45 protein-coding genes and 2 tRNA genes (2 of these 47 cut by a window edge) are annotated in these 57671 nt (G+C 37.9%); 32 read left to right on the top strand and 15 right to left on the bottom strand.

What is annotated here, in order from left to right; genetic code table 11:
* Positions 1–115 carry the 5' portion of an SUMF1/EgtB/PvdO family nonheme iron enzyme gene (locus tag UABAM_RS29260; RefSeq protein ID WP_151971533.1) on the bottom strand. It extends 1847 nt beyond the left edge of the window, so 115 of the gene's 1962 nt are visible here — the first part of the coding sequence; the start codon lies at positions 113–115; its stop codon lies beyond the left edge, outside the window.
* 178 nt (positions 116–293) lie between these two features.
* Here UABAM_RS29260 and UABAM_RS29255 point away from each other — a divergent pair, with 178 nt between their 5' ends.
* From UABAM_RS29255 to UABAM_RS29235, 5 genes are all read left to right on the top strand, one after another.
* Complete coding sequence (locus UABAM_RS29255; RefSeq protein WP_151971532.1) at positions 294–1052, top strand: DUF547 domain-containing protein; 759 nt, start codon at positions 294–296, stop codon at positions 1050–1052.
* Between the two features lie 191 nt (positions 1053–1243).
* Positions 1244–3571 (top strand): FAD-dependent oxidoreductase, encoded by a 2328-nt coding sequence (locus UABAM_RS29250; protein ID WP_151971531.1) that lies wholly within the window; start codon positions 1244–1246, stop codon positions 3569–3571.
* Between the two features lie 218 nt (positions 3572–3789).
* Positions 3790–5496 (top strand): DNA repair protein RecN, encoded by a 1707-nt coding sequence (gene recN, locus UABAM_RS29245; RefSeq protein ID WP_151971530.1) that lies wholly within the window; start codon positions 3790–3792, stop codon positions 5494–5496.
* Positions 5497–5650: 154 nt separating this feature from the next.
* Positions 5651–6973 carry a M28 family peptidase gene (locus UABAM_RS29240; RefSeq protein WP_151971529.1) on the top strand — a complete coding sequence of 441 codons (1323 nt, stop codon included), beginning with the start codon at positions 5651–5653 and terminating at the stop codon, positions 6971–6973.
* An 85-nt stretch (positions 6974–7058) separates the two neighbouring features.
* Entirely contained in the window at positions 7059–7292 is a 234-nt protein-coding gene (locus UABAM_RS29235) for a hypothetical protein (protein WP_151971528.1), read from the top strand.
* A 53-nt stretch (positions 7293–7345) separates the two neighbouring features.
* On the opposite strand, the gene UABAM_RS29230 is transcribed toward UABAM_RS29235, so the two are convergent.
* Positions 7346–7732 carry a hypothetical protein gene (locus tag UABAM_RS29230; RefSeq protein WP_173013644.1) on the bottom strand — a complete coding sequence of 129 codons (387 nt, stop codon included), beginning with the start codon at positions 7730–7732 and terminating at the stop codon, positions 7346–7348.
* Between the two features lie 615 nt (positions 7733–8347).
* On the opposite strand from UABAM_RS29230, the gene UABAM_RS29225 reads away from it, so the two are divergent.
* From UABAM_RS29225 to msrB, 8 genes are all read left to right on the top strand, one after another.
* Entirely contained in the window at positions 8348–8605 is a 258-nt protein-coding gene (locus UABAM_RS29225) for a hypothetical protein (RefSeq protein ID WP_151971526.1), read from the top strand.
* A 410-nt stretch (positions 8606–9015) separates the two neighbouring features.
* Positions 9016–11859: a bifunctional serine/threonine-protein kinase/formylglycine-generating enzyme family protein gene (locus tag UABAM_RS29220; RefSeq protein ID WP_151971525.1), complete on the top strand. Its 2844-nt coding sequence runs from the start codon at positions 9016–9018 to the stop codon at positions 11857–11859.
* Between the two features lie 130 nt (positions 11860–11989).
* Positions 11990–13582: a serine/threonine-protein kinase gene (locus tag UABAM_RS29215; RefSeq protein ID WP_151971524.1), complete on the top strand. Its 1593-nt coding sequence runs from the start codon at positions 11990–11992 to the stop codon at positions 13580–13582.
* Positions 13579–13941 (top strand): hypothetical protein, encoded by a 363-nt coding sequence (locus UABAM_RS29210; RefSeq protein ID WP_151971523.1) that lies wholly within the window; start codon positions 13579–13581, stop codon positions 13939–13941. The genes UABAM_RS29215 and UABAM_RS29210 overlap by 4 nt, the downstream gene beginning before the upstream one ends.
* 104 nt (positions 13942–14045) lie before the next feature.
* Positions 14046–15863 (top strand): bifunctional serine/threonine-protein kinase/formylglycine-generating enzyme family protein, encoded by a 1818-nt coding sequence (locus UABAM_RS29205; protein ID WP_151971522.1) that lies wholly within the window; start codon positions 14046–14048, stop codon positions 15861–15863.
* Between the two features lie 3 nt (positions 15864–15866).
* Positions 15867–16388, top strand: a complete 522-nt coding sequence (locus UABAM_RS29200; protein ID WP_151971521.1) for a hypothetical protein — start codon at positions 15867–15869, stop codon at positions 16386–16388.
* Complete coding sequence (locus UABAM_RS29195) at positions 16385–16894, top strand: hypothetical protein (RefSeq protein ID WP_151971520.1); 510 nt, start codon at positions 16385–16387, stop codon at positions 16892–16894. Before UABAM_RS29200 ends, UABAM_RS29195 begins: the two co-directional genes overlap by 4 nt.
* Positions 16895–16909: 15 nt before the next feature.
* On the top strand, positions 16910–17290 hold the full coding sequence (gene msrB / locus UABAM_RS29190; protein WP_151971519.1) for a peptide-methionine (R)-S-oxide reductase MsrB: 381 nt from the start codon (positions 16910–16912) through the stop codon (positions 17288–17290).
* Positions 17291–17312: 22 nt separating this feature from the next.
* On the opposite strand, the gene UABAM_RS29185 is transcribed toward msrB, so the two are convergent.
* Complete coding sequence (locus tag UABAM_RS29185; RefSeq protein ID WP_151971518.1) at positions 17313–18383, bottom strand: glycosyltransferase; 1071 nt, start codon at positions 18381–18383, stop codon at positions 17313–17315.
* 139 nt (positions 18384–18522) lie between these two features.
* On the opposite strand from UABAM_RS29185, the gene UABAM_RS29180 reads away from it, so the two are divergent.
* The 6 genes from UABAM_RS29180 (at position 18523) to UABAM_RS29155 (ending at position 26578) form a co-directional block, all read left to right on the top strand.
* Positions 18523–20322, top strand: a complete 1800-nt coding sequence (locus UABAM_RS29180) for an ABC transporter ATP-binding protein (RefSeq protein WP_173013643.1) — start codon at positions 18523–18525, stop codon at positions 20320–20322.
* Positions 20315–21418: a glycosyltransferase family 2 protein gene (locus UABAM_RS29175; RefSeq protein WP_151971516.1), complete on the top strand. Its 1104-nt coding sequence runs from the start codon at positions 20315–20317 to the stop codon at positions 21416–21418. Before UABAM_RS29180 ends, UABAM_RS29175 begins: the two co-directional genes overlap by 8 nt.
* 108 nt (positions 21419–21526) lie before the next feature.
* Positions 21527–22603, top strand: a complete 1077-nt coding sequence (locus tag UABAM_RS29170) for a hypothetical protein (protein ID WP_151971515.1) — start codon at positions 21527–21529, stop codon at positions 22601–22603.
* A gap of 23 nt (positions 22604–22626) precedes the next feature.
* Positions 22627–24030, top strand: a complete 1404-nt coding sequence (locus tag UABAM_RS29165; protein ID WP_173013642.1) for a rhamnan synthesis F family protein — start codon at positions 22627–22629, stop codon at positions 24028–24030.
* A gap of 131 nt (positions 24031–24161) precedes the next feature.
* A complete protein-coding gene (locus tag UABAM_RS29160; protein WP_151971513.1) occupies positions 24162–25196 on the top strand; it encodes a hypothetical protein in 1035 nt (344 codons plus the stop codon).
* Entirely contained in the window at positions 25193–26578 is a 1386-nt protein-coding gene (locus UABAM_RS29155; RefSeq protein ID WP_151971512.1) for a glycosyltransferase family 4 protein, read from the top strand. Before UABAM_RS29160 ends, UABAM_RS29155 begins: the two co-directional genes overlap by 4 nt.
* A 16-nt stretch (positions 26579–26594) precedes the next feature.
* Here UABAM_RS29155 and UABAM_RS29150 read toward each other — a convergent pair whose 3' ends face one another.
* The 3 genes from UABAM_RS29150 to UABAM_RS29140 form a co-directional block, all read right to left on the bottom strand.
* Complete coding sequence (locus tag UABAM_RS29150; protein WP_151971511.1) at positions 26595–27662, bottom strand: hypothetical protein; 1068 nt, start codon at positions 27660–27662, stop codon at positions 26595–26597.
* The gene (locus UABAM_RS29145) at positions 27663–28715 is read right to left on the bottom strand and encodes a hypothetical protein (RefSeq protein ID WP_151971510.1); all 1053 of its coding nucleotides are present in this window, start codon (positions 28713–28715) and stop codon (positions 27663–27665) included. It abuts the gene before it with no gap.
* A gap of 295 nt (positions 28716–29010) precedes the next feature.
* Complete coding sequence (locus UABAM_RS29140) at positions 29011–30057, bottom strand: hypothetical protein (RefSeq protein ID WP_151971509.1); 1047 nt, start codon at positions 30055–30057, stop codon at positions 29011–29013.
* A 222-nt stretch (positions 30058–30279) separates the two neighbouring features.
* Between UABAM_RS29140 and UABAM_RS29135 the strand changes: the two genes are divergently transcribed.
* The 3 genes from UABAM_RS29135 to UABAM_RS29125 are packed head-to-tail and all read left to right on the top strand — an operon-like array spanning position 30280 to position 32883.
* Entirely contained in the window at positions 30280–31023 is a 744-nt protein-coding gene (locus tag UABAM_RS29135) for a glycosyltransferase family 2 protein (protein WP_151971508.1), read from the top strand.
* Positions 31024–31073: 50 nt separating this feature from the next.
* On the top strand, positions 31074–32165 hold the full coding sequence (locus tag UABAM_RS29130; protein ID WP_151971507.1) for a hypothetical protein: 1092 nt from the start codon (positions 31074–31076) through the stop codon (positions 32163–32165).
* Between the two features lie 16 nt (positions 32166–32181).
* Positions 32182–32883 carry a sulfotransferase family 2 domain-containing protein gene (locus tag UABAM_RS29125; RefSeq protein WP_151971506.1) on the top strand — a complete coding sequence of 234 codons (702 nt, stop codon included), beginning with the start codon at positions 32182–32184 and terminating at the stop codon, positions 32881–32883.
* Positions 32884–32892: 9 nt separating this feature from the next.
* On the opposite strand, the gene UABAM_RS29120 is transcribed toward UABAM_RS29125, so the two are convergent.
* The 3 genes from UABAM_RS29120 to UABAM_RS29110 form a co-directional block, all read right to left on the bottom strand.
* Positions 32893–33873, bottom strand: coding sequence for an aminoglycoside phosphotransferase family protein (locus UABAM_RS29120; protein ID WP_151971505.1), 981 nt, complete (start codon positions 33871–33873; stop codon positions 32893–32895).
* Between the two features lie 79 nt (positions 33874–33952).
* Positions 33953–34990, bottom strand: coding sequence for a hypothetical protein (locus UABAM_RS29115; RefSeq protein WP_151971504.1), 1038 nt, complete (start codon positions 34988–34990; stop codon positions 33953–33955).
* A 49-nt stretch (positions 34991–35039) separates the two neighbouring features.
* Entirely contained in the window at positions 35040–37196 is a 2157-nt protein-coding gene (locus UABAM_RS29110) for a glycosyltransferase family 2 protein (protein ID WP_151971503.1), read from the bottom strand.
* Between the two features lie 15 nt (positions 37197–37211).
* On the opposite strand from UABAM_RS29110, the gene UABAM_RS29105 reads away from it, so the two are divergent.
* From UABAM_RS29105 to UABAM_RS29085, 5 genes are all read left to right on the top strand, one after another.
* Positions 37212–38450 (top strand): NDP-hexose 2,3-dehydratase family protein, encoded by a 1239-nt coding sequence (locus UABAM_RS29105; protein WP_151971502.1) that lies wholly within the window; start codon positions 37212–37214, stop codon positions 38448–38450.
* A 313-nt stretch (positions 38451–38763) separates the two neighbouring features.
* Positions 38764–40068 (top strand): GntP family permease, encoded by a 1305-nt coding sequence (locus UABAM_RS29100; RefSeq protein ID WP_151971501.1) that lies wholly within the window; start codon positions 38764–38766, stop codon positions 40066–40068.
* Between the two features lie 14 nt (positions 40069–40082).
* Complete coding sequence (locus UABAM_RS29095) at positions 40083–42026, top strand: acyl CoA:acetate/3-ketoacid CoA transferase (protein WP_151971500.1); 1944 nt, start codon at positions 40083–40085, stop codon at positions 42024–42026.
* Between the two features lie 99 nt (positions 42027–42125).
* Positions 42126–44015: a sodium:solute symporter family protein gene (locus tag UABAM_RS29090; RefSeq protein ID WP_151971499.1), complete on the top strand. Its 1890-nt coding sequence runs from the start codon at positions 42126–42128 to the stop codon at positions 44013–44015.
* A 94-nt stretch (positions 44016–44109) separates the two neighbouring features.
* The gene (locus tag UABAM_RS29085; protein WP_261343926.1) at positions 44110–44571 is read left to right on the top strand and encodes a YHS domain-containing (seleno)protein; all 462 of its coding nucleotides are present in this window, start codon (positions 44110–44112) and stop codon (positions 44569–44571) included.
* 54 nt (positions 44572–44625) lie between these two features.
* Here the strand turns inward: UABAM_RS29085 and UABAM_RS29080 are convergent, their stop codons facing one another.
* From UABAM_RS29080 to UABAM_RS29065, 4 genes are all read right to left on the bottom strand, one after another.
* Positions 44626–45078: a hypothetical protein gene (locus tag UABAM_RS29080; RefSeq protein ID WP_151971498.1), complete on the bottom strand. Its 453-nt coding sequence runs from the start codon at positions 45076–45078 to the stop codon at positions 44626–44628.
* Positions 45079–45226: 148 nt separating this feature from the next.
* The gene (locus tag UABAM_RS29075) at positions 45227–45889 is read right to left on the bottom strand and encodes a hypothetical protein (RefSeq protein WP_151971497.1); all 663 of its coding nucleotides are present in this window, start codon (positions 45887–45889) and stop codon (positions 45227–45229) included.
* A complete protein-coding gene (locus UABAM_RS29070; RefSeq protein ID WP_151971496.1) occupies positions 45889–47616 on the bottom strand; it encodes an ABC transporter ATP-binding protein in 1728 nt (575 codons plus the stop codon). The genes UABAM_RS29075 and UABAM_RS29070 overlap by 1 nt, the downstream gene beginning before the upstream one ends.
* Positions 47600–49369: an ABC transporter ATP-binding protein gene (locus UABAM_RS29065; RefSeq protein WP_151971495.1), complete on the bottom strand. Its 1770-nt coding sequence runs from the start codon at positions 49367–49369 to the stop codon at positions 47600–47602. The genes UABAM_RS29070 and UABAM_RS29065 overlap by 17 nt, the downstream gene beginning before the upstream one ends.
* Positions 49370–49727: 358 nt before the next feature.
* Between UABAM_RS29065 and UABAM_RS29060 the strand changes: the two genes are divergently transcribed.
* The 5 genes from UABAM_RS29060 to UABAM_RS29040 all read left to right on the top strand — a co-directional run bounded on the left by UABAM_RS29060 (position 49728) and on the right by UABAM_RS29040 (position 56283).
* Positions 49728–52331, top strand: coding sequence for a serine/threonine protein kinase (locus UABAM_RS29060; RefSeq protein ID WP_151971494.1), 2604 nt, complete (start codon positions 49728–49730; stop codon positions 52329–52331).
* 3 nt (positions 52332–52334) lie between these two features.
* A complete protein-coding gene (locus UABAM_RS29055) occupies positions 52335–53837 on the top strand; it encodes a hypothetical protein (RefSeq protein ID WP_151971493.1) in 1503 nt (500 codons plus the stop codon).
* Positions 53838–54207: 370 nt separating this feature from the next.
* Entirely contained in the window at positions 54208–55794 is a 1587-nt protein-coding gene (locus UABAM_RS29050; RefSeq protein ID WP_151971492.1) for a S8 family peptidase, read from the top strand.
* Between the two features lie 323 nt (positions 55795–56117).
* A tRNA-Cys gene (locus UABAM_RS29045) sits at positions 56118–56193 on the top strand.
* 6 nt (positions 56194–56199) lie between these two features.
* A tRNA-Leu gene (locus UABAM_RS29040) sits at positions 56200–56283 on the top strand.
* A gap of 128 nt (positions 56284–56411) precedes the next feature.
* On the opposite strand, the gene UABAM_RS29035 is transcribed toward UABAM_RS29040, so the two are convergent.
* Entirely contained in the window at positions 56412–57227 is an 816-nt protein-coding gene (locus UABAM_RS29035) for a purine-nucleoside phosphorylase (RefSeq protein WP_151971491.1), read from the bottom strand.
* Positions 57227–57671, bottom strand: the 3' end of a protein-coding gene (locus UABAM_RS29030) for a prolipoprotein diacylglyceryl transferase (protein WP_151971490.1). 758 nt of this gene lie beyond the right edge of the window; 445 of the gene's 1203 nt are visible here — the last part of the coding sequence; the start codon falls outside the window, past its right edge; its stop codon occupies positions 57227–57229. Before UABAM_RS29030 ends, UABAM_RS29035 begins: the two co-directional genes overlap by 1 nt.

The following is a 57671-nucleotide window of genomic DNA, read 5'->3' as shown; positions in this document are numbered from 1 at the left end:
GCGTGATATCTTGTGCACTTTGTAAAGGAGCGGTTAGCTGTTGCACATTTTTATAGTTGTTGATTGCAATGACAAATAAATAACATTGCCCGAGCATTTCGTTTTTGGCCGTCACAATATTCTCTCTGTATCTGAAAAAAATAATAGAATTTTGTAAGGTATTTTTGTTTGAAGCTACTAACTAATCGATCATTAATTTAAGATAGTATATTCTATACTTAAATATTGTTTATAATCATATTATTATAACATATAAACCCGTATACTTTCCAGAGTATATTTAGGAGTAAAAAATGAAAAATGCAATTTTATTTATGGTTGTGATATCTTTGAGCGTTGGAATGATGGCCGATGTATTTGATGCGTGGAACGAGAAATACGATGGGGTTGTTAAAGATCATGTCAAACAAAGTGTGGTCAAAGGAATTCAAGGGAGTTACGTAGATTACAAAGCCTTGCGTGGCGATCGCCGCGTAGATGAACTGCGTCGTGCGTTGGCGTCATTGCCTTCACTATCTTCGCAATCGCGTAACAAACGACTTGCTTGCTGGATGAATTACTATAACTTTTTAACATTGTATATTGTGGCGAAAAATCCAGGTTTAAAAGGTCTACAGGATTTAAATAAACCCGGAAAGAATATTTGGAATCAGGATGCCGGGAAAGTTTCAGGAAAGTCCTATACTCTGGATCACATCGAACACAAGATTATTCGCAGTTATGGAGAACCGCGTATCCATTTCGCATTGGTATGTGCGGCGGTGAGTTGCCCTAATTTGCTGAATGAAGCGTACACCGCGGATAAACTAGAGAAGCAACTGGCAAAACAACTACGCGTATTTGCTCTAAATAAGAAAAAAGGTATTCATTTAGATAAGTACAATAAAACTTTGAAACTGTCGAGTTTATTTGATTGGTTTAAAAGTGACTTTAGCAACGACAGCAAAAAGTGGTTGTACAACAACAAAATAATTCCACGCTATGCCTTGAGTTACAAAGTCAGTTATTTGAACTACGATTGGGACTTAAACGCATTGCCAGGTAAAAACTAAGTACTTGTAAACAAAAGAAAATATACGGACGCTCTTTAATCGTCACCGTAATCGTAATCGTAATCGTCACCGTGACAGTGACCGTCACCGTGACCATGACCATGACCGAAAGAACGTTCGTTCTCTAAAGTCTTTACTACATACAAAATTACTTATACAAACGCGTCTAATTTTTAGATCGGAGATCACATATGTCACTAGCACAAGCATATTCGCGTTACACAAACTGGCTGCATACACGTTGGCCTGCTGGCACGGCAGAAAAATTACCAGAGGTGGGGGAAAGTGGCACGACAAACATTCCCGGCGTATATGTTGTCGGAGATTTAACTGGCGTACCGTTATTGAAGTTTTCCGCAGAAACCGCGACAAAGGCTATTCAACACATCTTACAGGACGCTAGTTTTTCCAAATCAGACAATAACGAAATTGTGGATATTGCGATTATTGGAGGTGGGGTTTCGGGTATTTCTGCTGCCATTGAAGCCGCAAAAGCCAAATTGTCATATGCGGTATTTGAGGCGTCGGAAACATTCTCTACCGTGGCAAACTTTCCCAAGGGTAAGCCGATATACACATACCCTACAGACATGGAACCAAGTGGTGGACTTCATTTTCATGCCGACGTAAAGGAAAAACTTCTAGAGGAGATGGAAGAACAGCGCCAAAAGCATTCTATCGAAGTTACTCGATCGCGTATTGAAAATATCAAGCGTGAAAAGGGCGTTTTCTCTCTTACAAGAAAGCACGAATCCACGGTAAAAGCGCAGCGCGTTATTGTTGCTATTGGACGTAGTGGTAATTTTCGCAAGCTAGGCTGTCGCGGAGAAAATTTAGATCACGTATACAATCGCCTTCACGATCCTAAAGAATTTGGTGGTAAAAACGTCGTGGTTGTCGGTGGAGGTGATTCTGCACTTGAAGCGGCGGTTGCTATTGCGTGCTGCGGTGGGCATGTAACTTTGAGCTATCGCAGTAAAGAGTTTACACGTCCCAAACCAGAAAATATTGATAAAGTACAAAACTTAGTGGAAAACCCCAGTTGTGATGTTTGCGTGGAAAAGCCTAGTTCGGAACGGGTAACCACAAGCGCTAGTTCCCTTATGCGCGGTGACAATCCACCGGGCTCCTTAACCTTAAAAATGGAAACATCTGTAGAAGAAATTACCGAAAACGATGTTACGATAAAAAATGCCGATGGTACAACAGAGACGCTGAAATGCGATGTGGTATTTTCGATGATTGGCCGCGAAGCGCCTTTGGATTTTTTCCGTCGTTCGGGTATCAATATTACCGGTGAGTGGCGTGGTAGCACCAAGGTGAGTTTTGTATTATTTTTTTTATTTTGTACATTTCTATATCACTGGAAGAGTTCTAGTTCGTGGGTGTACAATCTATTTAAGAGTAATAATTTGTTCCCATTTAATGTTCCCGAATTTGTGGGATCACTTTCTTCCTCTCCGTATATGGAAACCATCGCTATTTCTATGAAATCTCCGGGGTTCTACATTACCCTTGCCTACTGCATTGTCGTCACTGTGTTCGGATTTAAAAGAATCCGTCGTCGTAAAACACCTTATGTTAAGGTACAAACGATTACTTTGATTGTCATACAAATACTTCCATTGTTCTTACTTCCTGAAATTATATTGCCGCTCATGGGCACGGCCGGTTATTTTGATGCCGGTTGGTTAAAGTCGATTGCCGATCAATTATTTCCTCTGGTGAACAGTGACGGAGGAGAGCATATACGTGAATATTGGCGCGCGTACGGTTTTATTTTTGCTTGGCCGCTTTTTATATACAATCTTATGACATGGAACACTTTGTGGCTGTGGTTTGCCATTAGTATGATCCAAACATTTGTCTTCATTCCACTAATCGTTTGGAAGTGGGGGAAAGGGGCGTACTGCGGATGGATTTGTTCTTGTGGAGCGCTTGCGGAAACTCTTGGCGATACGCATCGCCATAAAATGCCTCATGGTCCTAAGTGGAATCGTCTGAACATGGTGGGACAAGTTATTTTGTGGATTGCATTTGCCTTGTTGTTACTGCGTTTACTTAGCGAGATACCACCGTTGTGGTTTCTCAAAAATATTTCCATGATGTTAGTCAGTAACAGTTTTAATATCAGTTATTACTATATCGTGGACCTTTTTCTGGCAGGTATAGTGGGAATTGCGATGTATTTTTGGTTTAGTGGTCGTGTTTGGTGTCGCTTCGCTTGTCCACTTGCGGCGTTGATGCACATATATGCACGTTTTTCGAAATTTCGTATTTTTTCCGAAAAATCAAAGTGTATCTCATGCAATGTTTGTACCTCTGTTTGTCACCAAGGTATTGACATTATGAACTTTGCCAATAAAGGCTTGCCAATGGAAGATCCCGAATGTGTGCGCTGCTCTGCATGTGTTCAACAATGTCCCACGGGAACTCTTTCGTTTGGCGAACTTGGAAAAAACGGTGAAATCCTCAAAGGTTGGCTACAAGCTTCGCCTGTGCAAATGAAAGAAAAATAATATTTTTTAGTGCAAAATCACTAAAATTGGGCTACACTATCAAAACTAACCACAACAGTACAATAACCGTACATTGTGGTTATTTTGTTTTATACTGTTCCTAATTTCGTTTCGGATTCTATTCCCCATCCTTGCTTTATTTTTCGCGATGGAGAACGGAGTCGGGATCGGGAATGGGGTGATAGGATAGGTAAACCAACTATATATGGCGCAGTACTATGCTACTAGAATTAAAAATCAAAAATTTAGCGATTATCGAGTCTGTAGAGGCCAACTTTGGAACAGGGTTGAATGTCATTACTGGGGAAACAGGTGCCGGTAAGTCTATTCTACTTGCGGCCCTCAATTTGGTAATAGGTGGACGTAGTGACAAAGAATTGATTCGTTCTGGAGAAGACGAGGCTTCTGTGGAGGCGGTATTCTCCAATACTCAAGATGTGTGTGATTTACTCGATGAATGGGGAATACAGGCCGAAGTGGAAGAGCCGATTATTCTACGTCGAACTTTGCATATTAGTGGACGTTCACGCGCTTTTGTGAATTGTGCGGCAGTACCGACAAATCAAATACGCAAATTGGCCCCCTTGATTCTCGATTTTGGACGCCAACACGAACAAAGTGTATTGATGAACGCCGAACAACATGTACAATTGTTAGATCGGTACGCTAACCAAACGAACGATAAAGTGGCGAAAAAATATCGCGAAGTTGTGGAATTGGAAAAAGAATTTTCGCGTTTAGAAGCTTCAAAAAGTTCGCGTGTAGAGAAAAAAGAATTCTTGATTTTTCAAAAGAATAACATTGAACAGGTTGACTTGCAACCCAACGAAGAAGACGAACTTACCAATGAGTTAAATCGACTTTCCGATATTGACCATTGTCGTGATCTTGCGCGAAATTGCGAAAAAGATTTGTATAAAAGGCCAGACAACATTCACGAACAGTTGGCGCATGTGGTTTCGAACCTAACCGATTTAAGTGTGATTGATGCGTCGGTGGAGCATGTAGTCAAAGACTTAGAGAACGCGTTGATTTCTGTACAGGAAGCGGCAGATAGTTTGCATAGTTATGAAAAAGGACTGCACGCAGATCCGGAACAAATCGAAGACGTTCAAGATCGTTTAGACCAAGTGATCGAGTTGCAAAATCGCTATGGTGGAACTTACGAATCGGTGATAGAGCGCTATAATGAAATAGACAAAGAACTCGCGGAACTTGAGGAAAAAGACAAAAGGCAAGAAGCGCTACATGACATTATCGAGAAAGCAAAAAAGGAACTATGTCAAAGAGCCCTGAAACTGAGCAACTCTAGGCAAAAAGCTGCACAAAAATTGATGCCCCTTATCCAAAAAGAACTACATGATTTGGCGATGGAGAATGCATCTTTTGATATCGATCTACAAAAAGTTAGCCAAGACCCGCACGCTATTGCATATGCCATTGAAGGCAAACTACATTACATTAATAGTAATGGAATGGAAAATGTGTACTTTTTGTTTTCGGCAAATAAAGGTGAAGAACTGCGTTCTTTGGAGAAAGTGGCTTCTGGTGGTGAGATGAGTCGCATTATGCTGGCGATCAAAAGAATCATCGGCGGAGCATTTGCTGTTCCCACGGTTATTTTTGACGAGATAGACTCTGGGATCTCTGGGCAAGCATCGACCTCTGTTGCCCAAAAACTGAGACAAATTGTCGACGATGATCTCCCTCCACAACAGATTATCTGTATTTCACATACCGCACAAGTTGCTGCCGAAGCCGACCATCATTTTTTAGTACAAAAGCAAACCGTCGACGAGCGCACGCATTCGCGAATCGTTAAGATGAACTATAAAGAACGTCTTGACGAGGTGGCGAGAATGTTGGCCGGAGACCAGTCAAAAACACAGGCCCTGGCTCTTGCCGAAAAATTAGTAAAAAAATAGTATATTTCTTGTGCGCATTTTCATATAATAATAGATACTGCGAGTGGTCTACTTTTGAATAAAATCAAAAAATATTTTGTTTCTAACCACAAGTAGGGCATTCTAGTGTTAGAATGTAGATAACTTTCCCTCATTACCCAGAGGAGGTCGGTCAATGAAAAATTTGACTATGAGTATACTTATCGTTTTAATTTGTTCATTTGCTGTTGCAGATGGGCTTCCTTCTTATCTAAAAGTACGCGAACAACAACGCGGCGATGATTTCAACTCTAAAGTATTGTATGCTGGCGAGAGAGTCTCTGTTGTTGTTGATGCTCAATCGATGAGAAGTGCTGATGCAAAAGAAATGAACCGTGATGATTTATACGCCGTTCGTTTTTTGAACACCGATATCATTTTACCAAGACTAAAAGAGTTTGGTACAGTTCTTTTCCTCGATGAACACAAAAATGAGGCAATCATGAGCTTGACCGATGAGCAAAAAATTGACGAACTTGCTGCTCTTTTACACACCAAAGGTGGTTGTATTGGTTGTGGATCTATCATAAAGCTTGGAAAGCCTAGTGAAACTCTAGTGAATCATCGTTTTAATCCAGTTGCGGCTGAGATTATTGACCAGTTGATGACCGCAGAGCCACAACGTAATGTTCAAGAACTAGTTGATTTGGTAAATATTGACAACGTTACCGATTTCATTTCTAAACTATCTGTATATCACAATCGTCACCATAGATCTTCCACAGGACGTCAGTCTGCAGATTACATCTACAATACATTTAAAAGCTATGAAAGAAATGGTATTACCGTATCTCAATTCAAGCATTCTGGAACCCCGCAACCATCAGTAATCGTACGTGCTGAAGGAACTACAAATCCAAATGAAATCGTGATCATTGGTTGTCACATTGATTCACTTGCTGGATGGGGTAGTTCTAATAGAGCCCCTGGAGCTGATGATAACGCTTCTGGTACCGGAACAGTAAAAGAGTTGTTACGTATCATTTCTACCTACAACTACAAATTTAAGCGTACAATTGAATTCCACGGATATGCTGCGGAAGAAGGCGGTCTTGTAGGTTCTAAAGAAGTTGCTTCTCGTTACAGATCTCAAGGCAAAAATGTTGTGGCGATGATCCAAATAGACATGTGTTTGTACTCTACAGCATCAAAGCCAGAGATTTGGTTGATCACAAATAAAACAAGTCCAAGACTTGTTGACCTATGTGCAAAACTAGCTTCTCAATATACCGACGCTATCACAAAGAGAGGTCCTCTGTTCGCTGGTTCTAGTGACCACGCGTCTTGGACAGGTCAAGGATACGAAGCAATTTTCCCGTTTGAAAATCCACAATCTTACAATAAACACATTCACACAGCGAATGATACTATTGCAAAGAGTGGTAACTTCGTTTTTGCTGAAAATATGGCAAAACTAGCTATGGCTTTTATCTCAAGTATAGCTGAACCAGTTAAGTAATTTGTTATACCGCTTATGACCAATAAGTGGTTGTAAGCGGGTAACTAACCTGCTACTTGAAATAGCTACAAAAAAGGAGCGATTAATGAATAAGACTCTATCTGTGTTTATCATCTTACTAGTAGGTTGTTCTATGCTGCTTTGTTCATGTACTCAAAAGAAGGGTTATCGTGGTGGGGTGCGTGGATCACAAACCGGTGTGCGTAATGTCGAAGACATTGACAGAGCTCATCGATATCTCAACGAAGATGATGACCAGCAAAGAAAAGAACAATACTTAGAACAACAAAAACAACAAGAAGATTCTTACGGTTATTAATCCCAAAAAGCAAAAGCAACACTTTTAGTTTGCTTTTGCTTTTTTTTATCCCCTCATTTTCCTATCTGTAAATACTCCGCAAATAATTCATCGTATTTTTTTGCACATTTCTGCGCCTCTACGCGAAGTTCCCGAATAAACTTGCGTTCGCGACGATCTACCTTTTCATCTGCTGTGATAATTTCATGGATCTTTTTTGCTTTTTTGGCAGTGATGTTACCGTCTTTTAGCATATATTTTTTCAATGATTTAAAGAAAAATTGTTCAAATTTTTGATGTTTAGTTTTTGCCGTGTTGCGCAGGTAAATCAAAAATTCTAGCTCTTCGTTATCAATAACGCTATCTTCTAAAATAATCTCTTTGACTAAACGCGTTTCGCGGGCATCAATCTCACGATCTACTAAAATCAGCCTAGTTGCTAACTCTTTCCAATTAGCCATTTTATGAGCCTTTCTAAACATACATATCGGTTACTCTAATTACTATGCTGTCATCCCTGGCTTGACCAGGGATCCAGGCGTTTACAAATCGACTTTATATTGTGGATTCCTGCGCAAGCACATGGCAGTCAAGCTAAGACATAAAGTACTACAAATAAAAGAATTACATTTTTTCTCTAAAACTAAAAAACTACCTTACCAGTGTCATCCCTGACTTGATCAGGGATCCAGGCGCATACAATTTAACTTTGTTTTGTGGATTCCTGGTCAAGCCAGGAATGACACGGTTTTGTAAGTCTTTATTGAGAAATATTTTACATCTTAGCTTGACAGGTATGTGCGCAAGCAGGAATGACACCCCGGGTCAAAATCTACCCTTGATAGCCCCTGTGGGGGAGTAATCGGCGAAGCCGATTGAGGGGACACCAAATGGAATTTTTAACTAGTAATCAGGTAGGTTTTCATTATTTCAAGATAATAAAAACAACTTTCATTATCAAGAGTTTATTGTTTTTTGGTGGTGATCTTTTATAATTTATAACATCTCGAAAATCATTTTCATTTTGTTTTGGGTGTGTCCGAAATATATGCACGCTCACATTTGAGGGAATTATTATGTATCAACTCACTCCAACTTTTCGTTTTGGTATTATTGTTGGGATTACTTTTGCCCTATACACCGTTGTCGGAAGATTTGCCTGGGAAATCAAAGGGCATATTTCCGTGATGTCACATATTTCCAGTTTTTACATCAACTACAGCTCTAGCGGTTTTTCTGCGTATCTGTGGGGAAGCTTGTGGGCGTTTATCGACGGTTTTATCATTGGAGTTTTGTGGTCGTGGCTGCGTACCCAACTACCATATTCAAATTAAATGGCAATTTGTGCATGTTTCGTTGTAATATATATAGAGCATGTAATTTTGTCGTGTCATAGGTGGATGTAAAACATTTATTTATAATAAGATAATGAAAATTATTATACGGTTTACTTGTTTTCTATCCTCGTGTATCGCAAAATTATATTGCGGGTGAAATTATTCTTGTGTACTTGATATTTGAAGTACTTTTGAATATTTTTGCTTGAAATGCGTCTATAAAATAAGGAGTTGTAATTTCCAGTACTTTATGTGTGCTTTCTCTCGAGATACAACGAAAAATAAAGCTCGCAAAACTACTCCCACTCCTTCCTCAAATTATGGTGATAAAGCTACTGCCAAGCCAGAAAGAAAGGGGGAAATATGGGGATGAAACCATTTTATAGACACTCTTTAGGGCTTCTGTTATGAAAAATGCCGTAAGCATTTTTTCATGGGTTGCCTCGCTACTTTTAGAAGGCATCAGCCCTGGGTGTTTAATCGCCGATAATATTGTCGATGGACTCAAGAAGTATGGTGAAAGTATTTCCAAAATAGCGGAAGCCATGCAGCGCTCCTGGAGCGAGTCCATTCGTACACTGAAAATTGCTTTGGGCGAAAATGAATTGCTTTCACCGAAGAGTCGTAAGCAATTAGCTGCAAAATTTGCACAGGAGGTGATTACTCCTTTTGCAGTAAAACACGGCTATACGGGTGAAAGGTTAGCAAGCTTTCGATCTAAAGTGTTGGAACAGTGCTGCGAACTAGAAAAAATTCGCGGCAAAATAATCGATTTTTCACAGTATAGTGAAGAAGAATTGCTTGAAAATCTAACGAGTGTAGACGGAGTTACCGCTTCGGGTGAAGAAATGGGTGAAGTGATTATTCACAACATTCAAAATGAACTTCCCCAAGCAAAAGAATTGATTCAGCTTTTGTGGTTCCGCAATTTGCTCATGGAAGGGTTAGTGGCACATTTTCATTTGGAAATCAGTTGTAATGCCAATCTATCCTCCATTGTTAGCCGTCTAGATCGTGAACGAATTCAAAAAGACTTACAAGATATCAAACAACAAATTAACAATTCGATGGAAAATCAAAATTTTTCGAATTTGAGTTTGTTAGGAGCTCAAGCAACCCGCCTGGCGACGATTGACCAAGTTTGTGATTTGCAAGAAAAATATCGCGAACTGTTGGGACCTGTGATGTACAAATTAGATGAATTGGCTCAAGATCATCGCGACATGAATGCAAAATTAGATATCATTTTGCGTACATTAACACAATTACAAGGTATACAACGCAACAAAGCACATAACTTAGAAAACGTACTGTTGCCAAATCGTTCTAGTTTTTCCGAATTACAGCTTATGGAAAACATCAATAGTCTCGTCGAATCGATCAAATGGGAAGCTTTGCCTGAGAACCATCGTATGCAGATTGTAAACTCTTTGTCGATGAATCTCTACGATTTGGACAAAATACCAAAGACTCTAGCGATTATTGAGAAGTTAGTTGCTAGAGATGTACGCGATGCACACGTTCATTTTATATACTTTCAGATGCTGCAGGAACGCGGCAAATACAAAAAAGCGGTAAAAGTTTATGAAGAAATGATCTCTATCAACAAAAACTTTGCGCTTTTCCCTAGCGAAAAATATAAAATGCTCGATATTATTGCCAAAGGACGAACTGGCTTTGTGTACAAAGTTTTACGGGCCGCAACCAACGATGTTGTTGCAATCAAAGTACTCAAACCAGAGTATGACTCGGAAAAGCGTCGCGAAAAGTTTTGGGATGCTGTTGCGGTGGCGAAACGTCTAGATCATCCACATATTGTCAAGATTTATGACATGTCACTAAAAGATGCACGTCATTCTTGGGTGGCAATGGAGTATCTAGAAGGTTCAAACTTGCAGCAAAAAGTACAAAATAGCAAACTGACATTCGAAGAAAATCTTCGTATCGCTTACCAATTAGGAGAGGCGATAGATTATGCTCATAAAGAGGGCATTATACATGGAGATCTGAAACCGACAAACTTTTTCAGCATCAATGATGAAATGATTAAGATTGTTGACTTCGGATTAGCGGACTGGAAAAGCAACGTTTTACTGGCAAATGAGTTCTATTCGTCTGTTTACTATTCAGCGCCTGAAAAGTTGATGGATTCTGAAAAAGTGACGGTCTATAGCGATGTGTACTCGTTTGGCAAAACTTTGTACTACTTGTTTACAGGAGATGAACCCTACGATATGGAGTGGGAACACGTACCGATAAAGGTACGAAAAATTTTGCGTAAAGCTACGCGTAAACTACCAGAAAAGCGTTACTCTTCAATAGAAGATGTTTTGATAGACTTAAAAAAAATACACGAGCAAAGTTTCACTGAAGACGAAATGGCTGAGTCTGACGTTTTTCCGATATTTTACGTACGCAACAAAGCAATTAGTTTGATCCCACAGTGTGTTTTGGAGCACCTTCCTGTCGGGTATAAAATTGTAAATGAGGAAATTATTTCCCTTATCGACAATGCACCAATGGTCTATATTCCCAAAGGAATTTTTGTGATGGGAGACAATTCCATTGATGCCGACTTGGAAGAGGTTCTCGAACACAAAGTGTATCTAGATGCCTATCTAATCGATAAATATCCTGTAACAAACGCTCGTTATAAGCAATTTTTAAACGCTATTGGACAAAATCCGCAAACAAATATTGTTATGGACAGCGCCAAAAAGCTGCACGTTCCACAGTTTTGGTATCATCCAAAATGGAACGATCCTGAACAGCCGGTTGTCGGAGTTGATTGGCACGACGCACAAGCATATTGTAGTTGGTCTCAAAAATCTTTGCCAACGGAAGCTGAATGGGAAAAAGCAGCACGGGGAACCGATTGTCGTCACTACCCTTGGGGGAACGAACTTCCCGACCTTACACGATGCAATTATAACTGTAATGTTGGTCAGACCTCAGCAGTGAACGAGTATGGTGACAATAGTTCTCCTTACGGTTGTTATGACATGAGTGGCAATGTTTGGGAATGGTGCCAAGATTGGTATGATGCGCATTACTACAACAAAAGTCCACTTACAAATCCTCAAGGGCCACAAGGCGGCAAGTTTAAAATTGCTCGCGGTGGTTCATGGCAACAAAGAGCTCGAAAAGTAAGAGTGACAACACGTGGATACATTTCTGCAAAAGAACGCCGAAATCAAATAGGCTTTCGCACTGTAAAAAGAATTTGCAAGAAAATATCTGGAAAATCATAGAGCGTTTTACTATTTGCAAAGAAAATGATACAATGTAGGCGTACTATATACGCCCTGTTTTAATTGTATTTTTGTATACTCCAAATGGGCATCTTTAGGTGCCCATTTTTTTTTGTCAAGGTAAACAAAATTGGATTCTTTTATTTTAGGCTGCCCTTGCGGACATAAAATCAAAGTAAACGTAAAAGAACAACGCAAGGAAATTCGCTGCCAGAATTGTAAGAGATACATCAAAGTTCCCCAATCTCCGAAATTGATGACCACACAAACTCTTTTTTCCAAAAAAAACGACCAGATGATTGGCAAAGTTTTGGCAAAAAGATTCAAGATCGAGTCCTATGTTGCCGATGGTGCAATGGGTAAAGTATACCGTGGAACAGATTTGATATTGAAAAAAGCTGTGGCGATTAAAATTTTAAAACTGGATTCTTTTCCTAGCGAAATGCGCGAACGTTATGAAAAACGTTTTATCAATGAAGCACGCATTGGCTTAGAATTACTTCATCCGAATATAGTTCCCGTACGCAGTGTTCATAAGACCAAACAGGGAACAATATTTTTTGTTATGGACTTTTGCGCGGGACAAAGTTTGCGCAACATCCTAATACAAAAAAAACGCTTGCCTATTACCGAAACTTTTATTATCGCAAAACAAATCTTAGCCGCTTTGCAAGTAGCGCACGATAAGGGAATTGCACATCGCGACATAAAACCCGGTAATATCATGATTGAATACACAAATGGTGGTATAAAGGTGAAGATACTCGATTTTGGAGTGGCGAAGATTTTTTCCGAAGTGAGTGGCCTTGAGCAACAAACTCTGACAAAGACCGGTTATATTATTGGTACTACTAGGTATATGGCACCAGAACAAATTCTAAATAAAAATGTGGGCGGACACACCGATTTATATGCCGTAGGGGCTTTGATGTACCATATGATTTGTGGGGCAACACCTTTTGGTGGAACGAGACAAAAAGTGTTAAAATCCATTTTACGCGCAACACCAATATCACTTAAAAAGTTGTGTGCGACGCATTTGAAAAAAGATGATGTTCCACACATTGTCGATGCGATCATTTCTAAGGCTTTAGAAAAAGATCCGTCAAGGCGTTTTAAAGATGCACGAACCTTTATACAAGCTTTAGACTACGAAAATAAAAGCAATGCGTGGCAATACTCTCTCATTACCCAAGTACAGCTGCACCGATTTTTCGGTAAGTTAGATAAAAAAGCACGTGTTGTTTTGCCGCTGTTCTTACTCATCCTGGCAGTATTCATTACATACTTTGTTTTCATTTCTCCTTCTTATGAGAAAGAGTTTCTCATACGAGAAGCGCGCCATATGCTCTCTGCCGAAAAATACTCTTCGGCATTAGAATTTACGACTTTAGCAGAAGAACTAGGCAACAACGACGAAATTAGAGAGCTCAAAAAACAAATTCTTTTAGAGGCTTTTGCCCAGAGTATACGTAAACAAAAATACAAAGAAGCGCAATACTATATTTACGTTTTGCAACAGGATAGTCTAATGTTTAAAGAGATTGCGCATCTTGTTGAAGAGGAATCACATGTAGCGCAGGTGGAAAAATTGATGGAAAGCAAGTCTTTCTCTGAGGCACTTAAATCTCTAGAAGAAACATCAAAAAATGATGATTGGTTACGCCAAGAGAGAGTTCGTTGGCTGAAAGATAAACTACAAAAAAAAGAGGATGAGAAATGAAAAAGTGGTGGTTTTCTGTTGTTTTGGGAATTGTGTACATCGCGGTTTTCCACGCATGGATGTTTTGTGAAACAAAATTCCAAGTACAATCAATCGGAGTAGGGGTATTTTGCGTATTACTTATTGTAAGTATCTATTTTTACAAGAAATACTTTTTAAATATGTGGGATTATTTTGTACACGCATCTATTATTTTCGATATTCTCTTAGAAGGTGTTCTCATTTACCCGCACGATAATTATTATTTTTATGGTTGTTTTGCCGCGTTTGCAGTTGTTTTAGTTGGGCTAAGATGGTACTACAAACGCGCAGAAACAAAAGAGCTAGGAAGTGTTTCTTCTGAGGCGGTTGTTCATTAGAATTTTGCGGTCACGGTCAGGGTCACGGTGACGATTACGTTTACGGTTACGACTGGGGTGCAAGGCAATTTTATTCGACGGGTTTAGCTATTAAAGGGGTGGTTATGAAGACATGTCCTTGTTGTGGGCGAACTTACAATGACCATATTTCGTTTTGTCCTTCCGATGGAACAAAACTAGAGAAAAAAGTGCGCCAGTCTTCTCCGGGGGTTTTTCCGGGACAAATCTTAAAAGACAAATATGAAATCAAAGAATCGATCAATTCTGAAGGTAAATGGTTCGTGTACCGTGGCCTTGAAATTGCTACTTCACGTGAGGTTGCTATCAAAATTTCACGTCGACCTGTTTCCAATGATGACAATTTTCGCGTGTTAGAAAAGTCTCTACGCGAGGCACAAAAAATTTCACATCCAGGCTGGGTTAAGATCTTAGATATGGGACGCAACAAAGACGACTTTGCTTTTATTGTCTCTGAGTATATTGAAGGGGAAAGTCTGTGTAAAATAATAAAAGATGTTCCCAAAGTTTCGATGAAATTAGCCTACTCTATTATAAAACAAACGTTAGATATTCTGAGTGTCGCACACGAAAGAGAACTTCTGCATCAGGGTTTACAGCCTTCGAAAATTATCTTAGTAAAAAATGGAGACTCCAAATCCTTTGTGAAAATTTTAGGGTTGGGCGAGAATAACTACACAAAAGAATATGATACAAATATCAATGGTGATATGGCGACACCACGGCAAGGGAATAATTACACAGCTCCCGAAGTGTTCTTTGCCAAAGCATTGGATGGAACATGCGACATTTACTCTGTAGGTGTTTGCTTTTACGAACTGATCACTCGCGTACTACCTTTTCCCGCGGGAATACTGATTCACCAAAAATCAAACAGTCGTTTTCCCGAAGCGCCGCCAATGAAAAAAGTGCGTCCAGGATTAAAAATTTCAAAAAAACTTGAAAGAGCTATTATCAAAGCGATACAATGGAACCCACTAAAAAGACATAGAAGTGCTAAATCCTTTTTGCGGGCCGTGGAAGCTTCTGAAAAGTCTCATGTTGTTTCTGCCATTGTCTTTACCATAATTTTTGCTACGGGCATACTCATATTTCTCCGTCCACACTTTTTCAATTATCTCGATCGCAATTACCGTTATGTAAAAATTGATGTGGAAGCAAATAAGACAAATAACAAAGAAAAACGCGATGAAAAGAAACCGACACCACAGGAAATTTTTCAAAACAAGTTGGAATATGTATTGCAAAATCGCAAAAAAGAAACCAGTGATGAACATATGGTGGAAATTAGCGCTGGTGAAGTAAACATTGGTAATGAAAATGGATTCTTTGATGAAAAACCAGTAAAAAAATACTATACAAAAGCCTTTTTGATCGATGATCACGAAGTTACCAATAAAGAGTATAATACTTTTTTAGAAGATACTGGTTTTGAAGCACCTACACACTGGGAAGGGCGTTATCCTAAGGATAAAGCAAATTATCCGGTTGTCGGAGTAAGTTGGTATGATGCCGCTCTTTATGCCGCTTGGGCAGGCAAGCGTTTACCTAGTGAAGTAGAGTGGGAAAAGGCTGCGCGTTTTCCCGATCAACTGGGACGCAAAAATGTACAATGGTCATGGGGAGAGAAGTTTGATCAAAAACATGCCAACGTTGGGGAAAAGCTATTACCAGTTGACTATAATTCGTTACGCAAGACCCCAAAAAACATCTTTGATATGAGTGGTAACGTGTGGGAGTGGACAGATTCATGGTACGATCCTTCGATAAAAAAAGATAAGGTGATTCGCGGAGGAAGTTTTAACGTAAAACCTAGAAATACCACCATAAGTTACCGAGAAGGATTTTTTCTAAATTTTTCGAGAAATGATATTGGATTTCGTTGTGTAAAAGATAAGGAGTAGCTTGTGCGCTTATTGTTTATAGTTGTTGCAGTGCTTGTTATAATAGGCTGTGATTCTAATTCGCCGGAAGTAGAAGCACTTAGAAAAAGTATAGAACAGGTAAAAGTTGATACGAAGGCTATGGCGAAAGATACCGAAGATTTGCAAAAGGAGTTGCGTGAAACTTGGAAAAACAGTCTTTTGTATCGCTTTCCTAACATCCGTCAAATTGCTTGGGGACGTGAAATGCAAAATGACATCCCAGGTCTTGACTATTTATCTACCATTAATTTTATTTCGAACAAAAAGCGTCAGATAAAACTCATTTTTAACTATAAAACTGATAAAGATAAAGTGCGGCCACATTTCTACATTTACATTTTTGATTCCCGAGGAATTAATATTCATAGACAAGAAGTGATATTCAAGGCTTTTTGGAATCACTATCTAAAAAAGGATAACCTTACCCCTCAGGAAGTAAAACTGAAGTTGCCTGTGACTAAATCAACACCTACGTATTTTCTGTTAAAGGAAATTTCTTCATGATTACTCGCGGATTTTTGATACTATTGTTAGTCTGTGCTATTATAGGATGCGAAACAGAACACGAGCGCAAGAGAAGACTTCGCAAAGAAGAAGATCGCGTCAAATTAGAGTTTAAAAAACAAGACAACGAATACAAACGCTACGAAGAACAACAACAGCATATGCTGTACTCCACAGCGAAAGAACGTTTTGCGTATCTGTACGACTTAAAAAAATATAACGGAAAACGTTTGAGCCATTATGACTATATAAAAAATGTTCAGCTTATCGAAGAGTCGAAAAATAAATATAAAGCTGTTGTCAAAATGTATTCGACAGAAACAATCAAAATAAATTTTTATTTGTTCTTACATGACGATAAAGGTCTTCTCGTAGGTCAGTATCGTTATTACAATAGAATACCTATGATGGGACGCCTAAAGAAATTACAGACTACAGAGAAAGAGTTTACCATAAAAACAGATGGAACACCCAGTTACTTTCGCATAGCTTTGGTATACAAATAGAGTTGGGAGACACCTATGGACGATGAAAAATGGCGCGAAAAACTAACCCCGGAGCAATATCACATTCTACGTGAAAAAGGAACCGAGCGTCCATTTGCCAATAAATATTACAATCATAAGGAAAAGGGCGTATACAAATGTGCCGCGTGTGATATCGATCTTTTCGATTCCGAAACCAAGTATGACTCCGGTTCTGGTTGGCCAAGTTTTTGGCAGTGTATTTCCAAAGACAATGTAGCGGTAAAAAAAGATTATTCTATTGCCTACATGCCGCGTGTCGAAGTACTGTGTAATCAGTGTCAGTCGCACTTAGGCCACGTCTTCGAAGATGGCCCAGAACCCACAGGACTACGCTATTGTATTAACTCTGCGGCCTTGAATTTTGAAGGTGAATAACGATAAAAGTTCTAAAGTAGTTTCACTGGTTTTTGAATAGACTATTTACTAATGAATTGTAATTTTCATAGTGTTTTTGGATATCAAATTTTTGCAAATGGATATCTTGTACAGCGGGGTTATTGGGATGCATAGCGAAGTTTTTTACCATTGCGTCGTATAGTGCTCGTGTACTTTTTTTTTCAAAAATAGAAACGTTACTTTCCAAAACTTCGGGGATTCCTCCTGCATTTGATGCAATAATAGGAGTGTGTGCACACATTGCTTCAAGAAGTACAAGGCCAAATCCTTCGGAGGTGGATGGTAGTATAAGTGTATCAAATGCCCGCATATATCTATATGCATTTGAAATATAACCTTTGAGAAAAATGTTGTTTTGTAAATTATGCTTTTGTATGTACTTCTCAATTTTATGTTGTATACTTTTTCTTCCATCTCCGACAATGCATAACTTGGTTTGTGGGTGTGTTACACAAAACTGGTGAAATGCTGGAATGAGATATTCATATCCTTTTTGGGTTGACATGCGCCCAACCATACCATAAACAAAATCACTTGCGTCTAATTTTAGTTTTTCCCGTGCTTGTAATCGCGAAAATTGTTTAGCGCGCATCGCTTTAATATTTACTGCATTATAAATGACGTAACATCTTTCTTTTGGTAGTTTATTCGCGACAATATAGTTTTTTACTGCTTGAGATACACACACAAAGTGGAAGTCTTGTGTATGTGTATGTAAAAATCGTCTTTTAAAAAAAGATATGTTGTTTAACCCATGAAAAACACCAATTTTTAATATAGGTAGATCTTTTGCTGCTTGCGCTAAAATATTTATTGCACGATAGCGGTGAGCGATAACTACATTGAATTTTTCACGTTGTAAATATTGTTTTACCGTGGTAATCACATTCGGTTTTTTTAATTGGTTTTTATCAAAATAAAATCTATGGGTAGGAGTACTACCTATTTTTTTAGCATCTTCTTTTAAGAAGGCCTCATGAGTTTCATACGTGTTTGGGAAAGACTTTGCTGTTTCGCGAAAGATAGAAAAATCGTGAGAAAGATCTTTTATATGTAAAATTAAAATTTTCATTAAAATATTGTTATTGTAATGGATTTTGTAAGATTGTAAATTAAAGATTAGTATAGTGATAAACTTTGTTTAGTACAACGTAAAACATAACTTTTATTCGATTAATATGCTAAACCAACATGAAAAATCATCATCTACTATGGTAATATACTTACGCTTGTTAGGTTATATCAAACCGCAGATAACACTAGTTATTTTTACTATTGTTCTTTCTTTTTTTATATCCACCCTACACTTTGCTTCTCTTGCTATTTTTAAGCCTATTGGTGATTGTTTGTTTGCTCAAGACCTCTCTGTGAGTGAACAGTTACTAGCTTTAGGCAGTATAGGTGAAAAAATAGTTTATATCCTTGGTGAAGATTTCGTAAATGATCGTTACAACGTAGTTTACGTTAGTGTTTGTTTCATGGCAATCGTTATTGTACTAAAAAATATGTTGCGTTTTACACATGACTACGTAAGTAACTATATCGCTAACACCACGCTGATTAGCATTGTCGATGACACTTTTGATAAAATTATTCATGCGAATATGGTGTTCTTCAATAAAAAAAGTAGTGCACATGCTATCAATTTACTTCATCGACAAATTGCGGCTCTTTCTATTGGAATTCGTTTAATTTTCGGTAAAGTCCAACGAGAACCGTTGAAGATTCTGGTATCACTTGCAATTTGTTTTTCCATTAGTTGGTCTCTCAGTTTATTCATATTCGCGATGATGCCAGTGGTGATGTTTGTCGTTTACTACTTTGGCAAGAAAATACGCGAAAAGTTGCAGGAAAATATTCAAGAAGATGGTGTACTTTTAAGTATTTTTCAAGATATTTTTCATGGAGTATATACCTTAAAGACTTTTTCCATGGAAAGTTTTTTTCACAATAAATTACAATGCAAACAACGCGAGTTGTTGCACAAACGCATGCAATTGGCAAAGTATGATTTTAGTACGGGGCCTGTGGTTGAAGTTCTGGTATCTATTTCTGGCATATTGGTGCTTTTAGTGTCTGCACGTATGGTTTTGAAAAAACAAATGACTCCAGGGGATTTCTTTATGTTTTATGCTGCTGTTGCAGTAATGGTTGACCCTATTCGCAAATTAGCAGGAATTCACAATAAAATTGTACGTTGTACAACCATTGGGCAAAAAGTTTTCGCTTTACAGGATGAAGCTGTTTATCATTCCGAGAAAAACGATGGCAAATACATTTTTAGTTTCCAAGACAAAATAGAGTTCGATAAAGTATCTTTTGCTTATAAAAGGGAAATAGTGCTAAAGAGGGTATCTTTTGAGGTTACTAAAGGCGAAAAAGTAGGTGTTTTTGGCTATAACGGCTCTGGGAAAAGCACGATGGGCAAAATATTGTTGAAGTTTTTTGTTCCTCGCCGTGGTGAAGTTCGTGTTGATGGCAAAAGTTTACAGGAGTACGATACGGAAAGTTTGCGGCAAAAAATAAGTGTAGTAAGCCAAAAATCGCATTTGTTTCACTTATCGTTGTGGGATAATATTTGCTGTGGAAAATCGAAAGACGAAAAGGCCGTACAAAGTATCGCCCGTAGTATCGCGGCACTAGATTTTATTTTGGAAAGTGGTTTTGACGCTGTATACGGCAAAGATATTGAGTTTTCAGGTGGGCAAGAGCAACTCCTTACGATCGTTAGGGGACTTACCAAGGCAAGTGATATTATCATCTTAGACGAAGCTACCGCATCTCTCGACAAAGAAAATGAAAAACAAACACGAGAATACATCAAAGATTATTGCAAAGAAAAAACACTATTTATCATTTCTCATAAAGAGTCTACTTTAGATTATGTTGATAAAATTATAGTGTTCAATAAGGGAGAAGTTGAGTGCTGGGGAACAAAAGATTTTGTTTTGCAAAATAGTCAGGTTTTGCGTAACCTATTTCAAGATAATAAGAAGCAGAATAATGTTTAAAAAGATAATGAACAAAAAGCTCTATTTCGAAATAGAAACCATACGAAATAGCGGTTTATTTGACATGAATTATTACCAAATGATGTACCCTGAAATTGCACCAGAGAAACTTATTGAGCACTATTTGCAATATGGTGACAAACAGCAAAGAAACCCAAATCAGCAGTTTGATAAGAAACATTATATCGAAACCTATCCTGAAGTGTCGCAATATGAGTATCATCCTTTTGTACACTATATCCTCATAGGACAACAACATAATTACTCTACTAAATCGGAGCAAACCAAGTTACTACAAACCGAACAATACTACGAGTACTCCCCTATCTATTTTTCACCGCAACAACAACCATGTGTAACCATTATAGTGCCTGTGTACAATAGTTGGCATCACAACTATAATTGTTTGCGCTACATATGGGAAAATTGTAAAAATGTATCTTACGAAGTTATTGTTGCTGATGATTGTTCGAGTGACCAAACCAAGGAAATAGAAAAACATGTACATGGAATTACTTATCTGCGCAACGCGCAAAATCTCGGTTTTTTACGCAACTGCAATAATGCAACAAAGCATGCGCGAGGCAAATATATTTTTCTATTAAATAGCGATGCGCTTATACAACCACAGGCACTTCAGTGCATGCTTGAAACATTAGAAAATGATGAAAAAGTAGGAATATGTGGTGCCAAGTTAGTGATGGAAAACGGAAGTATACAAATTATCGGCGGATTTTTTCGCAGCAATAAGTTACAACGTATTGGTGAAGGTTTCAGTTTTTGCGACGAGAAGTTTTGCCACAAAATAGAAAAATTGCATTTTGTCACTGGAGCAGCATTTGTGATTCGCGCAGAGTTATGGCGCGAACTCGGAGGATTTGATGAACGCTATGTCCCTGCATATTATGAGGACAATGATCTGTGTCTCGAAGTTTGTAAGAGAGGATATCAAGTTGTATGTAACTATAATGCGGTGGTTGTCCATTTACACAGTATTTCTTACAATAAAGTCAGAAATGTAAAAAAAATACGCTATAAAAGTCGTAAAAAGTTTTATCAGAAATGGCAAGATGTAAATTTCAATGTCGTTTGCTAAAAAATAGTGTGAGACCGTATTTTGATATGCAAGCGGACGAAATAAAGATGTAATGCTGTAGCGCATCGTATTGAGATGGTGAATTTAAACGTGGATTGTGAACATAAAATGAAAACGTTATTGTTACACATAGGATCTCCCAAAACTGGTACATCTGCGATTCAAGTTTTTTTGGCGCAGCATCATCACACTCTCAAAAAGATGGGGATTTTTTATCCAGGAGCGAAGGAAAAATTTTTTATCTCAGCACAACAAGGAAAAATATCTAGCGGCAATGGTTTTTTTCTTGCAAAATACTTTCGTAATCCAAATGAAAAAAAATACGTCCAGGCGTATCAGGATTTTTGCAACTTGCTATCTTCAAAAAATCAATACACTATTTTGTACTCTTCTGAGGCCTTTTGGAGTTTAAAGCGTGTACACTTCGAAAAAATATATGAACTATGTAAAAACAAAGGTTATGAAGTGAAAATTATATTATTTTTGCGTGGTCAAAAGGAAATGTTACTTTCGTTATACGCGCAAGAAGTCAAAGCTAGGTCCTTGACTGTAGATATTTACCATTACTATAAAAAATATTCACGCACACTTGACTACGAAGCGAAGCTAAGAGTACTACGCAAAGTTTTTGGTTTGCACAATTTAAACATCTTGAAATATACAACCCACCGTTTACTAGAGGATTTTTTAGATGCTTTAGGTATGGAAAATAAACATAAAAGCCGCTTTGATGTATCTCTACAAAAAGTAAATCCAACACCTGACGCGAATGAATTGGAGTTTTTGCGTACGATAAATCAGCTAGAAAATTCAGACCGTAGTTTCTCCGATCGATTGCTATATACACAAATCCATAACGACACAACCACAACCTTATCATTGCCCAACGACTTGGCAGTTGAAATGGACAAACGATTTGCAAAAATGAACGAAAGTCTTGCGCAAAAATATAAAATTGTCATTGGTAATTCGCGTAACATGAACATAGGCAAGAGTGTAAATGATAATGAAAAAATGTCACCTTTTGATGAAATTTCTGCACGTATGATTTATTCTCTACATAAAGATACTGAGTCATATAAAAAACAAATTGAGAGACTACAAAAAAAATATAATTATATGGTCGGGATATTGGCGGCTTTCTGCTTACTGTTATGTTACCTACTTTATGTTCATATGGTTTGACGTAAAACATTTTGAGTATGTGTATGCAAAAAATAGTCTTAGTCTTTGTTGACAGCGAGTTAGATTTAAGTACGATATTACAGCAGTTCCGTAAGAAGTACACCGTAAAAATTATCTCCGGGAAACAATGGGGAAAAATACAAATCGCCAAGATTTTATTGCTAAGTGGTTATGTTGCAGGTGTGGTAACTACGAGTATTAAGTTTTTAGGCATAGCAAAGTTCGCTAAACGCTACAGTTCTGCTGCTGTTATTTCGCTTGTTTTTTCTCCTCTGGTTGGAAGAAAATCATTGATTCATGAGTTTGTTGGTGTTAGCGACTACATATTGACAAACTCTCAACAGTGGATAGATAATCTAGGCATTTATGGTAAGCGCTTCGTTATTGACCAAAGAAATGTAAATACTTTACAACTATTAGAAATAGAAAGACCCTCTCAAGGTCTAAAAGATATTTCTTCCCACTTTTCTATTTCAAAGAAAAAAGCATTTGCCTATCAATATTTTTGGTGGAAACAGCACTACAAACCTTGCGATGGAGGCAACTATTTCTTGTTTCTCGATGCACAAAGCCAAAAAATCTGCATTGATGATAACCCAATACACAAAATGATCGAAACGAAAACTCTACCATATAAAGTAAACTATATTTCTTCATGTAAATGTAAACATAAAATTTCGGTCGCTTTGCAAATCCACATGTACTATCCTGAGTTTGCAGCAGAGTTGTGTCATTATTTAAAACAAGTCAAGTATGGAATAGATGTATTTATTTCGACTACAGCTAAAGATAATATTTCATTGATACAGGACAGCTTCAAAGACTATCGCGGCGGAAATGTACATGTTGAAATGGTCGAAAATCGAGGGCGTAATATTTCCGCCTTTATCTCTATGGCAAAAAAATATAAGAGCTATGAATACATTGGACATGTCCATACAAAAAAATCAAAAGATTTAACGCAAAGGTCCTCTGATGCTTGGCGAAATTTTTTGTTTCGGCACTTGCTTTCGCCAGGTGCGTTTCATACGATTCTTAATCTTTTTGTACAGAATAAAAAGTTGGGGCTTCTTTTTCCTGAAGATCCTAGATTGCCAGGATGGTCATCACAAAAAAATATGGATTTAGCACGGCAAGTCATGGCAAAAATAGACCCCAGTTTTGATTTGCCGCGACACATAGAGTTTCCGATAGGGGCTATGTTTTGGGCAAAATGTGAAGCGTTGCAACCACTATTTGATTTGCAATTACAACCACAATATTTTCCTCAAGAGCCCATTGGAATCGATGGTACATTGGCTCATGCTATTGAACGTCTGTTTCCATGCATATGCGAAAGTGCAGGATTTAGATGGGGAACGATCAAGGTCTCTAATGTAAACATGCCAAAGTTACGTCGTAAAAGGAAAAAAATATATGAAACGTAAAAAGAAATTTTTGTTTTATGCGTGTAAAAAAATGTTTTTCCAAAATAGTCTCATAGGCAGTATGATGTTATCATACAAGCTCTTATAAAGAGTTTTGGGAACTCACGACAATTAATTTTTTTGAGAATAAAATGGAATTATATTTACACATTGGCCTTCATAAAACCGGCAGCTCTGCTATACAAACATTCCTCACTAGAAATCGTTTAAAACTTTTCGAGCATGGGTGGTTATATCCTGATATTGCTCTTCATGGAAATGCTCATCATTTTCTAGCTGCGCCCTACAGAGAAAAAAGTCATCAGCCAAGAAATTGGGATGGTAGAAAAAGACTATTCGATTTGAAGAAATTGATGGCGAAGTGTCCACGCAAAAAAGTGTTGTTGTCTAGCGAATTTTTTTGTGGTATTCAAAATGTTGAACTTTTAAAAAACGATCTTCAAAAAATTGGTTTTACCTCAATAAAAATTATCATTTACTTGCGTAGACAAGATGAAGTTCTTGAATCTAGCTATAATCAAGTCATCAAGGTGCAAAACGACATACATAAATTCAGAGTTCATTTTCAAAAAATGAACTGGCTTTTATTTTTGAAAAAATGGGAAGAGCAATTTAGTCCTGAAAACTTAATTGTTCGGACATACCAAAAACAAAATATTGTCGATAGTTTTTTAAAAATAATTGATCTACAAGATATCGAATGGCAAAAAGAACAAGAACAGGTAAATGTGAGCCTTGACTTGGATTTGTTAGAAGTAAAGCGTCTGGCAAATGTCGCGGGTTACCCTCTAAAACCGCCTTTATTAAATAAAATTAACACTGTCTTTAGCTCATACCCAAAAGAAAAGCTACTATCAATAGAACAAAGAAACGAAATCATAAATCATTTTTCAGCATCGAACAAACAAGTCGCGCAAAATTATTTACAGCGTGAAAATTTATTTGATGAAGAATTCTCTGAAGAAAATTATCAGGTATTTGAAGAATTAAAGTTAGAAAAAGTTGTCCTAATTTTACTAAGAATACTACAAGATTCCGAAAGAGCTGGAAGAAAGAGATTAAATAATAGAATAAAGAAAGGTAATAGATTGTTACTATTATGTGGTATTGTAATCTTTTTACAAGCAGTAGCTATTAGTTATTTGTTCATTAAGGTAGGTTTATGATAAATATCAATATTCCGCGATTTTGTATCGTATCCTTTAAACCAGTATTAAAGATATCTGGGAATTTCTCTCAAGAAATGTACAACAAAAATATGGAAATCAAAGTAAAGTTGGCTAAGCAAACGATACACTGCAATATTTCTCGACAAACAGTTGACTTGTATAGTTTTAGCGCGAGAGTAAATTTACGCAAAAAAATCTCCTTACTAAAAATCAGGTTAGATACAGGTCAAGGCAAAAGTTTGACGGTACGAAGGGTTATTGTTATTCATTTGGGGAAATCTTATTTACTGCAAAATAGAGATCTGTATGCGAAACATAAAAAGAATGTTCTTGTCGTTTGCCATGAGATTTCACTCACTGGAGCACCTATTATTGGGAAAAATATAGCTCGTGAATTAAGCAAAGACTACAACATATTTTTATGGGCTGACGTTGTGAAAGATTACGGCTTGGTAGCCGATTTCGCCAAATATTGTTGCGAAGTTCTCATAGGATTTCATCATTTTCAGCGCATTGTGAAAGAATTACCGAAGTTGGAGTTTGCAATACTCAATAGTTTATTAACAGGCACAGTTACTCCGCATGTAAAAAAAATCTGCCCTAAAGTCATTGCTCTTATTCACGAATTTCCTTACTTTTGTCCACAACAGATGGTTTGCCACATTAAAGATGATGCAGATGTGGTCGTTTTTCCAAGTACACAAGTTAAAAACTCCTACAATAATCTTGCACAAAAGAAAACATTTCTCTTATCTCAAGGATTCATGGGGTTTGAAGATAACTCTGATTTCGATCCAAGCTATTTGCAAATTTTTGAGGATAAAAAAGTAGTATTATCTTGTGGAACAATTTGCAGCCGTAAAGGTTACGATATTTTTCTACAAACAGCAAAGAAATACCAAAGTATGTACAAAGAAGATGATGTTGCATTTGTATGGATTGGTAAAAAAGATTTACATGATGGTGAATACAACCTATGGCAAGAAGTATACAGAGAACTAGTTGATATAAATAACATTTACATGGTGCCTGAACAAAAAAATCTAGAAAGTTTCTTTAGCAAAGCAAGCGTTTTTTATATGTGCTCCAGGTTGGACCCTTGTCCGAACGTTGTTATTGAAGCGATGTATTACAAAACTCCCATAGTCTTGTTTGACAAAGGCTGTGGCTGCGTTGATTTTTTTACTTCCGTTCCTCAAGGGGCAAAAATAGTGCCATTTTTGGATGTAAGTATAGCGGCACAGGAAATACATTCATTATTGCAAGATCCAAAACTCTGTCAAAACATTGGAGAGGCGAATCGAGAATATGTCATTGAAAACTTGAATTTTCGTAATTATGTGCAAAATTTAAAATCTATCGCCAACAACAATGAATAAATATCATATTATCAATCTACTTGTTTTTCACTCGGAATTTTCGACGCTGTTCTATCAATTGTAAATTTAGAGTATTTAACCACATGGCGATTTGGTTTGGATCTGTTGAGTACTCGGCAGGTCTTTTGTTCACTAAGTTCATTAACCAAAGAATGGATTCTTTGTCAAAATGGAAGAGATCTGATTCGCTATCAACACAACCAACAAGTCCATCTGTATTTTTCAAAGGCGAAAATGGGTAATTTAATCTACTATTTGCCCATTTAATATCCTCGTGATTACTTTTTATAATAGGGGCTATCACTTTTTTTGAAAAAGATAAACTAGGTCCTTTGAGTTCTCTCAGTTTTTGAACTAGTAGCCAGTGACGTTTTTTTATCAGATGATTGGGAACCAATACAGGTCCTAGTTTTCTATACGTGTATAAAAATTGAACCGCTCTAAAAGAGAGTGATTTATTGTTCTGTTTAATTGTTAAGTGACGAGGTTTTATCCCCAATCGAAACAAAAAATCTATTACAGCACATCCATCAATTAATTTATCTTTATCATACAACCAATAATCAACATTCTCACGATCGAAAACTTCCTCAAATTTGCTTAGAGTTTTTTGATAATTTGGGTATGGCAAATTTTGGAAAAAACTAACTTCATGCATATCTTTTAAAACTTGTTGAAACTCACTTTCTATACAACTTTTAGGATCTCGCAAGTATCCTACCGCTTCTACTTTAAAACCATGAGTTAAGCACATTGCATTAAATTCAGATAGTTCGTCTTGAGCTAAACGAAATAACCCCTCTCCAGAAATGATAAGGTTTTTCTTTTTACAGCTTTCGAGTACTGTTTTTAGTAATACCCGATTCCTGGCTTTTTCTTGTAAAAATTCACTTTCTGATATATCCTTATTTATATGCCTTTGAGATCTTTTTTTTTGAAAAGCAAATTGAATAGCGAAAGAGTGATTTGGTTTTCCAAGATCTGCATATTCCCAATTAGGACCAAGATCTCCTGTAGTTAAAGCTTGTTGAATGGATGTACTACCAGTTTTCCGCATTCCAAAGTGTAACACCAAACGTTTCATTTATAGATTCTTTCCACATTCATTTTCCACAAGCTTTTGGTATAAAATATGCATCCACGCCGCAATTTTTCTTATGTCTCCACAGTATTCACTGCGGGATTTATCGATCAATTTGCCTAACCAATGAAGAGATTCTTCATCAAATTTGAAGAGATCTAATTCACTATTGATACAACCAGGTAATGTATCAGTATTTTTGCAAGGTGGAAACGGGTAGTCAAGTCGACTATTGGCCCATGTAATATCTTCTTTATTGTTTTCAAGAATAGGATCTATGATCTCTTTCGAAAAAGACAACTTAACTCCCTTTAGTTCTCTTAATTTTCCGATTAGCTTTTTGCGACCTTTTTGTATCCAAATATCTGGAGCTAAAGCCGGTCCTAATTTTCTATACGTATACAAAAAACGTACAGCTCGCAGAGATAGCGATTTATTAGTGTATTTAACAGTTAATTGATCAGATTTGATACCTAACCGAAAAAGCAAATCTTTCACAACACAGACAAATTTATTTCTATCATACAGCCAGTAAGAAACGTTTTCTCTACCAAAAACCTTCTCAAAATGTATCAATTTTTGTTTATAATCTGGATATGGTAGATTTTCCCAAGAAACGACATGATGCACGCCTTTCAAGACTTGCTGGAATTGACTCTCTATAAGACTTTTCGGTTCTCGTAAGTATCCAACTATTTGTGTTTGAAAGCCATAATTCAGGCACATTTTATTGAATTCGGATAACTCATCTTGGGTTAAGCGAAATATTCCTTCGCCAGATACGATGATATTCTTTTTTTTACAGCTTTCCAATGTTGACTTTAGCAACGACCTACTTTTGGCCTTTTTTTGTAAAAATTTACTTTCTGATATATCATTATTTATATGCCTTTGAGATCTTTTTTTTTGGAAAGCAAACTGAATAACAAAGGAGTGATTTGGCCTTCCAAGATCTGCATATTCCCAATTAGAACCAAGGTCCGATTTGTATAAAGTCTGCTGTATTGATGTGCTACCTGTCTTGTTCATCCCAAAGTGCAAAACCATACGTTTCATGTTGCAATCTCCATAGTGATTCTTCTTCGATTGACTTAGGGGCTGTCATCAATTAAAGAATATTTCCTTTACTGTGTCATCCCGCACTTGATGCGGGATCCACGCTTTTTAAGAGAAAAACAATAAAAGAAAAAAATTCTAATGTAAAAAGAAAGTCTTACTTTTATTGGGTTTTACAAGTTTATTTGTGGATTCCTGGTCAAGCCAGGAATGACACTAGGTGTATATTTTTTCTAAATTTGGTGCGTTTAGCTAATTGATGACACGCCTACTTCATAAATAAGAATCGAGGTGTTTAGGGGGAATTCTTTATGAGTTTCTCATGTAGAGTATGCACCCACGTGGCAATTTGATGTGGATCACCGCAATAATCAGAGGGCGACTTGTCAATCAATTTAGCTAACCAACGAATAGATTTTTGATCAAAGTCGAAAAGGTCTGACTCACTCCCCACGCAACCTGGAAGCCCATCGGTATTTTGGGGAAAGGGAAAAGAATTTTCTAATTTACTGTTGGCCCACGCGATATCTTCCCAGTTGCTTTCAATGATAGGATCTATTATCTCTTTTGAAAGCGATAACTTGGGCCCTTCAAGTTCACGAAGTTTGTTAAATAGCAAATTGTTATGTTGTTGGACGAGTTTTCCAGGGATTAGGGCTGGTCCTAGTTTTCTATAAGTGTATAAAAAACGAAATGTATAAATCGACATCGCTTTGTTACTTTGTTTAGTCGTAATTTGTCGAGGTTTAACACCTAATCGAGAAAGAAAATCTTTTACAACGCATCTATCGATAAACCTATCTTTGTCATATAACCAGTAGGAAACGTTTTTATTACCAAAAACTTCCTCAAACTGAGTTAAGGTTTTTCTGTAATTTGGGTATGGTAAATGCTCAAAAAAAGCAAGTTCATGTAGTGATTTAAATCCTTGCTGGAACGAGCTTTCAATATATCCCTTAGGTTCTCGTAAGTATCCAACTGTTGTGGTGTGAAACCCTAAAGACAAGCATGTTTCTTTTAGATTGAATAACTCATCTTTGGTTAAACGGCATGTTCCTTCTCCAGACATAATGACATTTTCTTTTTGGCAGGCTTTCAATGCTGATTCAAATAGAGATCTATTCTTTGCTTTCTTCCGTAAAAATTCGCATTGCGATATATTCAAAATTTTCTGGCGGCGGCATAATTTTTTTTGAAAAATAGAACGAATAATGCCTGAGTGGTTTGGTATTCCAAGATCTAAGTATTCCCAATTAGGGCCTAGGTCTGATTTATATAAGGATTGTTGTATAGCCGTACTACCTGTTTTGTGCATTCCAAAATGCAATACTAGTTGTTTCATTTTCTGCTTTACTTAAGATTCACAATTTTAAAATACAGCACTATATTTTATACTGTAACTCATTCACCGACAATTGTCAAATCGACTTTCCTGTGGCGTTATTAAGACGTATCGACAAAACTAGAATTTGCTTCCGATATAAAATTTTGCTATTTTAAAAATAGAGAATCAATAGAGCTACAAGCCAGAAATTACAGTGTTGTATTGAAACGGATTAAATCAATGATTGTAATACCAATGGCGGGTACCAGCAGCCGCTTTCGCCAAGCTGGATATGAGAAACCAAAATACATGTTACAGGCAAAAAATAAATCTTTGTTTGCCCATGCTATTTCCAGTTTTTCTAACTACTATGCATCAGAAAAATTTTTGTTTATATGTAGAGATACCTATAACTGTGAAAACTTTATTCGCGCAGAACTAAACAGCATTGGCTTAAACGCGACCAACTTAAAGATTTGTATTCTAAATTCTGAAACGTCTGGTCAAGCCGAGACGGTAGCTATTGGGCTAAAAAAAACAACTGTTGCTACTTCGGAACCAATAACAATTTTTAATATAGATACCATGCGTCCGAATTACAAGTTTCCAAAAGAGTTCCGCCAGAAAAATGTAGATGGATATATCGAAGTTTTTTGTGGAAGTGGTCATCATTGGTCATTTGTGAAACCAGTTGACAAAAGCGCTTCTATTGGCAAAGCAATTTATGTTACCGAAAAAAATAGAATATCTGACTTCTGTAGTACAGGTCTATATTATTTTAAATCCGTTGCCTTTTATCTTGATCTTTACTCCACCATTGAAAATGTAAATCCAACACATTTACAAGGAGGCGAAAGATATGTCGCTCCCTTATACAATACTGCTATTTCTAGTGGAGCGAATATTTACTATAAATTAATCCCAAAAGATGATGTAATATTTTTCGGGACACCAGAAGAATATGTATCATTTACCAATTCTTAAACATTACGTTCCCAATTCTGATCAGAAATGAAAGGTACTTTATCGCCAAAATGGACACTATTCCTAACTTTCTTAAACAAGCAGAATGGGTTATACAGAGCGCATCTGACAATCACCATGCCCCCCATGCGTTAACAGATAAAATTTCGCCTCAAGCGATGAAGGCTTGGGAATTAATTAGACCAGCCATTCAGGAATATGATTGTGGCCGCTTTGATGTAGCAGATGAATTATTTAAACAGGCTCTTACTCAGTCACCAGAAAATATTTGGACACATCGAGGAATCAATACTTATTCCCCTCATCTTTTAAAAGTCAAACCATCTCTTATAAAGCCAGTATCACAAGACTATCGTATTGCAATTGTCATCCCTGGAGAACTAAGGTGCTTTGAAAGCACTGTTGAATTCTTGCAAACACTTGCAAAATACGCTGATGTCTTTATTTGTACTACCAATAACTATTTAGAACAAGCAAATAATCTTACGAAACGCACAGTTATTGTAAACCCAGAGCCACGCTTTGAAAAAAATAGCTTACACCAATGGCATAAACTTGCATTAGTGTTAGAACAGGTCGCAAAATATGAACAATCCATACAAAAGAGATATACTCATATTTTGAAGTTACGTACAGACTTCTTTCACATCAGTCCTGATTCTATTCTGGAAGATGTTATTTTATCTAAAGGTATTATTTGTGCTTCTGACAAAGTATTCGGTGGTAGTCGCGATTTAATGTTCTTGTTTCACAATTTTTTTACACTATGTCGGTCTGTTTTTGCAGGAAATCAGAATAAGTATTGGCCTATCAATTTGCAGCAAATCTTAAAGTCAGATTTAAGTGCCAAATGGTATGGAATGAAATTCCCATACTCTTTGATGGAAAAAATGCCCTCTGTTGAGGCAACATATGATTACCTGCAATGTAATAGAGACAAACTTCTTATAGATTTTTCACAGTACAACCAATCGCATTTATTCAGTGAATGTTCTGGGAAATCCCACTGGAGCCACTTTAAAGGTCATCAATTCTTTGCTTCAGAGATCAGCTTTGCAAAGTTTTTAAATTTCAATGGTGTTCCAGCAAATCTTTCAAATAGTCTGAGAGGTTTTCTGATATCTAATCGGCATAAACAATAAAGGGAAAGAAGATTGAATGAACCAATCGCAGAACAAAAATGCACAAAGTACTTCTTTAACTAGAATCGCACGTTGTACACAGAAAAATTGTGGTTGTCTGAAGAATAGTTTTGTTTGGATTTCCCACGAACGAAAAATAATTTGGTTTGAAGTCCCTAAAGTTGCCAGTCGTTCGATGAAGTCAGCATGGGGAATTTTGGGACCTGGGCGAGAAAAAAATTCAGGGTTCGTTAATCTCCATAAAATGCCTTTGGAGGTAGCTTCGGAATATTCAAACTATTTTAAATTTGCTCTGATTCGAAACCCATGGGATAAAATGGTCTCAAATTGGTTCATGTTTTGCAAAAGCAACATTCCCCGTCGAATGCAACAAATAGAGGACTTGTTTGGAATGCCCCCCGGTAATATAGATTTTCCAACATTCCTTCAGCATGCTATTGTCCATCGCAATCATCACTGGGAACAATGCGTTAATTTTTTACCGATCGACAACCAAAACAAATTGCTCTTAGATTTGATTGGTCAACTAGACGACATTGAAACATGTATTTCAACTATGAAACACAAATTTGGTATCGAGTTACAACTACCACGAGAAAATACGACCAACCATAGTCATTACTCTAACTATTACGATACCGAATCAATTGACATAGTGCGAACGATGTTTCCTAGAGATATTGCAGTATTTAACTTTACATTTCAATTTCATAGATAAAGTGTCGCCTCAGAATTTAACCAGAGAAAGTTCACTTGATATTTGAGTCAAAATTTGTAGTCCCCTTGCCAGAAAAATTTGCTGTGCCTGTAGGGAATCTGCATGAAGAGGAACCATACTCAAAAACATAAGGCTTTCTATTAGTTTAATTTGTAAACGATTTGTCTGCCATTTTTTTAGAAAGTGTTTATTGAAAACATTTTTTACCATCGACTGATAGTCGTTGGTATGCAAATTATAGAAAAAGTTTTTGTCTTTCCAACAAGAATGAAACATACCATTGACAATGACATCATATTCCCCTTCTATACTGTGTAGTAACTTTGCGACATCGTAACGTGGATCACCATAAATATCGAAATCACCAAACTTTCCTCGTGGGTCGATCATGTAAATGATTCCTGTTTCAAAATTATATAGCAAATTGCCAAAACAGAAATCTCCATGAATAATAGAAAATTGATTTTGATTGTAAAGATCAGATTCATTTATCAACTTTGGCAACATCGAAAAGACATACTTTAAACCAACACAAACCTGATTATTAATCTCCAAATATTCGGTGTCAAACAGTGCGACATGCTCTTTTGATAAAACAGATTTTAGTCTCTCGTACGTTTTTTTTTCATACATCCTCTTCATGGATTTTATCAATTTTTGAGTACTTACAAATTTCAATTTATACTTTCCTAATTTATGTAAAGTACTCTCTATTTCTTGACAAATCTTCTTCCACGTTTCGACACTGTAATTTCTATATAGATACATATTGCTAAGCGTTGGATGGTCATAAAACTCCATATCAATAAATGAATGATTTTCATCCATATTATATTGTAGAATCTTGGGGGAGATAGACTGTAACTCTTTTGGTATTTTCAAATACCAAGAGAGTTCTTGTCTTAATTTTTCGGTGTCAATGCTAGACTTTCGAACAGTACTTTTTTTAGGTTTTACCTGAATATGATTAAAAAAACGACTTTGCATCATCTAAACACCAAATAAAAAAACACTACTGCAAATTTGTTATGAAAGTTTATAAATTATCACTACGGAAATTTAACTGGATTTACTCAACTTGTTGATACAGGAGGTGTACCCAAGAGGCAATTTGACTTGGATCTCCAATATATTCATCTGGAGATTTGTTCACTAAATTTGCTAACCAGTCAATTGATTCCCTGTCGAAGTTGAAAAAATCTTCTTCACAATAAACACAACCTGGAAGATTATCAGTACAAGTAGGGTAAGGAAAAGGAACGTTCAATCGACTGTTGATCCAATCGATAACTTGTTGTTTTTCTTCAATAATCGGGTTAACTATTTTCAGTGAAAAAGACATTTTCGGCCCTTTGAGATCTTTTAGTCGTCTAATCAATCTATTGTATTGCTTTTTATGATTACTTTCTTTCGTGGAAAGTAGCCCAAATTTTTTATAGGTATAGAGAAAGCGAAGAGCTCGAAGAGGTATTGATTCATTGTAACGATGAATTTCCCACGCGTCTGTTTTTATACCCAACCGAAAACAAAAATCTTTAACAACGCATTTTTCCAATAAATTTTTACGATCGTATAGAAGGAACAAGACATTGTCTTTTCCCAATACATTTTCAAACTTAATTAACTTTTTTTGGTAATCAGGATAGAAAAGATCTTCTAAGCTGGTGTATTTATAAGGAAATTTTATTTTCTGCTGAAACACAGCTTCCATTCTGCTTTTGGGCTCTCGCAAATAACCAATAGCTTCTACTTTGAAACCCAGAGAGCTAGAGACTCTATTTAGTTCGCTTAGATCATTTTCTTCTAGTTTAACGATTCTCTCACCTGATACAATGAGATTATCCTTTTTACAACTTTTTAATGCTGATTTAAATAACTCTAAGCTTTTCATTTTTATTTTTAGCAACTCGCCTCGATCTATACCAAAAAGTTTATACTCTCTGATAGAAAATAAATCTTGCGTAAAAGCCGCGCTAACAACACCTCCTTGATTTACACCTAGTTTTGCATATTCCCACTTAGGACCTAGGTCTGCCGTTGCTAAATTTCTCTGGATTGAGGTGCTACCTGTTTTGTGCGTTCCAAAGTGGAGGATAAGACGTTTCATTGTTTATTTCCCTATACGTAGGTCTGTTAATAATTTAGCAAAGTACCAACTAGTCTACATAGATAACAACGCTTTGCAAAATAACAAGTAGCAATAAAAAAGAAATACAAATCCATAACATTACTTGAATTTTTCTATGGCGCTTTTCTATATCAGAAACTGTATTCTTTATTTGATGTTTGCTACGTCGAATATTTTCCAAATCATCGTGAAGGGAATAGGCAATACGACTTATCATTTTTTCGTATGGTGTCATTTGTAAAACTCTATCAAAAGAAATAGATGAGTCCTCCGGTTTTTCGGCCTCGTCGAAACTTACCCCGTAGTCACTTTTGATTTTTACCTTCATTGCCGCGTAATCTTCTTCTAACTTCCCAGCCAAATCTTGTGGTAAACAAGGTCTTTGATTGTCGAATACATCGTATTCTTTGAGTTTGTGTTTCGTGTGGGTTAGACGGTGGAAAAAATGAGCTTTTTTCCCAATAAAGTTGATATTGCGAAGCATTTCTATCTCATACACATTCCAATAGTGAATCTTATCTAAAGTTTTAAACTCTGAATATTGCTGCGAGGAGAGACCTATAGTTTCTAAGAAATCTAAGCAGTTTTGGAAGAGATTTTCTTGGTTATATTTGTAAACAACCACGTTCTCTTTACCAAAAGTATTACAAAATTTTTCTATACGCTGTGTGTAATTCAATTTATTTTTGCTGTATTCATCATAGTAGTCATATATACTTTTTTGGTATGATTCGCCGGATAAAATACTTTCTATATAACAAGCTTGTAGATAACTTTGCAACTCATGCAAGTAGATGACAACTTTTATTTCGTATTGATGGTCTGTAGCCTTCTTTTTAAGAATGGTTAACTTCTCTTTAGGTAGATTCCAAAATAGTTTGGTAGAATACAATAGGCGTGGAAGATCATTTGTTTGTAACATTTTTTCAAAAGCAATAAAACATTTTTCAAACTTTTTATTCTCGAATTTTAGATACTTGACTATTTCATCAGCATTTCCTAATGTTATGTCGTGGTTGTTGTTTTGCTGCTGAGTTTTTTTATCAGGATAGTTGACACCTAATCTGTGCAATATTTCTCGATTTTTTTCTAGAAACTGTTGTAGTGTTGTTGCTTCCATATGAGGATCTACATGCAAAAAGAGAGTTTTTACTTTTTCTGAACTCTCTAAATTTTGAAGATTCAGATCAATCACTATTTTATCACCAAAACAAATGTTGTTTTTTGTTAAACTTGCAATGATTTTTTCTGAAGATTGAAACCCGTCAAACTCTTCTCCAGTGCGATTTTTTAACATGGTTAAGAATTTTGCTTTGAGATCTTGGTGCCGTGTAACTATTTCGCCTGTCTGTAAAAAATGGTGATAGCGATTGATCATTTGTGTTTTTTGTTCATTAGTGATTTGAATATGACGATTTTTGACATCGGTTAAGTCTTGGTCTTCTTCAATCCATTGACGCACTTTTTGGTCACTTGCTTGAATGAGATCATCTAACTCTGTAGTAAAATTTTCCCAACCATAGCGTTGCTTAATTTTTGGACGCTTGTGTAAGTTATTTTTTATCACAGAAACTTTGTCAGAAAAACAAAACTTGGCACCATTACGTGCGCTGCGTTGTAACCAATCGAGAATAGGTAGGTCATTCGCAACATCAGGGCTTTTCCAAAAGCCAACTTTCTTCGCCAATTGAGTGTCAACAACCCATGAACTAGCTGGTTCAAAAACATGATTGGTGTGATGCACCATCTGCCAAAGTTCCTCAGGATGATTTGTCTCTTGCAAAACGAGACGTTTTTTTTGTGGTACGTATTTTTCTTGGTCTGTGTAATGGCAGAAAACCGCTTTTCCTAAAAAGAAGTTTGCATTATGAGTCTGTAGAGATTGTAACGCAATCTCTAAATGATCAGACAACCATATATCATCATGATTTAAAAAGGCAATATATTGTGTTTCCGCCAAATGTATGCCTACGGAATTAGGTCCATATTGGTTTCCACAACGCGTAGGCAAATTAATTACTTTTACTTTTGGGTTTTTGATGTCCAGTTTAGCCATGAATTCTTTTGGACAACAGTCAGCAACAACTAAGACTTGCCATTGTGAAAAGCTTTGTTTATAAACAGTTTCTAATGTACGGTTTAAAACATTAGCACGACCATATGCAGCGACAATAATAGTAATCATAAGATAGGTCCAACTATGTATGAATGCGAAATTTCTGTAAATTATACAACTCTTCAGCGATGCCAAAGTTGGCAAATCAATGAAGCTTTAGAGCATGATAGTAAAAGCTATTTTTCTATTGTTTGTGTCGAAGATAGAGAACATAATGAGTCTATCTTTATTTTGCAACGAAAAATAGGTATTTTGGGATTTATCGTATCAAAGACAGCACAAGGTTTTGAGTGGCTTGTTCAAAACAAACCTGAACCTGGGAATATTTTTTACTATCAATATGCTCCTACTGTACAAGCCACAAAGTGTAATTATGAACAGGTTCATCAAGGGAGTAAAACCTTATTTTTGGAATATTTCCTACAGGGCAAATTATGCGTTGATGTTTGTGGTTCCGAACAGGGGAGTAAATTCTTAGGGAAATTTAATCGAAATTGCAAGATAGTTGTAGACAAATCAAAAATCAATTTCCCCAGTAAAAATTACTCTTGGCTGACGAGTAAACAGATCAAACAACTTCTGAGAAAAAGCTTTGTTTTAAACACCGATGCTCGGTCTGTCATTGTTTGTGGTTCTTGGAACTGGCTGGCATCTGATAGCAAATTGTTTGCAGAAATAAAGAACCCCGTTATTGCACAAGCACTAAGAAATTCTTATCAAGTAAGAGATAAACAACGTATAAAAAACGCCATTTCATTTTTGCAATCTTGCGAAAAACAGTATGAGTACGACACAATACCTCTAAAAAATATGCGAACATTCAAATTAACGCCTTTTGGCATTCAATGCATAGAAAAACGCCAATGTAAAGTTTGTTATTTTGATATTCGCATGGAAAGAGAAGTTAGTCATTGGCAACAACCTTTAGTTATGGACACCTCAATACAACAATCGTGGCTGATTTTTAGTATTAAAAATAGTATAAGCTATTTTTTCTTACAAGTGAATTATGAAATGGGTTTTGATAATGGTGTTGAATTTGGTCCCTCCCTCCAAACAAACGTTTCTTTTACTGCAAAAGACATTGATGTAGTCAAAAATACCCAAACTCTTGCACAAATTGACCAGTCAGATGAAGGCGGACGTTTTTATCAAAATATAATGCGCTACACACTAGCATATTGGCCTCACCAACAACATTTATGTTCTCTGAAAAATGGGTTATGGTTAACGGCTGGAGAAATAGAAAACATGACTCTAATGAAAGGTTATTTGACCAACGAATTGCGTAGTTTACTTTCGTTACTTGTATCTTTTATGTAAGAGGTTCATTCATGTACGAACGATCTTTTTTTCTAAATGCAATAAGATTCTGAAGTATCAAATGTAAATAGTATAATGCCTCCGAAAAAGCGGAAAAAGAGCAAAAAGAAAAATAAATTTCGCTGGTTCTGCTTCAAAAAACAAATGTTTCATACATTTAGGTTTTCACGAAGTCTATTCTCCTCGTGATATCTTAAGCGTCCTTTCTTATTTTCTGTGTTTTCTGAACAAAATCTATGCAAACCTTTTCATAATTGCTACATTGGTATTGTAACTACTTTGATTTGTTTACATACATAGAGAAAGGTTTGTAATGGAATATCTTGGATATGTAGGACTTTTCGTTTCGTTGGTAATGCTTGTTGTTCTTTCCTACAAACAAGTTTCACCATTAATTGTTGGACCTATTACGTCATTGTTTCTCATTGTCGTCTGTGGATTGAATCCTACGGAGATGATGTTTGGTAGCGACACGCCGGATACTTATATGAAGGTAGCGGCCGATTTTTTCGCTAAATTTTTTCTGATATTTCTCACCGGGTCTATTTACGGTGTGATTATGCACAAAACAGGTGCTGCCGCGGCAATTGCTGAGAAAATTGTCGATATTGTTGGCGAAAAGCGCGTAGTTCTCGGGATTGTTTTGGCATCTTCGATATTGACCTACGGTGGTGTGAGTTTGTTCGTTATTATTTTTGTGATGTATCCGATTTCTTTGGCGATGTTTCACAAAGCCAATATCACCAAAACTCTGATACCTGCTTGTGTTGCATTGGGAAGTTTTACCTTTACAATGACCGCACCCGGCTCCCCACAAATTCAAAATATCATCCCCACTGAATTTTTAAAAACACCAGTAACATCTGCGTTCTACCCTGGATGGATTGCAGGACTTTTCATGGCTGTTGTTGGCTTTTTTTATCTGTCATGGCGTGCAAAAAAATTGCAGGAACAAGGCCGTGTTTTTGATGCACATGATGAACTAGAAGACCAAAGCCAAAATTTACCTTCCTTTTGGTTATCGATGACACCGTCGCTGTGTATTATTGTTTTGCTAAACGGCTTTGGAATCAACATTGTGTGGTCGATGTGTGCTGGAATATTGTTAACGATTGCCCTGCTATGGAATTGTTTGCCAAACCGTCATGAATGGCTAAAATCACTGAATACTGGGGCGAGCAATTCAACACTGGTTATTTTAAACACCGCAGCGATCGTTGGTTATGCAGGAGTTGTGAAAGCCATACCTGAATTTAATTCCATTGTTGAGGCGATCAAGGGTTTAGATGTGAGTCCTTACTATTTTCCGGCAATTACAACTACCGCTATTGCAGGAATTGCAGGTTCTGCCTCAGGAGGACTAAGTGTTGCGCTCAAAGCGCTTGCCGAAACATTCGTATCCATGGGGATTGATCTGGAAGCGGTGCATCGTATTGCGGCGATGGCTTCGGGCTGTCTTGACTCTTTGCCGCATAGTGGAGCGGTGATTACTCTTTTATTGGTGTGTAAGCTAGATCATAAAAGTTCGTACAAGGATGTGTTCGTGACTACGGTTTTAATTCCTACCGTGGCGGTATTTTTAGTTCTCGTTCCTATATGTGCCTTTGTTTATTCTTAAGAGTGGAGAGAGATATGAAAAAAGAAAAAGTTGTTTCGGTACGCGAAGCGGTGGATCTAATTGAAAACAATAAAACGGTGGTTACCAGTGGTTTCGTCGGTATCGGTTTTGCCGAAGAAGTTGCCATTGCTTTGGAGAAAAGATTTGTCGAGACAAATTCTCCTCGCGATTTGACGTTAGTATACGCCGCAGGCCAGGGAGACGGCAAAGAGCGTGGTCTCAATCATTTGGCTCACGAAGGTCTACTCAAAAGAGTTGTTGGTGGTCATTGGGGACTTGTTCCTAAATTGCAAAAACTTGCCGTCGAAAACAAAATAGAAGCGTACAATTTACCCCAAGGTTGCATTGCGCATTTATACCGCGACATTGCCGCGGGTAAGCCAGGTACCATAAGCACTGTGGGCTTGGAAACGTTTGTTGATCCACGTGAGACAGGTGGAAAGCTCAATGAAAAAACCACTGAGGATATTGTGGAGATAATAACGATTGCGGGTAAAGACTACTTGTTTTATAAAGCATTTCCTGTAGATGTGGCGATTATTCGCGGTACAACTGCAGATCCTGATGGCAATATTACCATGGAAAAAGAAGCGCTGACTTTGGAATCGTTGGCGATTGCCACGGCGGTAAAAAATTGCAATGGTTTGGTGATTGCACAGGTAGAGCGCATCGCAGCTCGTGGAAGTTTAAACCCAAAAAATGTAAAAATACCGGGGGTATTTGTCGATTGTGTGGTTGTATCTGAGCCGCAAAATCATTGGCAAACGTTCGCCACACCTTACAATGCAGCATATAGTGGTGAAATTCGCGTTGCCATGGAATCAATTGCTCCTATGGAAATGAATACGCGAAAAATAATTGCGCGACGCGCGGCTCTCGAATTGCAAGCCAATGCTGTAATTAATCTTGGAATTGGTATGCCTGAAGGAATTGCCAATGTGGCGAATGAAGAGAATATTCTAGAGTATTTGACATTGACCGCAGAACCGGGTGTCATTGGTGGGCTGCCGGCAGGTGGTTTAGATTTTGGGGCGGCAACCAACACGCAAGCGATTATAGACCAACCATCGCAGTTTGATTTTTACGATGGTGGTGGTTTGGATTTGGCATTTTTAGGTTTAGCGCAAGCGGACAGCGAGGGCAATGTCAATGTGAGTAAGTTCGGACCAAAAATCGCGGGAGCAGGTGGTTTTATCAATATTAGTCAGAATGCGCAAAAAATAGTTTTTGTGGGAACGTTAACCGCAAGTGGTTTGAAAACAAAAATCGAAGAGGGGCAACTGCAGATTGTCAACGAAGGTAAGGTGAAAAAGTTTGTCGCACAAGTAGAGCACAAAACTTTTAGTGGAAACTTTGCTTTGAAAAATGGGCAGCCGGTACTGTATATCACCGAACGTTGTGTTTTTGAATTGACAGAGAACGGTATGGAACTTTTAGAAGTAGCTCCAGGCATTGATATCGAAAAGCACATACTACCATTCGTTGATTTTTCCCCCATCATGAACAATGTGAAAACTATGGATACACGTATCTTTAGTGAAAAACCTATGGGAATCAAAAAGGAACTTCTGGAACTTTCTCTAGAAGATCGCATTGTACTCAACGTGGAAGAAAAGACGTTGTTCATCAATTTTGCCGGGTACCAAATCACACAAGCGACACAAATTGCGGAAATCAAGTCGATAGTCCAGCAAAAACTACAGAATGTCGGTAAAGTTTGCGCCATTGTCAATTACGACAATTTTAATATTTATCCTGATTTAGTTGGGGAATATTCGCAAATGGTCAAGGAACTTTGCGATAATCATTACGAACAGGTAACAAGATACACTACTAGTACTTTTTTGCGTAAAAAATTAGGTGAGGCACTGCAAGAAAGACAAGTTTCACCTCATATTTACGAAAGTAAAAATGAAGCGCACGATGCTTTGCAACGATGGAAAACAACAGTGCAATAGGTATGTAAAACACGATCTTGATCCTGTTCCCAACTCCGTTCCCGAATTAAAAGACGGAATCGGGAACGGGATCGGGATCGTTTATTTTGGAGGAAATATATGCATTGGTTAGATGTGACCATTATTTTAGGGTTTATTGCTTATGCGATTCGCTCGGGTTTTAAATCAAAAGATGTCGCTTCGCAAAACTTAACGGAATATTTTTTAGCGGGAAAATCTCTTCCTGGATGGAAGGCCGGTATTAGTATGGCGGCAACTCAGTTTGCTGCAGATACGCCGCTTTTGGTGACGGGACTTATTGCCACGGCAGGGATTTTTTCGTTATGGCAAATGTGGATTTATGCCATCGCTTTTCTCATGATGGGTTTTCTGTTGTCGGCGAGTTGGCGTAAATCCAACGTACTTACCGACGCGGAGCTAACAGAATTTCGTTATGCTAGCAAAGCCGCAGGTCCACTTCGCGGTGTAAAGGCCATATACTTTGGTACTATTTTTAACTGTACTGTTTTGGCAATGGTGCTTTTGGCCGCAACGCGTATTGCCGAACCTTTTTTGTTGTGGAATGCATGGTTACCCGAAGGAGTTTTTAATATTGCTTTGGGAATTGTGAAGTGGTTTGGAGTTCAGATGACCACAAGTACCGATGAAAACGTCGTATGGATTCTCACCGCCAATAACTTTATCTCTATAGGCGTCATCGTTTTAGTGACCATGTTTTATTCAACGACAGGTGGTTTGCGTAGTGTTGTTGCCACAGACGTGATGCAGTTCTTTATGATGATGTTTGCTACCTTGTGCTTTGCGGCTTATATCATTTATGAAACCGGTGGGCTTAGTGGAATGTTAGAGCAACTTCATACGAAGTTTGCCAACGGTGGCCCGGGAGGAATTACTCCCACGCAAATCGTCGCATTCACTCCTTCTTTGGCAAAAGATATCACCATTCCACTATTGTTGGTTTTTGCACTGCAATGGCTTGTGCAAATGAACGCCGATGGTACAGGATATTTAGCGCAAAGATCTATGGCGTGTCGCAGTGACAAAGATGCAAAGCAGGCGGCAATTATTTTTACAGTTGCTCAAGTTTTTTTCCGTAGTTTGTTGTGGTTACCGATTGGTATCGGTCTTATGGTGATATATCCCCCCAACCTTGGTTTACCGATGGAACAAATTAAATCGGTGCAAGAAGCCACTTTTGTACGTGGGATGTCGGAACTTCTTCCGGTTGGGCTCAAAGGTTTAATGTTAACCGGAATGCTCGCCGCCTTGGCTTCCACTGTCGATACCCATCTAAACTGGGGATCTTCTTACTGGACAAATGATATCTACAAACGTTTTGTCTGTCAGGCATGGCTAAAAAAAGAACCTTCGAGTACTTCCTTAGTGTGGGTGGCTCGTTGTGCGAATATGTTGATATTGGTGATCGCGCTTATCATTATGGCGCACCTATCTTCTATCCAAACAGCATGGAAAATTAGTTTGATGCTCGGTGCGGGAATGGGTGTGATGTTGGTACTGCGTTGGATTTGGTGGAAAGTTACGGCTTGGGGAGAGCTTGCATGTATTGTCGCCTCCATTGTACTTGCTCCGGTACTTCTTACGTATGTTGAAGCCGAATATTTACGTTTGTTACTCATGGCTTTAGGCTCGACTTCTGCGGGGGTAATTGTTTCGTTACTTACTGGTCCAGAGGATATGGAAACATTGAAGAAATTTTATTCTCAGGCACAACCTCCTGGATTTTGGGGGGAAGTTCGCAAACAACTGGATACTTCGGATGAACCAGAAAAACGCTTCTATCGCGGAGTTCTCGCTACTTTTTGCGCGTCGTTTTCCTTTTTTTGCTTATTGACAGGTTTTGGTTCAATGATTTGTGGTAGCCCTGCCCCCACATGGTTCCCTATTCGTTGGTTATGGCTAACGGTTGTTATTTTAGTCGGTTTAATTTTGATACCTGTATGGTGGCGTCTTGGGTTTAAAGATGACTAAAAAAAGATATTTGTATGAAAATAGAAAAATGTACGACTAACTTTGCACAGTTGCCATATAATCCATATTATTCTTATATCGATGGGAGTGCCAAATGAAATACGCAATGATTGTTTGTTTTATGTTAGTAAGTGTCTATGCGGGAGAGAAAAAAGATTTTATTCGCATGGATAAAAAAGGCGTTGCCGTAGACGGATACGATGTAGTTGCTTATTTTGTTCAAGGAAAGCCGACAAAAGGGCAAGACAAGTTTGTCCAAGAGTGGCGTGGAGCTAAATGGCTTTTTAGCTCTAGTGAAAATCTAGAGAAGTTTAAAAAGTCACCGCAAAAATATGCTCCGCAGTTCGGGGGGTTTTGCGCTTGGGCTGTGGGAAATGGTTACACCGCGAAAATTGACCCTACGGCATGGAAGATTGTGGATCAGAAGTTATATTTGAACTACAATCACTCGATCCAAAAACAGTGGGAAAAAGATCGCAAAAATTTGATTCACTCTGGCCATAAAAATTGGCCAAAACTTGTAAAAAAACATCTTGAGAAAAAAAGCAAAAAATAAACAAAAAAATAGGAGCTTCTTTCGAGAAGCTCCTACTTTTACACGAACTAGATATTATTTATCGTCAGATTCTTCTTTGTCTTTATCGTCATCAGACTTTTCGTCTTCTTTAGCTTCATCGTCATCAGACTTTTCGTCTTCTTTAGCTTCGTCATCGTCAGACTTTTCGTCTTCTTTAGCTTCGTCATCAGACTTTTCGTCTTCTTTAGCTTCGTCATCGTCAGACTTTTCGTCTTCTTTAGCTTCGTCATCAGACTTTTCGTCTTCTTTAGCTTCGTCATCAGACTTTTCGTCTTCTTTAGCTTCATCGTCATCAGACTTTTCGTCTTCTTTAGCTTCGTCATCAGACTTTTCGTCTTCCTTGGCTTCATCGTCAGACTTTTTTTCTTCGTCGTCAGATTTGTCGTCATCCATGTGAAAAGCGGCTTGTTCTACAAAGAAATCTCCAGCAAAAGCTGGTACACAAAAAGTGAGGGCGATTATTAAAATAAATATACGGGTTATCATATGCAATCTCCTTATTTTACAGACTTTCAAAAGCAATCTAGACTTTCCTACACAACTCATTTATTGTTGCTAATGTAATTATTGGCAATGGTTTTTGCGTAGGCAAATTTTTTTGAAAAAAAAGTGAGATTTTATAATGAAAGCATATTTATAAATTGGCACGCTTCACAAAAAAACCACTGCGTAGAGCCAGCCAGTCTTTTAGATTTATACTTGTGGTTTCTCGTGCTTTTTCATAAGGCAATACCAGTAACTTATCGATATACTCCAGAGTTTCATGTGGTTCATTGTCGACAACTTTGTCTAGAGGAATCCACTGGGAAATCGTTGTTAAAAATTGTTTTTGTTGTAGCTCTTCGATGTCGCTTTTATTCAGAAAACCTTTGCCACTCCATTTGCCGAATATACGACCGATAGACGCAAATAACTCTGGGGTAATTTTGCCTCTATCTTCCTTGGGAGTATCTAAAATATAAGACTCGATTTTTTTCCAGATGCGAAAACATTTCTCTAGGCCACAATGAATTTCAGGGAACAGTTGTTGTATTTGCCCGTCGATATAAATGTTTTCGATAGGGCGTAGTAGCTCGGTTAGCGTGTGTATCTTCGCTTCGTAGGCCACTGTATTTATACGAAAGTTTTGGATCTTGAGGCGCACTTCTTGGCCATCGCAGCCAACGACTTCACCAAAATAGTTGTCACTTACATAGTATAGGTATTCGCCAATGTGTATTTGCTCATAACTTTCGATTCGTTGCCAAGTTTCGACAATTTCGTTTGCTGCGTTTTCTTTGTATACATAATCTACCATTATACAAATTCCTGTGCCGAAGAAACTAAATCGCGGTAATAGCCGTCTTTTTTCATTAAGGTGTCGTGTGTACCGCGTTCCATAATTTCGCCATTTTTCATCACCAGAATTAAATCGGCACTGGCGATTGTTGACAAACGGTGTGCAACGACAACAACAGTTTTGCGTTTGAAAATTTCTTCTAAAGCCTCTTGAATCCACTTTTCGGTGAGTGAATCGATATTTGCTGTAGCCTCATCCATAAGAACAATAGGCGTATTGTGAGCCATCGCTCGGGCGAAGACGATTAGTTGCCCTTGTCCGGAGGATAGATTGCTACCGTTTTCTTTGATTTCAAAGTCTAGACCGTTTTCGAGGTCGTTGATCCAACGATCTACACGAGTAATGGCGATGGCATTCTGCACATCTTCATCGGTAATGTTTGGGTTTCCCAATGTTATATTTTCGCGTATTGTTGTGGGAAACAGGGTAACATCTTGGTGAATGATGGCAATTTTTTCGCGTAGATTTTGTGCATCACTAATTTCGGTTTCCCCAATGTAAATGTGACCTTTGTAGCCGTCATAGGTGCGCGTGAATAGTCTCCCAATGGTTGACTTACCACTTCCCGTTGCACCCACAAGAGCAACTACTTCACCTGGTTGTACTTTGAAATTGATATCTTCGAGAACTTGTGGACCTTGTTCTTTGTAAGCAAAAGACACATGTTGGAATTCGATAGATAAGTTTTTGTCCTCTAGCTTTTTTTCTCCCTTTGTGATGATGTCGGGGACATGGAGCAAAGAAAATATGCGTTGTAACGCTGCCAAGGCTTGCTGGATGGTCGCAAATTTACCGCTCAAGTCGCGTACGGGGACAAAAATTCTTTCTACTAAATCGATGTAAACGATAATGACACTCGCCTCGACGATGCCAAAGTTGTACCCTAATGCCCAATAAAGTAGCGCTGCGATGGTAATGGAACCAACAGCGTCGACGACGGCGTAAAGAGATGCATCGTAAATATTGGCGAAAATAGTTGCGCGGCGATATTCGCGATTGACTTTTTCAAATTCCTGGCTGCTGTGATCATGGTGGTTGAAAAGTTGGATGATTTCAACGCCGGAGATGCCTTCTGCCATGTATGCGTTGGAAGTGGCCAATTTTTTTCGTACAATTAGGTACCAACTACGTAATTTTTTACCGAACCAACGTACGGTAATCATTACGATGGGAACAGCGATCATTATAATGAAGGACAATTGTAGATTGATCGTCATCATAACAAAAATAATGCCAATGATCGTCAGTATATCGACAAACACTGTTGCAATTCCCGAACGTAGAGAGTTGCCCAATGATTCAGCATCGTTGACCGTTCTTGTTAATAAAGCGCCCACGGGATTTTTATCGAAATAGGCCATTTTCAGTTGAATTACATGGGAAAATATCGCTTCGCGGATACGGGAAATTGTGCGAAGAAACGCTAGGTTTATGAGGTAACTAAATATGCTACGCGATATGTATTCCATGACCACAAATCCCAAAAATATCATACCAATAAAATGTAGCCCTGCTAAATCTTGTTGGGTAATTTTATCTAAGCCACTTTTTAGGATAAATGGGCGCGCTAGGTCAAAAAAAAGTGTTGTGAACATTAGCACAAAAGATGCGTAGTAAGATTTTCGATATGGCTGTGCGTGCGACCAAAATTCGCGTATTAGTGTTTTATTACTCAGTTGTTCCATCCTCGTGTCCTTGTGCTTGGTATTGGTATATTTCTTGGTAAAAACCCGGTTTGGAAATGAGTTGACTATGAGTACCGCGGTCGATTACTTTTCCATTTTCTAAGACGAGTATTTCATCTGCCCACTGTATTGCGGATATGCGATGTGAAACAATAATAAAGGACTTTTCATTCGCAAAATTGCGCAAGTTTTCAATGATGGTGCTTTCCGTTTCGTGATCCACTGCGGAGAGTACATCATCGAGAATGTATATGTCGGCCTCTTTGATGAGGGCACGTGCCAAAGCTACGCGTTGTCTTTGTCCTCCTGACAGCATAACTCCTCGTTCTCCTACAAGTGTATCTAAACCATCCGGGAGCTGTTGGAGATCAAGAGTGAATCCAGCTATTTCCAAGTAGGATATCAATTCTTTGTCGCTCTTGGGCTCTTTTGCCGCTAGATTTAAGTTATCGCGTAAAGAGGTGGAAAATAAAAATGGACGTTGTGGCACCGCGGAAAAGTATTGCCTATACACCGGCAGTTCTGTATGAGCGGCATCTAGGTCATCAATGTAGATTTGTTGCGCTTTTATGTGATTTAAACGCAAAATACAATCAATGAGTGTGGTTTTGCCGGACCCAGTCTCTCCTACGATTCCAAGAACTTTGCCTGGTGGTAAATCAATATCTACATTTTTTATGGAGAAGGCCGCATTCTCTTCTGCGTCTGTGGCATGAGCGTAGTTGCAACTGGCAACTTTTAGGTGACATCCTTTTTTTTGCCATTCACCAAGTTGTTCCCTTACTTCTAAAAGTTGTGGTTCTGCCAATAAGATTTCATCAAGGCGCTGCATGGCAGGTAAAGCGCGATTGATAGAGTTCAGCATCCATCCCAAAGACATAAGTGGGGGAAGAACCATAGAGACGTAACCGATAAATGCTGTTAATTCTCCAAGAGATAGCGTTCCTTCGATGACCTTTGTTCCGGTGATCCATAGGATGGTAAAAATAGACACACTACCCACAAAACGAATAAGCGGTAGAGAAAAGCAGCGAATTTTTGCCAGCTTAACACCGATATCCAAAAATTGTTGGTTGGTTTCTGCGAATTGTGTACTAAAGCGCTGTTCACTATTATATCCTTGTATGACCGATGCGCCTTTGTAAGAGGACAAGCAAAAAGAAGATAGCTCACCTATTTTTTTATCAGACTCTTTCCAATAACGAAACATCATTAAAATGCTCGTTTGTACTATGAGATACGAAACTACCATGGGAATTAGTAAGTAAAGTGTGGTGGCCACGTCCATACGCAGCATTGCGGAAAATCCAAAAAGAAAAGCAAAAGAAACATTGAATATTTGCAGGGTCGAAAATCCAAATACGGAACGCACGAACATGATATCGTGTGCACAACGATTGACGAGATCTCCTGTTTCATGATTGGCAAAAAAGTTTCTTTGTAACAGTAGTAATCTGCGGAAATAGTCATTTCTTATATTGTATTCAATCATACGTCCTGGAGTGAAGAACATATGTCGCGAGAGAGTTCTCGCTACAAAGAGTCCCGCCGCACACAGGATAATCGAGTAAACAAATGGCACTACAGTGTTTGCTGTTGCTTGTTGCGTTTGTACGGCATCAATCGCTTGTTTTATATACTCGATAATCATAACTGCTAATATCTTGGTACCAGCAACTAAGATCATGCCGAAGAAAAACCACCATATGTAAGTAAGAGCGTAGCGTTTCGTGTAACTTAGAAATATCTTCACTTGTTTTCCTATTTTTTAAGTTAGCTGTTTATCAGGTATGTCTATCATGAAGACGATGAACTATTTTACTGTTTTGCAATAATTTGATTTTATATTTTGATTTTTGTTCGTTTGTTGTTAGATTAATTTAGAGTCTGTTAGTTGCGTTATGACATGCCCGATTGCGGTTTCTTGGGATACGCATAGATTGTATCGAAAGATTTGCATATGCGTATTTTCGACCAATATATCTTTTTCCTTTTGTTTGTAGGAATGGTAGAAAATACTTTGCAAAACAGCAAATTGTTTACGAAGACATCCCTTATATCATATTTTATAAGTATTGCAACAAAAAATCACACCATGCAGGGGGCCGTTCATGGAATTTGAAAGATGGTTACTGAGCGAAGGATTGAGTGGAAGTTTAACTCAAGAAGAGTTCAATAGAGCAAAACAAGTATATCATCAACAAAGACAACAAGGCAATGAGATCGGAGTTGCTGAAGTACTCATTAAGTTAGGTTATATTGACAATGAGAGTTTAAATCAACTCAAACAACAATATGTGCAGAAACAAAACAATCCCCTAGAAGAAACCATCATGCAAGTGCATAAGTTGACCTTGTTTGAAGAGCTACTCAAGAAAGACCAGCCTGCCGAAGACGCGATATATCCCACCCAAATTATTGAAGAAAAAGGAAATTTAAAACCCGATCTTCCTCCTGTTTCTTTCGATGATACATTGCGTCATGATAAGAACGATGAGCCGGAAGTCGCGTCTACTCCTGACATCCATACCTTGCCAAATATCGAGGAATCTCAAGAAGAGAAATCTGAGAATGAGTCTGATATGATCGGACGCTACAAAGTACACCGTAAACTTGGCGAAGGTAATATGGGAGAAGTCTTTTTAGTTCGCGATGACAATTTACAGCGCGATGTCGCATTAAAATTGATTTCCAGCGGTACAAAGAGCAATAAAAATATTGAACGATTTCGGAGAGAAGCGCGTGCTGTAGCACAACTGGATCACCCAAATATCGTTGGAATCTACGATATTGGCGATGAAGGTGGAAATGTATTTTTTACGATGCAGTATATCGAAGGCCAATCTTTGGAGGAATATTTAGCAAAAAATAAGCGCATGTCGTTGCGCAAAGCTGTCGATATTATGATTAAGCTCTCCAGAGCCTTGCACTTTGCACACCAGAAAAAAATTATTCACCGCGACATAAAGCCAGCGAATGTCATGTTAGATAAAAAGGGTGAACCATACATCATGGATTTTGGGTTGGCGCGTGACATTGAAGGGGGAACCAAGGTAACAAAGACACAGGCTTTTGCCGGAACACCTTCCTACATGTCGCCCGAGCAAGCGCGTAATCGCCATAAAGAAATTGATGCCCAAAGTGATATTTATTCTCTTGGGGTGACTTTTTACGAACTATTGACAGGACGCTTACCCTTTGAAGCGCGTGAACTTGTGGCACTGTTAACGAAGATTGCCAAAGCAGCACCGCCCCCACCAACAACTTACGTGAAAGAAATACCGCGTACCATTGAAAATATATGTCTAAAAGCGATGGCGAAAACTAAGGAAAAACGTTACTACCGCGCCATTGATATGACAAAAGATTTGGAAAATTATCTCAAAAAGAAACAAGAAAACAAAACTCATAATGTCAATTTTCAGCGCGAAGATTTGGGATCGCAATACAAAAAGTATTTTCCTGCGGTGGCTGCATTTATTGTCGGTCTGATCGTTATGTATATATTTGCTCCACCAACCAATACCGAGAAACTACAGGAATTGGAAAGCAAAAATAGCGATTTGCAAGACAAGTTGCGAAAATATCAATTGCAAGATGGTATTAAAACGGTGAACAAATCGATACCTATTGGTGAAAAGCATGTATTTATCGGTAAAAAACAAGGTTTTTTTCTGACACCGGTAGTGCATAATAATTTTTTAGTCGTGCCGTTATTGAAAAAAATTAAGGGAAAGAGAAACTCTGTTTTTTTGTATGCCGCGCGATTAACGAATAAGCCCTTGGATTTTAAGTCTGAGGGAATTTTCGACACGAGTGTGAGTGATGCGAAATATATCTTTATCAAAGATTTAAAGAAAACGACCGTGGTCGCTGGTCGGGTTTGGAAAAATAGTGTTTATGTGGTTACAGGGCGGGGAGTGTATCGTTTTTATGGCGGTGTATGGAAATTAATATGCGCCAAAAGTTTTGGTAATACCTCGCAACCGGTTTTTTGTGGAGAGACGATGTTTTTTATTAGTCACAGCAAACGTCGTGTCATGGCTGTTGATCTAAACTCTTCCAGGTTACATAAGTGGTCACTCGCGTTGAAAAACTCCAAAGCTTGTTATTTAGGAGCACATGAGGAAACTTTGGTTGTCAGTAAAATTGATGAAGACAATCCGCAACGTGGAAAAGTCCAGGTGTTTCAAGTGCAAAGGAAAATAAAAGAAACGGCCAACTATACAACTCAATCGTTGGTAAACTCTGCTCCTGTAGTGAGAGGGACTAAAATTTATACCACGGCAGGTGAGTACTTTGAAGTTTACGATACAAATAGCAAAGAAAAAACGGTACTATACACAAGTAACCATTTTAAACAAAATGAAACGCCCATCTACTTTGATGAATATACCAATATAATATGCAAAAAACAAATCTTGGGACTAGAGATCAACAATGGTTCTGGTTCTTTACTTTGGGAGAAAAACATCAAAGGGACCTTGACAAGTCCTGTCGGTTTGGGAAATAGTATGTATTACATAGCGAATCAAAGTTATTTATACTTAATGTTTCGCGGAGTCGCGGTTGTCACATATCAGTTAAAAGTGCCAGGCCAAACTTCGAAGATGTACGAAAACTGGTTTTCGACAGACGATACCATCTACTATACTGTAACAGAGAAAAAAGGCTACAAGGACGAAACTTCTTACATATATAAACTTTTGAAATAGGCCATGAAAATAAGACGCGACAAAAAATTTAAAATTGCCCCCTCAAAACAAGGGAAAATCAATAAACTGTATCGGAAATTACAGGCAAAAGATTGTTCACGTGTGCGGTTTGCCCTTCAAAAAGGTGTGATCAAAGAGAAAGATGCTATTGGTGCAATTTGCGCACAAGTATTAGAACAGAATGATAAAACGTTAATACGTATTTTATATGAAAGACGCATCGTCTATCGTCGCAGATATGAATTTCTTTTAAAACTACCCTTGAGAAAATTTGCCAACGACAAAAAGAAAAAAATTTCACAAAAAAATTTATATATTGGTAATATGTTGGTGCAATATGAGGTTATTTCGCGACAAGAGGTCGGAAAGTACTTGCAAATTTTGCAAAAATTACAGCAAATTGGCGTAGACGATTCGTGGAGAGCCTTTGCGGCGAAGACAAAGCTTATTTCGGAAGAGGTTCTTGAGGCGGTACTGGACCGCGTTAAAGAAAATATTTCCCAGTTTGAAGTGAAACAAACTTCCATTGGTCACATCTTACGATCGCGAAAAATGCCTTTTTCGTTTCGTGCACGACTTTTTATTGTGACAATAACATTTCTGTTACTCTTCTTCCCTCTGTTATTACTTTCGATGGCCTCCTACAAAACCATTACCTACAAACCCGAAAAAGTGGTGGTGGATGTTCGCCAAGAGACCTATACACAGGTAAAAGTTGCGCAAAAAGTGAAAGCAAAAAATCACAAAATTAATCATGAAAAATATCTTAGCAATAAGAATAATCGCAAGTGGGGAAATATTTTTGTTACCGCGGATGAATGGCTGCAACTGGCCGAAAAATACAAACCGCATCAGCTTCTAAAAACAATTCCGAAGTTAATGACTGTGGAGGTGAAATACCAACAAAACCTTGTAAATGTTAGCGGTAAACTGGATGTATCCTTTGTCCCTAAGAACCTAAGACCCAAATTCGATGTCATTTTGTGTAAATGGCAGCAACGACAACAACTATACCAAGATTGTTTTGTTGTTGATGAAAAAAGTCAATTTGATACGACAATCGCACAAAAACTAAGTGTGGGATACTATGAGTTGATTTTGCAATTAAAAAATGCTCACCAAAGTAGATTTACTCAAAGCTTTTTCAATACGAAAGACCAAGTATGGCGAATTTTACTACAAGTAGGTAGTAAAGGTGTAATCTCCCAAAAACAGCAGCAAGAAAAGCAGCAAATTTTGCAAATTATTTCACAATTGAAACAGAAAATATCAAAGCCTGCGATTCAAAAAACGGCTTCTGAAATTTCGCGCCGTAAGTTTTCTTTTGTCTGTGAAACAGAACCTTTTTGTCTGTTTGTAAAAGTTCTCAACACATGGGCAGCAAAAAAACAAATGGTGCAGAGTAAATTTTTAGTCGTATTACAAAAAATCGAGATTCAGCTTCTGCAGTACCACTACAAAACTCCAACAAAACAATACTTTAAGATTTTTCTTTTCCAAAAATAACCATCCTCTTTTCAATGCATGACGTTGCTAAACGGCCAATTTCCAAGCATATTTCCAAATATTTCGTCGTCACTATTACAAAATGTAACACTCTTCATGGAAAAAAATACACAATACTCTCTTTTCTATGTCAAAACAATATAGTGACTACTATGGCAAAATTTCGCTTGTAGTGACCAGAATTGCACACAATTCTATATTTTTTTTTGTATTTTTTTATACTTTCTATATTTTTGGCATCGTTGTTGCTGTATACACAGGCAAAGAATTTACTTAAAATTGAAAATAAAATGTAGTAGAATATATTCTCAATGATACACCGAGTTGTTCTTGGTGTATTGAACAAAACTCTCTCAAAAAAGGAATTACAATGCAAAGAATTCTATCTATCCTTTTGATTCTTGCTGTATGTGCTACACCTGTATTCGCAGATGCAATCATCGGCCAAGATCTACAAAATGCGATGAATACCGAGCGTGGTGAACTACAAGTTATCGTTACTTTGAAAAAAGAAGCTGTAGTTAACGCTGTTCGCGGTGCTGACAAAGCACAAATCTTAGACATTCTTGCACAAGAATGTGCTGCTGACCAACACTTTGTAAAAGGTCTTTGCGAAAAATTGCAAGGCGAAGGTGCTATTAGCAAAATTACTCAGTTCCAAATGTCAAACTGTATCGCTATTAAAGCGACAGCTAGTGCGATCCAAGAACTAGCTCTTCACAATGACATTTATACTCTTTCTCTTGATGCTCCTCAAGTAATGATCAACCCAATTGCTGGTGAAGATACAAGAAATACTTGGGGTCTAAACCACATCAGAGCTAGCCAAAACAAAGGCTACAAAGGTAGCGGAGTTGTTGTTGGTGTTGTTGACACAGGTATCCAAATGAACCACCCTGGTTTTGGTGCTGGTCAAGTCATCAAAAACCTATGCAAATCTTACGTAAGTGGTGAACCTACAGCTAACGATGGTAACGGTCACGGAACTCACTGTGCAGGTACTGTTGTAAGTCCTAAGTATGGTGTTGCTACTGCAGCAAAAGTTTTCGGCGTAAAAGTTCTTGGTTCTAGCGGAAGTGGAACTTGGGAAGCAGTTGCTAGTGGTGTTGAATATGCAGCGAAGCACGCTGACGTAATCAGCATGAGTTTAGGTGGAACCGAAGGTTGGTCTACAAACCCTGTAGAAACCGCAGTTGCAAACGCAACTAAAGCTGGTATCGTTTGTAGTGTTGCTGCTGGTAACAGTGGTTCTGCTTCAGGAACTGTTGGTACACCTGGTTGTCAACCTGACGTTGTTACCGTTGGTGCAATCGCACAAGGCGGTGGCATTGCTTCTTTCAGTAGTCGTGGACCTACGAACAAAGGTTACATCAAGCCAGAAGTTGTGGCTCCTGGTGTAAACGTTATGTCTCTATGGATCAATAGTGGTACAAGATCTATCTCTGGTACTTCTATGGCTACTCCTCACGTTTCTGGTGTTTTGGCTGTTCTTCTAAGTGCAAACAGAAATCTAAGCCCTGCAGCACTTAAGAAAATCTTAATGTCTACAGCTAAAGGCAAGAAGCAAAAGAACGTATACGGCGAAGGTTGTGTTGACGTACCTAACGCTCTAGGCGCTACTTTTGCTCTAATGGAAATGGGCGTTCGTGGTGACATGAACACCATGCGTCTTGAAAAAGAAATCGAAGTTGACGTAGTTGATGGAAAAGCTGAGTTCTCTAAAGAACTTTACGCTCCTTTCTCTGCAACTATCGTTGGTATCGAGTGTGATGTTGATTGTCACGCAGTTGCAAATCTTAACGGCAAAGAAGTATTCAATGGCGATCTAGTTGCTGGCAAAAAATCTGACGTAAAAATCAAGGTTAAAGGCGGCAACAACATGGTCAAAGGTACAGGCATTACCAAGACAAAAATGACTGGTAAAGCTACTCTTACCGTACACATCAGCTTGTGGTAATCTACTTATCATAAAACTGAATTAAGTGAAATGAGGCATCACATTTGTGATGCCTTATTTTTTTGTGAGATGAGAATTTTTAATATAGTACTACAGTTGTAACTATAAATTATATTAGTGTCATCCCTTGCCCCGACAAGGGATCCAGGCGTTTACAAGTTTATTTTTCGTTTGTGGATGCCTGATCGTAGTCAGGCATGACACACTTGGTTTTGCTAGACTTGAGTGTAATTGTAGTATATTTACACTGTAGTACTAAAAAAAGCTAAATTTTTCTCTTGACATTTATGTGAAATGCAATATAATTCTCTCTGCACAGTACAGGTGGCATAGCCAAGTGGCCTAAGGCAGTGGATTGCAAATCCACCATCCCCGGTTCAAATCCGGGTGCCACCTCCAAGACTCGGGTGAGTGGCGGAATTGGTATACGCGTTGGACTTAAAATCCAATGGACTTCGGTCTGTGCGGGTTCGAGTCCCGCCTCACCTACATATTACCCTCGTTTACATAACGAGGGTTTTTTTATGCCTACACGCAAATAAAAAAATCTCCTAGCCTCTCAGACATTAGCGAAAGGTTAGGAGATTATATTTTGATGAAGAGTTTTATTGTGTAAACTAAAGTTTGTTTGCGATGAGCTCTTCGATAAATCCGACAAATTTTTGGCGGTTTTTGTCCATGGTATCCATTACTTCATGGTGTGATAGCTCTTGGTCAAGCACACCAGCGGCCATGTTTGTTACACAGGAAATACCGAGAATTTGCAATTGTAGCTGCCGCGCAACGATCACTTCGGGAACGGTAGACATTCCCACTAAATCAGCTCCCATAACACGCATCATGCGAATTTCTGCAGGAGTTTCAAAGTTCGGTCCGTGAGTCGCCGCGTACACACCCTGGTGAAGCGTTATGTCGTGATTTTTTGAAGTTTCTATGGCTTGGTCGCGCAATTCACTGGTGTAGCAATGTGTCATGTCAATGAAACGTTGTCCTGAAGTTTCTTTACCACGTAGAGGACTGCTTCCAAGCAAGTTAATGTGGTCGGTTAGTGCCACAAAGTCTCCTACAGAGTAAGATTTGTTTATGCCTCCAGCCGCATTGGTGACAACAAGTGTCTTTATGCCCAAAGCGGCCATCACTCTTACAGGGAAAGTGATGTCTTGCATAGTGTAGCCTTCGTAGTAGTGAAATCGTCCTGCCATCACACATAGCTCTTTGCCTTGGCATTTTCCCATCACCAAGTTTCCCGCATGCCCTTCTACGGTGGAAACGGGAAAGTTCGGTATGTCCGAGTAAGCAATTACTGTAGAGTCTTGTAGGTGCTCTTGGAAAAAACTGAAACCTGAACCAAGTATAATGCCTATTTGTGGCGGGTTGGCATACTTTTCACGTATGTAAGAAACAGCCTCTTGTATTTTGTTTTCGGTGTCCATTATATCTCTTTTCTAGTTATCATAGAGCGTTTGTGGAGCGCTTTATGTGATAAAATAAAACTAATACTAACACAAAACAGGACAAAACTGACACATTGTGCTCCTGTGAGTCCTGAGATGGCAAATGGATTGTCCCCTCGGAAAACCTCGATACAAAAACGACAAACAGCATACATGCAAATTCCATAGACTGCCACTTGCCCGTCGTATTTTTTTTTGCCGAGAAAAAAGTATAAAAATATAAAAATAAGAAAGTTATATAGTGCTGAGATTAACTGTGTTGCGTATACTCGGGGAAAAAAAATCGCGCGTGTTTTTTCGTCTAGTTGTTTGGGAAATTGCTGTAAAAAAGCGGACAGTGATCTTGCCTGTGGTGTGTACGAATTCCATAAATAGAGTTTGTTTAGTCCACGGAGTTGATGGAAACCACTGGGAGAGTTTGTG

The sequence above is a fragment of the Candidatus Uabimicrobium amorphum genome (genome assembly GCF_009002475.1).
Taxonomy (GTDB): domain Bacteria; phylum Planctomycetota; class Uabimicrobiia; order Uabimicrobiales; family Uabimicrobiaceae; genus Uabimicrobium; species Uabimicrobium amorphum.
The sequence above is the reverse complement of the archived record's forward strand: the minus strand, read 5'-3'. Positions and strand labels throughout refer to the sequence as shown.

Excerpts from the sequence above, each read along its gene's own strand:
- UABAM_RS29255 (WP_151971532.1), top strand. The coding sequence starts at position 294 with ATGAAAAATGCAATTTTATTTATGGTTGTGATATCTTTGAGCGTTGGA.
- UABAM_RS29250 (WP_151971531.1), top strand. The coding sequence starts at position 1,244 with ATGTCACTAGCACAAGCATATTCGCGTTACACAAACTGGCTGCATACA.
- recN (WP_151971530.1), top strand. The coding sequence starts at position 3,790 with ATGCTACTAGAATTAAAAATCAAAAATTTAGCGATTATCGAGTCTGTA.
- UABAM_RS29240 (WP_151971529.1), top strand. The coding sequence starts at position 5,651 with ATGAAAAATTTGACTATGAGTATACTTATCGTTTTAATTTGTTCATTT.
- UABAM_RS29235 (WP_151971528.1), top strand. The coding sequence starts at position 7,059 with ATGAATAAGACTCTATCTGTGTTTATCATCTTACTAGTAGGTTGTTCT.
- UABAM_RS29230 (WP_173013644.1), bottom strand. The coding sequence starts at position 7,732 with ATGGCTAATTGGAAAGAGTTAGCAACTAGGCTGATTTTAGTAGATCGT.
- UABAM_RS29225 (WP_151971526.1), top strand. The coding sequence starts at position 8,348 with ATGTATCAACTCACTCCAACTTTTCGTTTTGGTATTATTGTTGGGATT.
- UABAM_RS29220 (WP_151971525.1), top strand. The coding sequence starts at position 9,016 with ATGAAAAATGCCGTAAGCATTTTTTCATGGGTTGCCTCGCTACTTTTA.
- UABAM_RS29210 (WP_151971523.1), top strand. The coding sequence starts at position 13,579 with ATGAAAAAGTGGTGGTTTTCTGTTGTTTTGGGAATTGTGTACATCGCG.
- UABAM_RS29205 (WP_151971522.1), top strand. The coding sequence starts at position 14,046 with ATGAAGACATGTCCTTGTTGTGGGCGAACTTACAATGACCATATTTCG.
- UABAM_RS29195 (WP_151971520.1), top strand. The coding sequence starts at position 16,385 with ATGATTACTCGCGGATTTTTGATACTATTGTTAGTCTGTGCTATTATA.
- msrB (WP_151971519.1), top strand. The coding sequence starts at position 16,910 with ATGGACGATGAAAAATGGCGCGAAAAACTAACCCCGGAGCAATATCAC.
- UABAM_RS29185 (WP_151971518.1), bottom strand. The coding sequence starts at position 18,383 with ATGAAAATTTTAATTTTACATATAAAAGATCTTTCTCACGATTTTTCT.
- UABAM_RS29180 (WP_173013643.1), top strand. The coding sequence starts at position 18,523 with ATGGTAATATACTTACGCTTGTTAGGTTATATCAAACCGCAGATAACA.
- UABAM_RS29175 (WP_151971516.1), top strand. The coding sequence starts at position 20,315 with ATGTTTAAAAAGATAATGAACAAAAAGCTCTATTTCGAAATAGAAACC.
- UABAM_RS29170 (WP_151971515.1), top strand. The coding sequence starts at position 21,527 with ATGAAAACGTTATTGTTACACATAGGATCTCCCAAAACTGGTACATCT.
- UABAM_RS29165 (WP_173013642.1), top strand. The coding sequence starts at position 22,627 with ATGCAAAAAATAGTCTTAGTCTTTGTTGACAGCGAGTTAGATTTAAGT.
- UABAM_RS29160 (WP_151971513.1), top strand. The coding sequence starts at position 24,162 with ATGGAATTATATTTACACATTGGCCTTCATAAAACCGGCAGCTCTGCT.
- UABAM_RS29155 (WP_151971512.1), top strand. The coding sequence starts at position 25,193 with ATGATAAATATCAATATTCCGCGATTTTGTATCGTATCCTTTAAACCA.
- UABAM_RS29150 (WP_151971511.1), bottom strand. The coding sequence starts at position 27,662 with ATGAAACGTTTGGTGTTACACTTTGGAATGCGGAAAACTGGTAGTACA.
- UABAM_RS29145 (WP_151971510.1), bottom strand. The coding sequence starts at position 28,715 with ATGAAACGTATGGTTTTGCACTTTGGGATGAACAAGACAGGTAGCACA.
- UABAM_RS29140 (WP_151971509.1), bottom strand. The coding sequence starts at position 30,057 with ATGAAACAACTAGTATTGCATTTTGGAATGCACAAAACAGGTAGTACG.
- UABAM_RS29135 (WP_151971508.1), top strand. The coding sequence starts at position 30,280 with ATGATTGTAATACCAATGGCGGGTACCAGCAGCCGCTTTCGCCAAGCT.
- UABAM_RS29130 (WP_151971507.1), top strand. The coding sequence starts at position 31,074 with ATGGACACTATTCCTAACTTTCTTAAACAAGCAGAATGGGTTATACAG.
- UABAM_RS29125 (WP_151971506.1), top strand. The coding sequence starts at position 32,182 with ATGAACCAATCGCAGAACAAAAATGCACAAAGTACTTCTTTAACTAGA.
- UABAM_RS29120 (WP_151971505.1), bottom strand. The coding sequence starts at position 33,873 with ATGATGCAAAGTCGTTTTTTTAATCATATTCAGGTAAAACCTAAAAAA.
- UABAM_RS29115 (WP_151971504.1), bottom strand. The coding sequence starts at position 34,990 with ATGAAACGTCTTATCCTCCACTTTGGAACGCACAAAACAGGTAGCACC.
- UABAM_RS29110 (WP_151971503.1), bottom strand. The coding sequence starts at position 37,196 with ATGATTACTATTATTGTCGCTGCATATGGTCGTGCTAATGTTTTAAAC.
- UABAM_RS29105 (WP_151971502.1), top strand. The coding sequence starts at position 37,212 with ATGTATGAATGCGAAATTTCTGTAAATTATACAACTCTTCAGCGATGC.
- UABAM_RS29100 (WP_151971501.1), top strand. The coding sequence starts at position 38,764 with ATGGAATATCTTGGATATGTAGGACTTTTCGTTTCGTTGGTAATGCTT.
- UABAM_RS29095 (WP_151971500.1), top strand. The coding sequence starts at position 40,083 with ATGAAAAAAGAAAAAGTTGTTTCGGTACGCGAAGCGGTGGATCTAATT.
- UABAM_RS29090 (WP_151971499.1), top strand. The coding sequence starts at position 42,126 with ATGCATTGGTTAGATGTGACCATTATTTTAGGGTTTATTGCTTATGCG.
- UABAM_RS29085 (WP_261343926.1), top strand. The coding sequence starts at position 44,110 with ATGAAATACGCAATGATTGTTTGTTTTATGTTAGTAAGTGTCTATGCG.
- UABAM_RS29080 (WP_151971498.1), bottom strand. The coding sequence starts at position 45,078 with ATGATAACCCGTATATTTATTTTAATAATCGCCCTCACTTTTTGTGTA.
- UABAM_RS29075 (WP_151971497.1), bottom strand. The coding sequence starts at position 45,889 with ATGGTAGATTATGTATACAAAGAAAACGCAGCAAACGAAATTGTCGAA.
- UABAM_RS29070 (WP_151971496.1), bottom strand. The coding sequence starts at position 47,616 with ATGGAACAACTGAGTAATAAAACACTAATACGCGAATTTTGGTCGCAC.
- UABAM_RS29060 (WP_151971494.1), top strand. The coding sequence starts at position 49,728 with ATGGAATTTGAAAGATGGTTACTGAGCGAAGGATTGAGTGGAAGTTTA.
- UABAM_RS29055 (WP_151971493.1), top strand. The coding sequence starts at position 52,335 with ATGAAAATAAGACGCGACAAAAAATTTAAAATTGCCCCCTCAAAACAA.
- UABAM_RS29050 (WP_151971492.1), top strand. The coding sequence starts at position 54,208 with ATGCAAAGAATTCTATCTATCCTTTTGATTCTTGCTGTATGTGCTACA.
- UABAM_RS29035 (WP_151971491.1), bottom strand. The coding sequence starts at position 57,227 with ATGGACACCGAAAACAAAATACAAGAGGCTGTTTCTTACATACGTGAA.